This window comes from Streptomyces sp. SUK 48 (assembly GCF_009650765.1).
Lineage (GTDB): Bacteria > Actinomycetota > Actinomycetes > Streptomycetales > Streptomycetaceae > Streptomyces.
The window spans coordinates 1,602,550-1,657,900 of sequence record NZ_CP045740.1 but is presented as its reverse complement, the minus strand read 5'-3'; the positions used below and the strand labels follow the sequence as shown (position 1 = coordinate 1,657,900).

Sequence of the window (55,351 nt, the reverse complement as noted above, 5' to 3'; positions counted from 1 at the left end):
CAGCGCGTTGGTGCCGGTGGCGAGGATGGTCTCCGGGCGGACCACGCCGTCCAGTTCACGGAAGATCTGGTGCTTGATCTCGTACGACTCCGGCACCACCTCGATCACGAGGTCGGCGTCGGCCGCCGCGCCCAGGTCGGTGGAGGTGCGCAGCCGGGCGAGGGCGTCCGCGCGCTCGGCCTCGGTCAGCCGGCCGCGTTCGACGGAGCGTGCGGTGGAGGTCTCCAGGGCGGCCAGCGCGCGGGCGGCCTGGGCCTCGCTGATGTCGATGCCGACGACCTCGCGGCCGGCCTGCACGAGGACCTCGGTGATGCCGGTGCCCATCGTGCCGAGGCCGACGACGGCGATCTTCTGGAGGGACAGAGGGGTGTCGGACAGGGGAGTGGCCATCGCGGGACTCCAGGGAAGAGGGTGACGACGAGGAAGCACCGGGTGCGCCGAAGGCGCACCACGGAGCGCGAAGGAGTGCGGGTGTTGCCGGGCTGACGAGCGCACACGCCCGGTGCCGGTGCCGGCGGGCGTGCACACGCCCGGCGGCGGCGATGTCTTCCGACCGGCTCTGTCCCGAAGCCGGGTCGTACTCCCGGTACTTGGCGCACGAGGCGCACCCGGTGTACCGAACCGTTCCTTGCCCGCGACGGCCGCGTCACCAGACCGTCACCAGCGGAGTGCGAGAGGGTTGCTCGCTCGTATGAGCTTAACCGGTGGGTAACGAGCGCGCCAGTCCCCCGAAGGGTTCTTTGTGCGCCAGGTGTCTCCCGTTGCCCCGGCAACATGCTTAACCTGATGCCGTGGACGAAGAGTTGCGATCGGTCACGGAACGCTTACGGCAGGAGTCGGGAGGGCCGCCGGCCTTCGACGCCCTGCTGGCGACCGGAGACCTGGACGAACTGGCGGAGGTCCTCACCGCGCCCGGACAGCCGCTGTGGGCAAGGGAGTTGGCCGCCTTCCGGCTGGGCCGCGCGGGCGACCGGCGCGCCTTCGAGTCCCTGGTGCTCCTCCTCAACCACCGCGACCCGCCGCGCTGCGCGGGCGCCGCGCACGCGCTGGCCCGGCTCGGCGATCCCCGCACCGCCCGCGCGGCCGCCGCCCTCGCCACCAACGAACTCCGCGTCGCCTACGCCCTGCACCCGGTGCGGCTGCTCGTGGTGCTGCGCGCCCCGGAGTCCGTGCCCGCGCTGATCACCACCCTGGAGCGACGGCTGCGCCCGCACGATCCGTACCGGCGCGTCTCCCTCGCCTGTGTGGAGGGCCTCGGCACCCTCGGCGACACCCGTGCCCGGCGGGTCCTCACGGAGGCCCTCGCCCATCCGGCGCTCGCGGAGGCGGCGGTGTACGCGCTGGCCCAGCTCCCCCAGGAGAAGCGGACCGGCTGACGGCGGCCCGACGGCGGGCGCGCCGGCGGGTGTGACAGCGGGCCGGGCGGTTCGGCGCCCGGCCCGCGGCTTGTGCGATCAGGGCCAGTACGCGGTGCACGCCCGGTGCCCGGCGTGCCGCCCGCAGGCTTGCGCCTCCAGGTGCCAGCCCTTGCCGTGCACGTACTTGACCGCGCGGGTGTTCTGCGCGCCGCCCGTGTGCACCGTCGCCGAGCAGACACCGAGGTCCGCCCACGAGCCGTAGTCGACGTCCCACTCCAGGGTGACCGCGTCGCCCCGGCCCGCGCCGGAGACCGCCGCCCACGCGTAGTACGGCGCGCCCTGCTTCGCGTTGCCGTAGCGCACCGCGACCGTGGCACCGCCGATCCGCAGGGTGGGGCCGGTGTGCCGGCGGGCGCCCGGGATGCGTGTACTCGGATCGATGCTGGTGCCGCACGAGGCCGCGGCGCCGGCCGGCCGCGCCGTCTGGGCGGCCGTCGCGGTCGCGGCCGACGCGGCGGCCACCGCCACGACGCCGGCCATGGCCGCCACCACGCCCCTGGACTTGATCACCATGCGGCTGCCCCCTCCTGCCGACTGCGTGGTGTCACCGATCACTGACACTCCGTGCGCACAGTGGCCCGAGGCCGAGGTTGGCAGCAGGGCGGGGGAGCGGGCAAGGAGCAGTGGGGGCATGCCCCGCGCGCCGCCCCCGCGCAACCGGCGCACGGGCGGAGATCAGCTGTCTTTCATACGGCGGACGTCGTCCTCGTCCCATGCCGCGGTGTCCCGGGGCTCGGTGTACAGCGCGTCGGACTCGGGCGGATGGCCGCCGGCGATGGCCTTCTGCCGGGCGATCTCGGCGTCGAACTCCAGGCCCAGCAGGATCGCCAGATTGGTGATCCACAGCCAGATCAGGAAGACGATGACGCCGGCCATCGCGCCGTAGGTCTTGTTGTACGACGAGAAGTTCGCCACGTAGAGCGCGAAACCGGCGGAGGCCACCATCCAGATGAACAGGGCCAGCAGGCTGCCCGGGGTGATCCACCGGAAGCCCCTGACCTTCGCGTTCGGGCAGGCCCAGTACAGGATGGCGATCATCAGGACGACCAGCACCACCAGCACCGGCCACTTGGCGATCGACCAGGCGGTCAGCGCCGCGTCCCCCATGTGCAGCGCCTGTCCGACATGCCGGGCCAGGCCGCCGCTGAACACCACGATCACGGAGCAGACCAGCGCGATCAGCATCAGCACCACGGTGACCCCGAGGCGTACCGGCAGCACCTTCCAGATCGGGCGGCCCTCGGGCACGTCGTACACGGCGTTCGCGGTGCGGATGAAGGCGCCCACATAGCCGGACGCCGACCACAGGGCCAGCACGAGGCCCACGATCGCCAGGATCGAGCCGGTCCCCGCGCTGTTCTGCAACTGCTCCACGGTCCGGGTGAGCACGTCCCGGGCCGAGCCGGGGGCGAGCTGCCGGATGCTGTGCAGCAGCCGGTCGGTGGTCGAGCGCCCGGTGATGCCGAGCAGCGCCACCAGCACCAGCAGCGCGGGGAACAGGGCCAGCACCGAGTAGTAGGTCAGCGCGGCGGCCCGGTCGGCCAGCTCGTCCTTCTGGAACTCCTTGAGGCTCCCCTTGAGCACGGCCCTCCACGCGGACTTCGGCAACTCTGTCGGCGACCGCGGCGCCCGCTCCTCCACCTCCCGCCCCGGCCCGGCCTCCTCGGGCGACGGCACCCGGGATTCCGGCTCGCCGTCGTCGCTGTCCCTGCGTCCTGGAAGATGCGGTTTTTCCATGGATCCCGTGTACCCCGAAGTCCCGGGAATCCGTGTGGGTGAAATGGGTGTGAAACGGGCGCGGAACGGCCGGTTCGTCAGGCCGTCGCGGACCCGGTGTCCGGGAGCACCGCCAGCGCCTCGATCTCCATCAGGAAGTCCGGGGAGACCAGGCCGGCCACCTGGATCGCGGAGGAGGCCGGGAGGCGGTCGTCGGACAGGTGGGCGGTGCGGGCGGCCCGGATGGCCGGCATGTGGGCCATGTCGGTGACGAAGTACGTCAGCTTCACCACGTGCTCGAAGCCCGCGCCCGCCGCGGCCAGGCAGCGGCCCAGGTTCGTGAAGACCTGACGGGCCTGCGCCGCGGGGTCGCCGGGGCCGACCAGCTTTCCGTCCTCGTCCAGGGCCAGCTGGCCGGAGACGGCGACGAGGCGGCCCGTCGCCGTCACCACATGGCTGTACTGCGCGGCGGGGGCGACGCCCGCGGGGGCGGTGATCCTGATCGGTTCGGTCATGATCCCCATCATGGTCCACGCCACCGGCAACACCCGCGCGGCGCCTGTTGGTTTGGGCTTAAAGAAGTATTCGTCACCAATGAGTGGCACGCTTGTAAGGTCACCCAGCGGTGGCGAAGAAATCAACATGGGCCTGTACTTCGATCTCGATCAGCCGCAATCCATTGCCCAAGAGATGCGTGGACACGAGATGGTGCCGGACTGCTTCGGTCGGCACGCCTATACGTTGAAGCCGGGTGAGCAGGCGACCTTCAACATCCTGACGCCGTATACCTGCCGGGCAATGGCTTTCGGTATGCTCAGCTGCTAACTGTCGGTCTGCGTTTTCGCTCCAAAACTACCACCGGGCACTTCAACGTATCGGCGATCTTGCGGAGATTGGTCGAGGCGGTGTTTCGACATCCCGACTCGATTTTATTCATGAGCTGTTCGGAGATGCCGACCGCTTGGGCGAGGACTCGTTTGGTGAGTCCGTACTTCTCGCGTGCCCAGGCGACGGCTGCTGGTTCGTGGTTGAGAGTGCTCGGACGGCGCCGCATCGATGTGGCCATCGGCGTCACACCAGCGCAATGATGCACCAGACGACCTTGCCGCCTGTAGGGAGAAGGTAGTAGTCCCACTCCTTGGAGATCTCGCCCACGATGAACAGGCCCCGGCCGCTCTCCGCGTCCTCAGTCATCGTCGTGTTGGGAACGGGCGGGTCGCCGCTAGGGTCGGCCACTTCGGCGATAACCTGTGATTCGTCGTGGCGAAGCGTCAGTGTGACATGAGCCTGTGGTGCACCAGGTGCGACGTGCTGCACCGCGTTGGACACCAACTCGCAGACAGCTAGTTCGGTCGTGTCGATGCACTCGGCGGTGATCTGCCAGGCGCTGAGGACATCGCGGACGTGCCGCCTGGCCCACGGCGTGGCCTCGGCCTTGGCATCCAGCTCCAGGGTGCTGACGTAGCGCTCAGCGGTCATGGCCGTCTGCCTCAACAGCTTGTGCTGGCTCGTTCGTGGCGGCCGCCTCGTTGGCGAGCCACACCGTGCCCCGGATCTTCTCCGCCAGTTCTTCGCGCATGTAGGCCGCCACCACGGGGTCGTGGTGGAAGTGGTCGGCGCTCGGCACCAGAACGTTGGTAACACCTTCGGAACGGCAGCTCGTGATGAGCTCCATCCACGTGTCCAGCCGTTCACTGAGGTGTTCCTCGTAGTGGACGCCGGCCAGACTGAGACCGCGGTCGGCTGAGAAGGTCAGCAGTCCGTTAACCGCCTCCTGCACGGCTGCATCGTCCATGCTGGGAAGACGCCGGAGGTAGGCGAACGCGGCAGTGAGGTCGCCTTCGGGGCGGGGTCGACGTGCCACTGTGGTCATGCGGTTGCTCCTGTGCCTGGGGGCTGGGCCGTGGGGAGCGTGGCCCCAGGCGCCACCCGGGCGTCACGACGGCGCTGCATGGGGCGGCCATACGCCGGACGCATGGACTGCCAGGCACGGTGCGGCTACTGTCCGTAGGCTTGGCCTTCGGCACTGGCAATAGGGCGGCCTTGGGGTACGGAATGGCACAGCAGCAGGTCCGGTACTGCTCCTGCGGCACGCGACTGGCGCGCGACAACCGGGGCACGTTGTGTGCTTCCTGTCTGCGGCGACGGGAGACCACGGCCGTCAACCAACCGCCACAGGTGCCTGTGGAGTTCTGGCAGGACGACCGGCTGCGCGAGGCTCTGGCGAGCTGGCACATGGGCCAGGTCTTCTACGCCTACCGCGTTCACCCCTGGCACAGCCGGGTCGTGTCACAAGAGACACTCGCCGGTTGGCTCGGGCTGACCCAGGCGCAGCTCAGCCGGATCGAGAGCGCCTCTACCGCACCGCAGGACCTCGGTAAACTCATGAGTTGGGCGCATGGCTTGAACATTCCGGGCGACCTACTGTGGTTCAAGCTTCGCCGCGAGCCGCTGCCGGTGCAGCCGACCCCGGAGCACACTGAACACCCTGCACGTAAGGTTCTGCTCGACATGATCACGCCTGGCGGTGATTGGCTGCCGCTGTCTAACGACGCACCTGAGTATGGGGTGTCCGGACTCAGAGGCATGTCATTGCAGGCAACTGGTGAGCATCTGTTGCGGACGTTCCTTCACCTGGACGACGAACTGGGCGGAGACAGCCTGTACGTGCCGCTCACAAAGTACGTGGCGCGGATGGCGGTAAGCGTGAAGGCCAACCCCGGCGACGGTCTCGCCGCGTACGGCCAGTTGAACCAGATGGTTGGCTGGCTGTCGTTGGATGCCAGCAGGCACGCGCACGCTAAGCGGTACTTCGCTACGGCGGTCGAGATTGGTCATGAAGTGGGTGACCCTGGCCTGGTGGCCAGTGCTCTCGGTTATATGAGCTTGCAGGAGACCTACAGGGGACGCCCGCAACCGGCGCGTTCATTGGCACAGATGGCGTTCGCCGTTACGACGGATCGTCTGACGCCGCTGACCAAGACGGTCATGGGCGCGCGGCTGGCGCGGGCCCACGCTTCGCTTGGCGATGAGCAGTGCCTGCGAGTGCTCGACACTGTGCAGGCCGACTTCGCGTTGGCGGGCACTGACGAGGAACCGCCATACGTCTTGTACGTTGACGCCGTCGAGGTCGCGGCGCAGCGGGGCGCGTGCTACCTCGATTTGGGTATGGCCGACGAGGCGATCACGTCGTTGTCTGAGGCGCTCGACCTACTGAGCACCAGCGCGCCGAACCGAGCGCGCGACCGCGTGCACTACCTGTCGCGGCTGGCGAAGTGCTACCTCTTGGACGGTGAGGTCGAGCGGGCTTGCCAGGTCGGGCATGACGCCCTGGCCCTTAGCCAGACGATCGGGTCGGCGCGGATCACGGAGCGGCTTGGGGAACTGGACACGGCCCTGGCACCGTACGGACAGCTCTCCTACGTCCAGGAGTTCAAGGAGCTGTTTCGGCTGGTGACGGCGGACGATACATAGAAGCTACCAACCGAGTGCTTCGCTACAACAGCCGGTGAAGCCGGTGAGGCTCCCCAGCACGATGTGCGCTCCGGCCTCGCGCAGCTCGTAGGAAGTGTTCTTGCCGCTGGCGACGCCCACGGCCAAAGCGTCGGCGTCGAGGGCACCGCGCACATCGTGGGGCGTATCGCCAACGACCACGGCGCGGGTGCCGGCGAAGTCGTGACCGTACTTCTCCGACGCCCGGTTCCGAGCCTGGCGGACGAGGTCGGCGCGATCGCTGCCATCGTCGCCGTAGCCGCCGACCGAGAAGTCAAGGCCCTCGCCGAGGCCGAGGGCAGCGAGCTTGGCCTCGGCGATCGGACGTATGTTGCCTGTGACGGCTGACTGCACGGTGTCTCGGTCAGCGCACGATGCGATGGCTTCCCGTGCCCCGGGGAGTACGACGCCGACCTCGCGCATGCGATCAGTGAGTTTCTCGGCGGCTGCGGCCAAGGCCGCGTAGAAGTCTTCAAACAGTGCTTCCGGCTCACTGACGCCGTTCAGGCGCAGCGTCTCCACCATGATCGCCTGCTCAGTGCGGCCGGACATGTCCGCAAGTTCGCCGAGGGGCCTACCAGTTACCTGTCGGAAGGCCCGCTCGTAGATGCTGCGGCTGACGCCACCGCCTATCTGGACCAAGGTGTGATCGATGTCCCAGAGGATGAGACGTGTCGCTGGCGTGGGCTCACCGGGGGTGGGGTCGGTAGGCATGAGGGACAGCGTAGGGCGTTGGCTCGCCGGCGTGCAGGGAGCCACGGGTGGGGGGACTTAGCGTAGCGAGTTCAGAATATCCACGCTGGGGTGGAACTGGGTGAGCAGGCCGCGTATCCGGTTGGAGGTGCGGATGGCCTCGGCCGCCAGGTCCTGGTCGAAGCCGACCGTCAGAGGCAGGGCTCCGATCGAGGCGGGCTGGTCCACGCTCACCAGCACGGTGCCGAACTTCGCGGCCAGCTTGGCGCCCACAAGCGGCCTGGCATTGCGCCAGGCCAGGCGGTGGTCGGACCTCTCATCAGCGTCTCCAACGGCGCCTCTCGGGCCCGGTGTGACACCCCCCCGGTCATCTCTTCGACAGGGGGAACCGCCATGCCGGGCCCGGAGGCCAGCGGCCCCGTTGCGGAATCGCGAAGAAGACAACGGGGGAGAGCAGGGGCGCTACACCCATGGGCGGGTTCAGCCGCGTCAGTCGGGGTCTCGCATCTGTACACCTCGCTTGCGCAGGCGGAGCCGGACGTTCGGTGAGCCCTCGCCATCGGGTGACTACGCCCTGGCGGTTCAGGACATTGCTCACCGTTCGTCGCTCGATCTTGAAGCGTCAGTGAGCTGTCGCAGCGTCGATCCAGCTTCGTACGCGGCGACCAGCTCCTCGACCTCCCGGTCCTTGAGCCGCCTGGCCACCTTGGGCGTCAGGCTTGTCTCCCGTTCCACAGGCGGCGCATCCGGCCCAGGCAGCTTGGCGGCAAGGTGCTGGAGGCACTGGAGCTGGGCCTTTGTGTTCCAGAGGTGAGCCCTGTCGCTTACGGAGCCCTCAGCTCCTGAACCCCAGCAGGCCGTGCAGGATCGAGCCGCGTGAGGCCGTCGACGCCGCCTTCGAGGCGAGCGGTGTCGGGTCCGGGGACTTCGCGCAGACCGCGTCGGCCGGACCGGAGGCGCGGGGGACCTTGCCGTCGGCCAGGTAGGCGAAGAGGTAGCCGTCCAGGCACGCGTTGCCGCTCAGGGTGATGCCGTGGTTGCCGCCGCCCTGTTCGACCACCAGGCTGGAGCCGGTCAGCAGCCGGTGGGCCGCGACGCCGCCGGCGTACGGCGTGGCCGCGTCGTCCGTGGCCTGGAAGAGCAGCGTCGGCGGCAGCTTGGCGTTGGCCACGCTCGGCTGTCCGGTGCGGCCCGACGGCCAGAACAGGCACGGCGCGTTGTACCAGACGTTGTTCCAGGTCATGAACGGCGACTTCGCGTACACCGCCCACGCGTCCTGCCGCCAGCGCGCCCAGTCGCGCGGCCAGGCGGTGTCCCCGCACTGCACGGCCGTGTACACGCTGTAGCCGTTGTCGCCCGAGGAGTCCACGCCGGCGAAGTCGTCGTACGCCTCCACCAGCGGCCCGGTCTTCTTGTCGTGCACGTAGGACGCGAACGCCTCGGCGAGATAGGGCCAGTAGCCGTTGTAGTAGCCGCCCGGCATGAACGTGTCCTCCAGCTCGGCCGCGCCCACCTTCCCCCGGCCGGCTTCTTCGCCAGGGCCGCCCGCATCGCGTACCACTCGGCCTCGACCTTCGCGGGGTCCTTGCCGAGCCCGTACGTCGCGTCGTACTTGGCGATCCAGGCCATCAGCGCCCGGTGCCGGTCGTCGAAGGCCCGCTCCTGGCCGATGTTGTCCGCGTACCAGACCCCGGTGGGGTCGACGATCGAGTCCAGCACCAGCCTGCGGACCCGGTCGGGGTGCAGCCTGGCGTACACCGCGCCGAGGTAGGTGCCGTACGAGTAGCCGAAGTAGCTGATCCGGGGCGCGCCGAGGGCCTCGCGGATGGAGTCCATGTCCTGTGCGCTGCTGACGGTGTCCATGTACGGCAGCACATCGCCGTACCGCTTGCCGCACGCCGCGGCGAAGGACCGCGCGCGCTCCAGGTTCGCCTGTTCGAGCGCGGGCGTGCCCGGCACGGTGTCCGGGCGCACCGGCGTGAAGTGGCCGGGCACGCAGTCGAGGGCCGGGCTGCTGCGGCCGACCCCGCGCGGGTCGAAGCCGATGACGTCGTACCGCGCCGCCACGTCCTTCGGCAGCGCCGAGGCGACGAAACCGGCGAGCGCGATCCCGCTGCCGCCGGGGCCGCCGGGGTTGACCAGCAGCGGGCCCTGGGCGTTCGCCGCGGTGTGCGGGACGCGGGACAGGGCGAGGGTGATCTGCCGGCCCGCCGGGTCCGCGTGGTCCAGCGGCACCTTCAGCGACGCGCATTCGAGCGTCGGGTAGTCGTCGGTGGCGCACTTCTTCCAGGCGAGCGGCGCGGGCGCGGCGGCCTGCGCCGGCACTCCGGTGACCGAGCCCGCCAGGACGGCGGCGGCCGCGCACAGCACGGCTGCGCGTCTTCTCATGGGTCCTCCCGGGACGGAGAGGTCGAGCGGACCGCGCGATCGCGGTCCTCGCCGCATCGTCCCGATGCCGGGCCCCCGGAGAACGTGTTGCGCCGATAGTTGACCCTATTGCCCGCGCGAAGCGCTCGAATTGCCCGCGCGGAGCCCCCGAACGCTCACGGTGGCGCCTCCCGGCGAAGCCTCACATCAGGGTGAGCTGCGTCGGCTCGGCCGCCTCCGGCACCGGAGCGGGCCCGGCCGGGCGGATCCGGCGGGCCGTGCCCGCGCGGGTGGGCCCGATGCCGTACTCCCGCGCCCGCTCGTGCACCTGACGGGTGATCCGGCGCTGGTACCAGGTCGGCGCGTACGACCCGCCGGCGTACATCCGCTCGTAACGGCGCACCAGATCCGGGTGGTGCTCGGCCAGCCAGGCCATGAACCACTCCCGCGCGCCGGGCCGCAGATGCAGCACCAGCGGGGTCACCGAGGTCGCCCCGGCCGCCGCGATGGCCTCGACGGTCGCCCGCAGCTGCTCCGGGCCGTCGCTCAGGAACGGGATCACCGGCGCCATCAGGACACCGCAGCCGATGCCGTGCTCGCCGAGGACGCGTACGACGTCCAGGCGCCGCTCGGGCGCGGGTGTGCCGGGCTCCACGGTGCGCCACAGCCCGGCGTCCAGGAAGCCGACCGAGACCGAGATGCCGACGTCCGTCACCTCCGCCGCGCGCACCAGCAGGTCCAGGTCGCGCAGGATCAGCGTGCCCTTGGTCAGGATCGAGAACGGGTTCGCGTGCTCGGTGAGGGCGGAGATGATCCCCGGCATCAGCCGGTAGCGGCCCTCGGCGCGCTGGTAGCAGTCGACGTTCGTGCCCATCGCCACGTGGTCGCCGCGCCAGCGGCCGGAGCCCAGCTGGCGGCGCAGCACCTCCGGGGCGTTCACCTTCACCACGATCTGGGTGTCGAAACCGATGCCGGTGTCCAGGTCCAGATAGCCGTGCGTCTTGCGCGCGAAGCAGTACACGCACGCGTGCGAGCAGCCCCGGTACGGGTTGACCGTCCATTCGAACGGCATCCGCGAGGCACCCGGCACCCGGTTGAGCACCGAGCGGGCCCGGACCTCGTGGAAGGTGATCCCCCGGAACTCGGGCGCGTCGAAGGTGCGGGTGGTCACGGCGTCCGCGCCGAACAGGGCGGCGTCGGGGGTCCGGCCGTGTTCGGCGGGCTCGTCGGTGAGGTTGTCCCAGCGCATGAGCCGTCCTCCTCGGTAGCACTCGCCGCCACAATAGAACATCTGTTCCCATGATCGTGCGCACCTGGACGTGCGCCCCGACCCGCGCCCCGGCACACCCCCGAGACACCCCCCGATTTGGGGGGCCGGGACCCGGGGTGGTTGGCTTTTCCCAACCCCGAGCAATCAGGTCCTGGAGGAACGCAATGGCGCAGGTCGAGGCCACTACGGAGCGGGTCGTCGCGGCGGACGCGGAGAAGGTGCTCGACGCCCTCGCCGACTACCGCGGCACCCGGCAAAAGCTGCTGCCCGAGCAGTTCAGCGAGTACGAGGTGCGCGAGGGCGGCGACGGCGAGGGCACCCTCGTCCACTGGAAGCTCCAGGCCACCAGCAAGCGGGTGCGTGACTGCCTGCTGGAGGTGAGCGAGCCCACCGACGGGGAGCTGGTAGAGAAGGACCGCAACTCCACCATGGTCACCACCTGGCGCGTCACCCCCGCCGGCGAGGACAGGGCCCGCGTCGTCGTCACCAGCACCTGGAAGGGTGCCGGCGGCATCGGCGGCTTCTTCGAGCGGACCTTCGCCCCCAAGGGCCTCGGCCGCATCTACGACGCCGTGCTCGCCCGGCTCGCCACCGAGGTCGAGAAGTAGCCCCAACCTCCGCCCGGTGAAGGGGTGTTGAGCCTCCTCGAGGGTCGCCCCTTCACCGGTTCGAGTGGAAGTCCCGCCCATCGGGAACCGCCCCGTAACTCACCGCTGTTGTTCGTAGTTGTCGCCTCGCGCGAGAAATCGCACGGATACGACAGCCGCGAAGACGGCGACGAGGGGAGCGGCACGTGGGCGGGACGACTCTGGTGGATCACGACACGCTCGTGCTGCTGCCCACGGCCCGGAAGGCGCCCCCCGAGGACGCCGTGGACGAACCCCCGGCGGACGGCGCGCCGGGCGGCCCCGGAGCCCCGGCGCCCGGCCCCGCCGCCTCGCTGAGCCCGCGCCGGGTGCGGCTGGTCTTCCTCGGGCTGATGCTGGCGATGCTGCTGGCCGCCCTCGACCAGATGATCGTCGCCACCGCGCTGCCCAAGGTGGTCGGCGAACTCCACGGCCTGGACCGGATGTCCTGGGCGATCACCGCCTATCTGCTGACCTCCACCATCGGGCTGCCGCTCTACGGGAAACTCGGCGACCTCTTCGGCCGCAAGGGCGTCTTCCTGTTCGCCATCGCGGTCTTCGTCGTCGGCTCCGCGCTCGCCGGACGCGCGGGCGGCATGGACCAGTTGATCGCCTACCGCGCCCTCCAGGGCGTCGGCGCGGGCGGGCTCATGATCGGTGTGCAGGCGATCATCGCCGACATCGTGCCGCCCCGGCAGCGCGGCCGCTACATGGGCCTGATCGGGGCCGCCTTCGGCGTCGCCTCCGTCGCGGGCCCCCTGCTCGGCGGCTACTTCACCGACCACCTCTCCTGGCGCTGGTGCTTCTACGTCAACGTCCCCTTCGGACTGGTCACGTTCGTCGTGGTCGCCGCCGTCCTCAAGCTGCCCCGGCCCGAAGTGCGCGGCCGACTGGACGTGTTGGGCTCCCTGCTGCTCGCCGCCGCGTCGACGTGCCTGGTGCTGCTGACCAGTTGGGGCGGCACCGAGTACGCGTGGGGGTCCCGGCAGATCGTCGGCCTCGGCGCGGGCGCGTTCGCCGCCACCGTGCTGTTCCTCGTCGCCGAGCGGTTCGCCGCCGAACCCCTCATCCCGCTGCGGCTGTTCCGCGACTCCGTCTTCAACGTCACCTCTCTGGTCGGGCTCGTCATCGGGGTCGCCCTGTTCGGCGCCGCCAGCTATCTGCCGACCTTCCTCCAGATGGTCGACGGGGCCAGCGCCACCGGCTCCGGGCTGCTGATGCTGCCCATGACGGCCGGCATCGTCGTGGCCTCGCTGCTGTCCGGCCAGCTCATCAGCCACACCGGGCGCTACCGGATCTACCCCGTGCTCGGCGGCGCCCTCTCCGTCGCCGGCATGTGGCTGCTGTCCCGCCTCGACGCCGACACCTCCCGGCTCCAGTACAGCCTCTGGATGGCCGTCCTGGGCGCGGGCATCGGCCTGGTGATGCCCGTCCTCGTCCTCGCCGTGCAGAACTCCGCGCGCCCCGCCGACCTCGGCACCGCCACCAGCGCCAACAACTACTTCCGGCAGATCGGCGGCAGCGTCGGCGCCGCCGTCTTCGGCACCCTCTTCGCGAACCGGCTCGGCCACGCCCTGCGCCGGGAGCTGCCCCCGCGCTCCGCCGCCCGGCTGCCCGACCCCGAGTCGCTCACCCCGCAGCTGGTGCACGCGCTGCCCCCGGCCCTGCGCGACGCCTACATCCGCGCGTACGCCGACGCCATGCCCCGGATCTTCCTGTATCTGGTCCCGGTGCTCGTCCTCGGCCTCCTGATCGCCTTCTTCCTCAAGGAGAAACCCCTGGTGTCCCACCACGCCACCGAATCCGACCCCGACAGCGTGCACACCCCGATCCCGCAGGCCCGTTCGCCGTACGCCGCCGGCATCCCGGTGTGCGGCACCGTGCAGCACCCCGACGGCACCGTGGTGCCCCGCGCCGCGCTCACCCTCATCGACGTCACCGGCCGGCAGATCGGCAGGGGCGCGAGCGGTGACGACGGGCGGTACGCGCTGAGCACGCCCGGTTCCGGGTCGTACGTCCTGATCGCCGCCGCCGGCGGGCATCAGCCGCAGGCCGTCTCCGTCACCGTCGGCGAGCGGCCCGTGGAGCTCGACGTCGTCCTCGGCGGCGCCGGACGCCTCGCGGGCAGCGTGCTCACCGCCGACGGCAGCCCCGTACGGGACGCCACCGTCACCCTCACCAATGTGCACGGCGAGGTCGTCGCCACCACCCGCAGCGGCCGGGAGGGCGGCTACGTCATCACGGAGCTGGTCGCGGGCGAGTACACCCTCGCCGCCAGCGCCCCCGCCTTCCGCCCGGCCGCCCTCCCGGTCAGCGTGCAGGCGTCCCGGGAGACCCGGCAGGACGTGGAACTCGCGGGCGGCGCGGTGCTGCGGGGTGTCGTCCGGGCGAGCGGGGGACGGGTCGTGGAGGACGCGCGGGTCACTCTTCTGGACGCCGCGGGCAATGTCGTGGACACCCTCACCACCGGAGCGGACGGCGCCTTCCGGTTCGTGGACCTGTCCTCCGGGGAGTACACGGTCATCGCCGCGGGTTACCCGCCGGTCGCCACGGTCCTCCAGGTCGCGGGCGGCGGCCGGACGGAACGGGATCTCCAGCTGGGGCACGAGGACTGAGGCGGCGCCCGCGGGGGAGCCGGGTCGCGGGCCGGTGCGATCATGTGAAACCAATTCCCGGATTGCCACACATCGCGACCGGCCGCAGCCGTACCGTAGTGGCCAGCGGCACAGATCGTTTGCGAACAGCCGTGGGGAGAAGGGGCCTGGGCCATGGAGCGTGGCAGCGAGCGGGACACGGCTCCCGGGCGCGGTGCCGCCGACACCGACGCGGGCCGGATTCCGCTTGCCGTGATCGTCGTGGACCGCGGCGGCCTGGTGTCGCACTGGAGCAGCGGGGCGCGGCGGTTGTTCGGCGTGACCCGCGAGGAGGCCGTCGGACGCCCGGCCGGTGATCTGCTCCCGGTCTCCGGCGCCCTCCCCGACCAACTCCGGGGCGAGGCCATGCCGGACGCCTACGAGGCGTACGACGGGGAACCGGACGGCGGCGCGCGGTACGGCGGTCCGGACGACGAGCTGGGCCCGGGACCCGACCTGGAGGCGTCCCTCGGCGGGCAGACCTCCTTCGCCACGGCCGGCCGCGCCCGCCTGACCGCACCACGGCAAGGGGACCCGGACGGCGAGCCCGGGTCCGACCCCGAGCGGCTCGATGTGCTGTGGTGGGCCTACCCGTTGGTCGGCCCCGGACCCGCCCGGCTGCTGGTGCTCGCCGCCGACGCCGTCCGGCTGCGCGAGGAGCGCGGCTACGACGACGAGACCGCCGAACGCATCGCTCCCGGCTTCGCCCGCCACACCGAGCTGCCCGCCTTCGACGAGCTGGAACGGCGGCTGCCGGAGATCCTGCCCAACATGGGCCCCGGACTCAGCGGCCGCATCGTCTCCCAGGTCCTCGAACTCGGCTATCCCGTGCTGGAGTTCAGCCAGTTCGAACGGGTGCCGGTGACCCCGTACTGGGGCGTGCCCCGCCGCCCCGGCCGTGCCTTCGCCCAGGGCGCCGAGAGCGTCGTACCGCGCCAGCGCACACCCGTGGCGCGGACCGTGCCCCTGGGCGCCGAACAAGACCTGGAGTACGCCGCCGTCCGCGAACGCCTCGAATTCCTCAACGAGGTCAGCTCCGGCATCGGCTCCTCGCTCGACCTCGGCGAGACCATCCGCGAGGTCACCAGCGCCGCCGTGCCCCGCTTCGCCGACTTCGCCGGCACCCATCTGCGCGCGGCCGTCCTCGCGGGCGAGGGCTTCCCGGACGGACCGCCCGACGCCAGCACCGTGATGTTCCGGGTGTGGGTGGAGCACAACGACGAACCGGGCCGCTGGGACGACACCGTGCCGGTCGGCGAGGCGTTCGCCTTCCCCGAGCACACGCCGTTCTACCGGTGCATGGTCACCGGCGACCCGGTGCTCATCCCGGAGGTCACCGACGAGCTGTCCGAGCGGATCTCCGGGGAGTTCGAGAAGCGCGACCTCAGGCCGCTGATCGGCGGCCGCTCCCTGCTGATCGTGCCGCTCAAGGCGCGCAATGTCGTCCTCGGCTTCATGGTCCTGATGCGCCGCCCCGACCGGCCCGAGTTCGACGACATGGACCGCACCACCGGCGCCGAACTCGCCGCCCGCGCCGGGCTGGTGCTCGACAACGCGCGCATGTACACGTACCAGGAAAACGTCGCCGACACCCTCCAGGACAGCATGCTCCCGCAGGTCACCCCGCGGATGGCCGGCTGCGACGTGGCCACCCGCTACCTGCCGGGCACCCTGCTCGGGCGGATCGGCGGCGACTGGTTCGACACCATCAAGCTGTCCGGCTCCCGTACCGCCCTCGTCGTCGGCGACGTCATGGGCCACGGCCTCAACTCGGCCGCGATGATGGGCCAGTTGCGCACCGCCGTGCAGACCATGGCCACGATGGAGACCCCGCCCGCCCAACTCCTGCGCAGTCTCGACGACCTGGCCCGCCGGCTCGGCGACACCTACCTCGCCACCTGTCTGTACGCGGTCTACGACCCCATCCGCGGCGAGGTCACCCTCGCCAACGCCGGGCACATCCCGCCGGTGCTGGTGCGCGCCGAGGACGGCGGCAGCGAGCTGCTCGACCTGCCGACCGGCGCGCCCATCGGCGTCGGCGGTGTCCCCTTCGAGGCGGCCCGGATCAAGGTGGCGCCCGGGGACCGGCTGGTGCTGTGCACCGACGGCCTGGTCGAGGTGCGCGGCTCGGACATCGGCGAGGGCCTCGCCGCGCTCTGCGAGTCCGCCGCACACCCCGCCGCCTCCATGGACGACGCCTGCGACACCATCATCCGCGCCCTCAACACCCGGGGCGGCCGCAAGGACGACGTCGCCCTGCTCATGGCCCGGCTCAACGGCATCCCCGCCGACCATGTCGCCGAGTGGCGGCTCGACAACGACGCCCGCGAGGTGGGCCGGGCCCGTCGCCTGGTCCGCGATCAACTCCTCGCCTGGGGGCTGCCGGAGCCGGTGGAGAGTGCCGAGCTGCTGGTGAGCGAGATCGTCACCAATGCCGTACGGCACGCCGAGGGCGACCGGATCGAGCTGCGGGTGGTACGCACCGACGCGCTGCTCTTCGAGGTCACCGACGACGAGCCCACCCTGCCCGCGATGATCGCCGCCGGTCCCCGTGACGAGTACGGGCGCGGGCTGCGCGTGGTCAGCAGACTCGCCCGCGAATGGGGCGCGAGCGCCGCCGGGCACCGTAAGACGGTCTGGTTCGAACAGTCGGTCACGGGCGGCCACTGATCCGGCGAGCGGTGTCGGTACGTCCGGTGAAGGTGACGGCCCGGCTCTTGCCCGCACCCCGCTTCCCGCGATATCCCGATCACTGCAACCGATCGTGGGAGAGCGTATGAACGTTTCGGACAACTACCGTGGCAACTGGGAGAGTTACTGGAGCGAGACCTCCGACGCTCCCGGCGAGGCGATCTGGGACTCGGACCCCTCGCTGACCGCGGAGCCGCACTCCGCGCTGCTCCTGCCGCACGCGGACCCGGCCCGCACCATAGTCGACCTCGGCTGCGGCAACGGCACCCAGACCCGCTATCTGGCCACCCGGTTCGCCCGTGCCGTCGGCGTCGACCTCTCGCACGCGGCCGTCGAGCACGCCCGGCGCGCCGCCGGGGACGCGCCCGTGGAGTTCGAACAGCTGGACCTGACCGACGGCGACGCGGTGCAGGCCCTGCACGACCGGCTCGGCGACTGCAACGTCTATATGCGGGCCGTCATCCACCAGAGCGAGCCCGCCGCGCGCCCCGCGGTCGCCGCCGCCGTCGCGACGCTGATCGGCAGCGCGGGCCGCGCCTTCGTGGTGGAGCTCACCCCCGCCTCCCGCGATGTCCTCGGGCGCGCCGCCGCGGAGCCGTCCGGCCCGCCGCCCAAGCTCCAGCGCGTCTTCCACCACCGGCTCAAGCCCGCCGACGCCGACGAGGGCGAGGTCCCGCGCCTGCTCGGCGAGGCCGGTCTGACCGTCCTCGCCGAGGGCGACACCGTCCTCCCGCAGACCGAGCACCTCACCGACGGCACCCGCATCGACCTGCCGGCCCGCTGGTTCGTGCTCGCGGGCCGGTAGCCGGGCCCACCGCGAGGTGCGGGACGGCCCCTCGCGCCGTCCCGCACCCCCCCGCGCACCGGCCCGGCGGGACGCTCGTGCGAGCGTCCCGGGCCGGGCGCGGTAGAAAGGAGCCATGCCGGAAAGAAACACCCCCGCGGGCGCCTTGGACGACGTCGACGCGGTCACCAGGGCCGTGCTGACCGCTTCCCGTCTGCTGGTGGCCGTCTCCGCCCGCTCCCTCGCCGCTGTCGAGGAGCGGGTGACCCTCGCCCAGTTCCGCATGCTCGTGGTCCTGGCGACCCGGGGGGCGACCAAACTGGTGGCGCTCGCCGAACTGCTCCAGGTGGCGCCCTCGACCGCGATGCGCATGGTCGACCGGCTCATCGCCGCCGGGCTCGCGGACCGGCAGCCCAACCCGGACAACCGGCGCGAGACCCTGCTGCGGCCGACCGAGGAGGGCCGGCGCATCGTGGCCGACGTGACCGCCGGGCGCCGCGCCGAGATCGCCGCCATCGTCGAACGGCTCCGCCCTACCGAGCGGTTGGCCCTCATCGAGGCCCTCAACGCCTTCAACGAGGCGGGCGGGGAGCCGCCGGCCCCCGGGGCGGACGACCCCGAACCGCATCCGCTGGGCTGGATCGTGGACGGGTCGATGGCCCACGAGATCTGACCGCCGCTCCCGGGCGCTGCCTTGCATGATGCAAAGAAGCCGGCATCGCTCAGGCCGTCGCCTGCACCGCCCGCAGCGCGCCCTGGTGGCTGAGCCAGCCCACCGGCCTGCCCCGCTCGGCGTCGAGCACGGGCAGCCCGCCCCCGGCGGCCGCCAGCAAGGCGTGCAGGGCCTGGGCGAGCGGCTGGTCGGCGAGCACCGCGGCGGGGGGCTCCGCGAGCTGCCCCACGGTCGCCGGCGCCGCGTCCGGCTGTTCCGCCAGGGCCTCGGCCACGGCCTGGGCGGTGACCACGCCGATGTACTCCCCGGAGCCGGCCACGACCGGGAGCGTGCCATGGCTGGACCGGCTCAGCAGGTCGGCGGCGTCCTTGAGCGGCATGGTCACGGGCAGCGGAGCGGGCAGCGGCTCCATGACGGTGCCGACGTGCTGGGCGCCGAGCGGCGCCCCCGGGGCGGGGCCTTCGAGGTCGATGCCGCGGCGGCGCAGCTTGAGGGTGTAGACGGTGTCCCGGGACAGCAGCCGGCCGGTGGCGGTGGCCAGTACGACGGCCAGCATCAGCGGCAGGATGATCGAGTACTCGCCGGTCAGCTCGAACAGGATGACCACGGCGGTGATCGGCGCCCGGGCCGCGCCCGCGAACACCGCGCCCATGCCGACCAGCGCGTACGCCCCCATGGCACCGGCCGAGCCGGGCAGCAGCCGGTGGACGCCGATGCCGTACGCCGAGCCGAGCATCGCGCCGATGAACAGGCTGGGCGCGAAGACGCCGCCGGAGCCGCCGATGCCGATGGTGAGGCTGGTCGCGAGCATCTTCCCGGCCAGCAGCAGAAGCAGGAAGCCCGCCGCGTAGCCGCCCGCGGTCGCCTTCTGCAGCACCGGGTAGCCGACGCCGTACATCTGGGGCAGGGCCAGCAGCACCAGGCCGAGCGCCAGCCCGCCGACCGCGGGGCGCAGCCACTCCGGGCCCCGCCACAGCCGGTCGCAGGCGTCCTCGACCAGGTAGAGGAAGCGGGTGAAGCTCACGCCGACGGCGGCCGCGACGACCCCGAGCAGGGCGAACAGGGCGTACTGGGAGAGGTGGCCGACGTGGAAGCCGGGCAGGTTCAGGAAGGCGTTGTCGCCGAACGCGGCGCGGCCGATCACGCTCGCGGTGACGCTGGCCAGCACGGTCGCGCCGAACGCCTCGGCGGAGAAGGTGCCCAGGATCAGCTCCATGGCGAAGAAGACACCGGCCAGGGGCGCGTTGAAGGTGGCCGCGATGCCGCCCGCCGCGCCGCAGGCGACCAGGAGCTTCATCCGGCTCTCGGCCGCCCCGGTCAGCCGCCCGAGGGTGGAACCGAGCGCCGAGCCGATCTGCACGATGGGGCCCTCGCGGCCCACCGAACCGCCGGAACCGATGGTCAGCGCCGAGGCCAGCGTCTTGACCACGGCGACCTTGGGGCTGATCCGGCCGCCCCGCTGGGCGACGGCGAGCATCACCTCGGGCACCCCGTGCCCACGTGCCTCCTTGGCGAACCGGTTGACCAGCGGGCCGTAGAGCAGGCCGCCGACGACCGGGGCGAGGAGTACGAAGTACGGCCCCAGCCAGGGCACATGGGGGTTGGCGGCGCCGGGTGCGGCGGCGTAGTCGAAGTGGCCGGACAGCAGCCGGGTGAACGTCTGGATGCACCAGCGGAAGACGATCGAGCCCGCGCCCGCCCCGGCGCCGACGACGACGGCCAGGACCAGGACGGTCCAGGCTCCCTGGGGCGGTCCCACCGGTCCCACCGGTCGCGTCGGTCCTGACCCTTCCGGTGCGGGCGCCCGGTCCCTCGCTCCGACGCCGCTCCCGCGCTTCTCGTCCTCTGCCGCCGATATGGCACTCATTTATTCTCCTTCCTCACTTTTGCATTATGCAAAAGATGAGGCGGAGCCGCCACGTCGTCCCGGCCGCTTTCCTGGTCCGGTGACCCCGCAGCGCGTAACGTGCTGGTCCATGAAGATCCTCATCAGTGCCGACATGGAGGGGGCCACCGGTGTCACCTGGCCGGCGGACGTGCTGCCGGGGACGCCGCAGTGGGAGCGGTGCCGGGGGATGTTCACCTCGGACGTGAACGCCGCCGCGCAGGGATTCTTCGACGGCGGCGCCGACGAGGTGCTCGTCAACGAGGCCCACTGGACGATGCGCAACCTGCTGCTCGAACAGCTTGATGAGCGGGTCGAGATGCTCACCGGGCGGCACAAGGCGCTGTCCATGGTGGAGGGCGTCCAGCACGGGGACGTCGACGGCGTCGCCTTCATCGGTTACCACGCGGGCGCCGGGATGGAGGGCGTGCTCGCCCACACCTACCTCGCCAACCAGATCACCGGCGTCTGGCTGAACGACGAACGCGCCAGCGAGGGCCTGCTCAACGCGCAGGTCGTCGCCGAGTACGGCGTCCCCGTCGTCCTCGTCACCGGCGACGACGTGGCCTGCGAGGACGCGCTCGGCTACGCGCCCGAGGCGCTGAAGGTCGCCGTCAAGGACCATGTGTCGCGGTACGCGGCCGTCTGCCGCACCCCCACCCGCACCGCCGCCGACATCCGCGCCGCCGCCAAGGAAGCGGCCCGGCTCGCCGTGCGGCACGCGCCCGTGGAGGCGGGGCCGTTCACCGTCGCCGTGGAGTTCGACGCCGAGCATCTGGCGCTGGCCGCGACCGTGGTCCCGGGCGTCGCGCGCGTCGGCGAGCGGAAGGTGGCGTACACCAGCGCCACGATGTACGAGGGCATCCGGACGTTCAAGGCGGTCACCACGATCGCCTCCAGCGCCGTGGAGGAGCAGTATGGCTGACCCGCGGGCCCTCGACGAGGTCGTGGAGTTCACCTCGGGGCTGATCCGGATCGACACCACGAACCGGGGCGGCGGCGACTGCCGGGAACGGCCCGCCGCCGAGTACGCGGCCGAGCGGCTGGCCGGCGCCGGCCTCGAACCGCTGATGCTGGAGCGCACCCCGGGCCGTACCAATGTGGTCGCCCGGATCGAGGGCACCGACCCGGAGGCGGACGCCCTGCTGGTCCACGGTCATCTCGACGTGGTGCCCGCCGAGGCAGCCGAGTGGAGCGTGCCCCCGTTCTCCGGGGAGGTCCGGGACGGGGTGGTGTGGGGGCGGGGCGCCGTCGACATGAAGAACATGGACGCGATGATCCTCGCGGTCGTCCGCTCCTGGGCCCGTACGGGGGCGCGGCCCCGCCGGGATCTGGTCGTCGCGTTCACCGCCGACGAGGAGGCCAGCGCCGAGGACGGCTCCGGCTTCCTCGCCGACGCGCACGCCGATCTGTTCGAGGGCTGCACCGAGGGCATCAGCGAGTCCGGCGCCTTCACCTTCCACGACGGCGCCGGGCGGCAGATCTACCCGATCGCCGCCGGGGAACGCGGCACCGGGTGGCTCACGTTGACCGCGCGCGGCCGCGCCGGGCACGGCTCCAAGGTCAACCAGGAGAACGCGGTGACCCGGCTCGCCGCCGCCGTCACCCGCATCGGCGAGCACCGGTGGCCGGCGCGGCTCACCCCGACCGTGCACGCCGCACTCGCCGAACTCGCCGCGCTGTACGGCATCGACGCCGACTACGGCGATGTCGACCGGCTGCTGGAGAAGCTGGGCCCGGCCGCCCGACTGGTGGAGGCGACCGTCCGCAACAGCGCCAACCCGACCATGCTGGAAGCCGGTTACAAAGTGAACGTGATCCCGGGCGAGGCCGTCGCCCATGTCGACGGACGCTATCTGCCGGGCGGCGAGGAGGAGTTCACCGCCACCCTCGACCGGCTCACCGGACCGGACGTCGACTGGGAGTTCGCGCACCGCGAGGCCGCCCTCGAAGCACCGGTGGACTCGACGCTCTTCGGCCGGATGCGGGCGGCCGTACAGGAGTTCGCGCCCGAGGGGCATGTCGTGCCGTACTGCATGTCCGGCGGCACCGACGCCAAGCAGTTCTCCCGGCTCGGCATCACCGGCTACGGCTTCGCACCGCTGAAACTGCCCGAAGGGCTCGACTACCAGGCGCTGTTCCACGGAGTGGACGAACGCGTGCCCGTCGAGGCGCTGCGCTTCGGCGTCCGGGTCCTCGACCGCTTCCTGCGCACGGCCTAGACGACATGGGGGAGGACAACATGCACCGGACGCCGTACGGCACCTGGCCGTCACCCATCGACGCGGCGCTCGCCGCCGCCCACGACGGCCGCCCGGACTGGGTGGACCACGTCGGGGACGAGATCTGGTGGACCGCACCCCGCCCCGGCGAGGGCGGCCGCCGCGCGCTGATACGGCGCCGCGCCGACGGCACCGAGGAATCGCTGCTGCCCCCGCCGTGGAACGTGCGCACCCGCGTCATCGAGTACGGCGGCCGGCCCTGGACCGCCGAGAGCCGGGGCGGCGAACCCCTCGTGGTCTTCGCCCACTTCGCCGACCAGCGGCTCTACCGGTACGAGCCGGGCGGCGAACCCCGCCCGCTCACCCCGCTCTCCCCGGTCGGCGGCGGACTGCGCTGGGCCGAACCGCGGCTCGACCTCGAACGGGGCGAGGTGTGGTGCGTGCTGGAGGAGTACACCGGCGACGACCCCGGCGACGTCCGGCGCGTCCTCGCCGCCGTCCCCCTCGACGGCTCGGCCGCCGAGGACCGGGGCGCGGTGCGCGAACTCACCGAAGAACGGCACCAGTTCGTCACCGGACCCCGGCTCTCCCCGGACGGCCGGCGCGCCGCCTGGCTCGCCTGGGACCATCCGCGGATGCCCTGGGAGGGCACCGAACTGCGGGTCGCCGAGGTCGGCCCGGACGGCACCCTGTGCGGCGCGCACACCGTCGCCGGGGGAGCGGGCGAGGCCGTCGCCCAGGTGGAATGGGCCCCGGACGGCAGGCTGCTGTACTCCAGCGACCGCGGCGGCTGGTGGAACCTCTACCGCGACGACGTCCCGCTGTGCACCCGCGAGGAGGAGTTCGGCGGCCCGCTGTGGCAGCTGGGCCTGCGCTGGTTCGCGCCGCTGGACAGCGGGCTGATCGCGGTCGTGCACGGCAAGGGCTCGACCGTGCTCGGCATCCTGGACCCGGAGTCCGGGGAGATCGTCGACGCGGCCGGCCCCTGGACCGAGTTCGCCGCGAACCTCGCCGTGCACGGCAGCCGGGTCGCCGCCGTCGGCGCCAGCCCGCGCACCGCGTACGAGGTGGTCGAGCTGGACACCACCACGGGCCGCGCCCGCGCCGTCGGCGCCCGCCACCAGGACCCGGTGGACCCCGCCTATTACCCCGAGCCGCAGATCCGCGTCTTCACCGGACCCGACGGCCGCGAGGTGCACGCCCAGGTCTTCCCGCCGCACCACCCCGAACACGCCGCGCCCGACGGCGAGTTGCCGCCCTATGTCATCTGGGCGCACGGCGGCCCCACCAGCCGGGTGCCGCTCGTCCTCGACCTGGAGATCGCCTATTTCACCTCCCGGGGCATCGGTGTCGCCGAGGTCAACTACGGCGGCTCCACCGGCTACGGCCGCGCCTACCGCGAGCGGCTGCGCGAGCAGTGGGGCGTGGTCGACGTCGAGGACTGCGCGGCCGTCGCCCGCGCGCTCGCCGAGGAGGGCACCGCGGACCCCGGGCGGCTCGCGATCCGGGGCGGCAGCGCGGGCGGCTGGACCACCGCCGCCTCCCTCACCACCACGAACGTCTACGCGTGTGGCACCATCCTCTACCCGGTCCTCGACCTGACCAGCTGGGCCTCCGACGGCACCCACGACTTCGAGTCGCGCTACATGGAGTCCCTGATCGGCCCGTTCACCGAGGTGCCGACCCGCTACACCGAGCGTTCGCCCGCGAGCCACGCCGACCGGCTCGCCGTGCCGTTCCTGATGCTCCAGGGCCTGGACGACGTCATCTGCCCGCCCGTGCAGTGCGAGGAGTTCCTCGCCCGCGTCCAGGGCAAGGACGTCCCGCACGCCTACCTCACCTTCGAGGGGGAGGGGCACGGGTTCCGCAGGGCGGACACCGTGATCCGCGCCCTGGAGGCCGAACTCTCGCTGTACGCACAGGTGTTCAAGCTGGACACGCCTGGAGTGCCCCGACTGGAGCTGCGCCGGTGAAGCCCCTCGCCCGCCCGCCGAGACTGGCCCCGGGCGCCCGGGTGGCCGTCGTCGCCCCCAGCGGGCCGGTGCCCGAGGAGCGCGTCCAGGCGGGCCTCGACGTGCTGCGCGGCTGGGAACTCGACCCCGTCGTCATGCCTCATGTCCTCGACCGGCACGGCGAGTTGGGCTACCTGGCGGGCAGCGACGCCGACCGGGCCGCGGATCTCCAGAGCGCCTGGTGCGATCCGTCGGTGGCCGCGGTGCTGTGCGCCCGCGGCGGCTACGGCGCCCAGCGCATGGCCGACCTGGTCGACTGGGACGCGCTGCGCGCCGCCGGACCGAAGGTCTTCCTCGGCTTCAGCGATGTCACCCATCTGCACCAGGCGTTCGCCACCCGCCTCGGCCTGGTCACGCTGTACGGGCCGGTGGCCGCCGGGATCGACTTCATCAAGAGCGCCCGGGCGCAGGAGCACCTGAAGGCCACCCTGTTCGCGCCCGAGACGGTCCAGGCCGTCGCCACGACCGGTACGGCGCTGGTGCCCGGCCGGGCCCGCGGGGTGACCCTCGGCGGCTACCTCGGCGGGCTCGCCGCCGACCTCGGCACCCCGCTCGCCCGGACCGGTGCGCGCGGCGGGCTGCTGATGATCGAGGACGTGACCGAACAGCCGTACCGCATCGACCGGTTGCTCACCCAGCTGCTGCGCTCCGGCTGGCTGGACGGGGTCGCCGGGATCGGGCTCGGGTCCTGGGAGCGGTGCGGACCGTACGAGGAGGTGCGTGCCGTCCTCGCGGACCGGCTCGGCGGACTCGGGGTGCCGGTCTGCGAGGAGATGGGGTTCGGGCACTGCGCGGACGCGCTGACGATCCCGTTCGGGGCCGAGGCGGAGCTGGACGCGGACGCGGGGACGCTGATGCTGGCCGAGCCCGCGCTGCGCTGAGCACGCGCCGCGCGGCAGGTCCGGACGCGTAAGCTGGCCGGATGCCGCACATCGCGTCCCGCCATCTCCGCGAAGGCCCCCGGGTGGGCATCCGCCATTTCACCCTGGACGACGGCCCCGAGTTCACCGCGCGCGCCCGCGAGAGCAAGGACCTGCACCGCCCGTGGCTGTTCCCGCCGTACGCCGAGGACGCGTACGCCGAGTACGCGGCGCGGCTGATCGACGACCCGACGAAGGCCGGCTTCCTGGTGTGCGAGCGCGAGGGCGGGGGCATCGCCGGGTTCATCAACATCAACAACATCGTCCGGGGCGGCTTCCGTTGCGGCGCCCTCGGCTACGGCGCGTTCGCGCACGCCGCCGGGCGCGGTCTGATGCGCGAGGGCCTGGACCTGGTGATCGGCCACGCCTTCGGGCCGCTCGCGCTGCACCGCCTGGAGATCAACGCCCAGCCGGAGAACGTCGCCTCCATCGCGCTGGCCCGGGGCGCGGGATTCCGCCTGGAGGGCTTCTCCCCGAAGATGATCTACATCGACGGGGACTGGCGGGACCACGAACGCTGGGCGCTCACCACCGAGATGCGCGCCTGACCTCGGACGGTCCGCCGCCCCGGGCCCCCGCGCCCTTTGCGCAATCCTGACCGGCAGCTCCCCTGGCCGTCTCACCGCACGCCGGGTTCCATGGTCGTCGTGACAAGGATCCGACGTGAGGTACTGACCCTGCCCGCCGCCGAGTTGGGCCCGGACAACCCGCTGCCCCCGCTGCGCCCGCTCGACGAGGTCCACCGCATCGACGACCGCGACCGGGAGGACATACCCCGGGACATGGCCCGCGGACTCGGGTACGCGCCACTGCGCAGTCTGCTGCCGGTCCGGCTGCGCGACGGCTACGGCCGGACCCGCGCACCCCGCCGACTCGACGCCCTGGTGATCGAGAACGACCGGCTGCGCGCCACCGTCCTGCCCGGCCTCGGCGGCCGGGTCGCCTCCCTGCTCCATCTGCCGACCGGCCGCGAACTCCTGTACCGCAACCCGGTGTTCCAGCCCGCCGACTTCGCCCTCAACGGCGCCTGGTTCTCCGGCGGCATCGAGTGGAACATCGGCGCCACCGGCCACACCGCCCTCTCCTGCGCGCCCGTGCACGCCGCGCGCGTGCCCGCCCCCGACGGCGGGGAGATGCTGCGCCTGTGGGAGTGGGAGCGGCTGCGCGACCTGCCCTTCCAGGTCGACCTGTGGCTGCCGGACGGCTCCGACTTCCTGCATGTCGGCGTCCGCGTCCGCAACCCGCACGAGCATCCGGTGCCCGCCTACTGGTGGTCCAACACCGCGGTGCCCGAGGAGGTCCGGGTCCTCGCCCCCGCCGAGCAGGCATGGCAGTTCGGCTACGAGCGCCGGTTGCGCCGGGTGCCCGTCCCGTCGTACGACGGCATCGACCGCACGTACCCCCTCAACAGCGCCCACGCCGCGGACTACTTCTACGACGTGCCCGACGGCCGGCGCCGCTGGATCGCCGCGCTGGACGCGGACGGGCGCGGGCTGGTGCAGACCTCCACCGACGCGCTGCGCGGCCGCAAGCTGTTCGTCTGGGGCGGCGGCCCGGGCGGCCGCCGCTGGCAGCGGTGGCTCACCGAGCCCGGCACCGGCGGCTACTGCGAGATCCAGGCGGGCCTGGCCCGCACCCAGTTGGAGCATGTGCGCCTGGAACCGGAGAGCGAGGTGTCCTGGCTGGAGGCGTACGGCCCGCTCGACAGCTCGCCCGCGGGGGAGTGGCCGGGCGCGGTCCGGCGGGCCGAGGAGAAGCTGGAGTCGGCGCTGCCGCGCGCCCGCGTCGAGGAGGCGTACACCCGGTGGCGGGCGCACGCCGACACCGAGCCCGGCGAGATCCTCGCCACCGGCTCCGGCTGGGGAGCGCTCGAAGTGCTGCGCACCGGGGGGAAGCTGGCCGGCACACCCTTCCCCGAGTCCACGCTCGGCGAAGCCCAGCAACCCTGGCGGGAGTTGCTGCGCACCGGCAGCCTGCCCGCCCCGCGCGGCCCCGAGCCGGCCGGCGACACGCTCGTCGCCCCGCACTGGCGGGACCTGCTGGAGAGCGCGCCCGCCACCTGGCACACCGAGTACCACCTCGGCATCGCCCAGTGGCACGCGGGCGACCGCGCCCAGGCCGTCCGCAGCTGGGAACGCGCCCTGCGGCTCGCCCCCGCCCGCTGGCCGCTGCTGCGCGCCCTCGCCGTCGCCGACGCGGACGGCGGCCACCACGAGCGGGCCGCCGAGCGGTACGCCGAGGCGTTCGGCGACCTGTGCGGCGCGGGACGCCCCGAGGGCCCGGACCGGATCGCGGAACGGGCCGCCCTCGGCCGCGAGACGCTCGAAGCGCTGCTGCGGACCGGGCGGACGGCAGACGCCCGTGGCGTCTGGGAACGGCTGCCGCGGACCGTCCGGCGGCGCGGCCGATTCCGGCTGCTGGAGGCGGAGTTGCTGCTCGCGGAGGGCCGCCGCGCCGAGGCGCGGGCCGTGTTCGACGCGGGGTTCGAGATCGCCGATCTGCGGGAGGGCTCCCAGGCGCTCGACCGGGTGTGGGCCCGGCTCACCGACGAACCCCTGCCCGCCCGCTACGACTTCAGGATGCGTCCCGATCCCGCCTGAGCGCTCAGCCGTGCTGGTCGACGTACTCGAAGAGCGATCCGTCCGGGTGCATCGCGAGCATGTTGCTGCCCGCCGGTGTCGGCACCGGCTCCACCAGGATGCGGGCGCCGAGGCCGGTGAGCAGCTCACGCGCCTCGCCCACGTCCTTGACGGCGATGGTCGCGGTGACCTTCCGCAGGATCTCCAGTTCGGCCTCGGGGCCGCTCATCAGCAGGAAGGAGCCGATCGCGGCGACCTGGACCCCGCCGCGTGCGAACCGCTGCGCCGTGCCACCGGCCAGCCGCTCGTAGAAGGGGATCGCGGTCTCGATGTCGGCAACGCAGATACGCAGCGAGGCGCCCATAATCTCCATGCGGACGAGCCTAGTTGGGACGAGGGCCGACGCGCACGCACCCGCGGAGTTACCCGGAGTGCGCACCGGGTACCCGCATGGCATGAACCGTTCACAGCCTTTGGATCATCTGGAACATCTCGACAAGGAACTGGTCGAGGAGCTGGCGCAGGTGGCCCGCGTGACGGTACGGGAGGAGCTGCGCGAACAGACCCGCAAGCAGCGCCGTACCGCCGTGCTCTACGGAGCGTCGGGCGCCGCCGCCCTGTACGCGGGCGGCGCGGTCGCCGTCGCCGTCGGCCTGGCCCTGGCGACCGGGCTGCCCGGCTGGGCGGCCGCGCTGATCACCGGGGCGCTGATGGCCGCGGTGGCGTACGCGCTGCGGGCCAGCGCCCACGCCTCGTCCTCGGGGTCCTCGGGCGCCTCGGGGTCGTCAGGGCATCACCCGCATCCGCCGCACCGCGTGGTCGGCGGCACCCCGCCGGTCGCCCCTCCGGGCGGCCTCGGCATGCCGTACCCGCCGATCCCCAAGAATCCGCCGATGACCCCGGCCGACCTGGACGACCCGCGCCGGTGACCGGCGCGGGGAGTCCCCCCGGGGCCGCTCCCCGGCCCGCTCGTCCCCCGGGCTCGTCCCGCGAGCCCGCTCATCCTTCGGCCGACCGGGCCGGCGCCTTCGGACGGTGGCGGTCCGAGATCCACAGCGCCCGGAACCCGGCCCGCTCGGCCGTCCGCGCCGGTCCCGCGACCCCGGCCGGTACCCCGGGTGCTCCGCCCGGGTGAGTGCCCCCGCGTTTGGTTGGTCCGGCCCCGGATACGCGGAAAACCTCGCACGAGCCCACCGCCCGGGGCATCGTCGCGGGTCGCCCGCGCGTGCCGGGCACCGGCGCCGGTCCCGTCGGCCGTCTTCGCGCTCCGGTGATCCCGGGTGGCCCGTACGGACGCGTACCGACCGACGACCACGATCTCGCGCAAGGAGAGCCATGGACACCGCCGAACTCGCCGAACTCGGACAGCAGCTGCGCGTCGACAGCGTACGGGCCGCCGACGCGGCGGGGTCCGGGCATCCCACGTCCTCGATGTCCGCCGCCGACCTGATGGCCGTACTCCTCGCCAACCATCTGCGTTACGACTTCGAGCGCCCCGAGCATCCCGCCAACGACCGCTTCGTGCTGTCCAAGGGCCATGCCTCGCCGCTGCTGTACTCCGCGTACAAGGCGGCCGGCGCCATCGAGGACGGGGAACTGGTCACCTTCCGCAAGCTCGGCAGCCGCCTCGAAGGCCATCCGACGCCCCGCAGGCTGCCCTGGGTGGAGACGGCCACCGGCTCCCTCGGCCAGGGACTGCCCGTAGGGGTCGGCATCGCCCTCGCCGGGCTGCGCCTGGACCGCACCGGTTACCGGGTGTGGGTGCTGTGCGGGGACAGCGAGCTGGCCGAGGGCTCGGTGTGGGAGGCCGCCGAGCACGCCGGGTACGAGAACCTGGACAACCTGAAGGTGATCGTGGACGTCAACCGGCTCGGGCAGCGCGGCCCCACCCGGCACGGCCACGACCTGGACGCCTACGCCCGCCGCTTCCAGGCGTTCGGCTGGCACACCATCGAGATCGACGGCCATGACGTGGACGCGATCGACCGGGCGTACGGGGAGGCGCTGTCCACCACCGGGCAGCCCGTCGTGATCCTCGCCCGCACCCTCAAGGGCAAGGGCGTGGCCGCCGTGGAGGACCGGGAGGGCCAGCACGGCAAGCCGCTGCCCGACGCCGACGAGGCCATCGCCGAGCTGGGCGGCCCCCGTGAGCTGCACATCCGGGTGGGCGAACCGCCGGCCGCCGCCGCGCTGCGCGACCGCACCACCGAGGTGATCCGGCTCCCGCGCTACGACAAGGGCGACGAGGCCGCCACCCGGGACGCCTTCGGCGCCGCCCTCTCGGCCCTCGGCGACGCGCGCGGCGACGTCGTCGCCCTGGACGGCGAGGTCGGCGACTCCACCCGCACCGAGGAGTTCGCCAAGGCACACCCCGACCGTTTCTTCGAGTGCTACATCGCCGAGCAGCAACTGGTCGCCACCGCCGTGGGCATGGCGGTGCGCGGCTGGGTGCCGTACGCCGCGACCTTCGCCGCGTTCCTCACCCGCGCTCACGACTTCGTGCGCATGGCGGCGGTCAGCGGCTCCGGGATCAACCTCGTCGGCTCGCACGCCGGGGTGGCCATCGGGCAGGACGGGCCCTCGCAGATGGGCCTGGAGGACCTCGCCATGTTCCGCGCCATCCACGGCTCCACGGTGCTCTACCCCTGCGACGCCAACCAGACCGCCCGGCTGGTCGGCGCCATGGCCGGGCTGGAGGGCATCCGCTACCTGCGCACCTCCCGGGGCAAGACCCCGGTGCTCTACGACGCCGACGAGGAGTTCCCGGTCGGCGGCAGCAAGACGCTGCGTTCCTCGGAGGAGGACCGGCTGACCGTCGTCGCCGCCGGGGTCACCGTGCCCGAGGCGCTGGCGGCCGCCGACCGGCTCGCCGAGGACGGCATCGCGGTCCGGGTGATCGACCTGTACTCGGTCAAGCCCGCCGACGCCGAGACGCTGCGCCGGGCCGCCGAGGAGACCGGCTGCCTGCTCACCGTCGAGGACCACCACCCCGAGGGCGGTATCGGGGACGCGGTCGCGGAGACCTTCGCCGACGGCCGCCCCGTGCCCCGCCTGGTCCGGCTCGGGGTCCGTACGATGCCCGGTTCGGCCGCCCCCGACGAGCAGCTGCACGCCGCGGGCATCGACGCCCTCGGCATCGTGGCCGCGGCGAAGCTGCTGGTGGAGGAGGCAGTGGTGCGGTGAGCGAGGACGCCGGCCGGCCGATACGGGCCGGCCGGCGCACCGTGCCTGTCCGGCGGCCGGGGAAGATCCTCTTCCCCGGCCGCCGGGGTGTGCCCGGAGCACACCGAGGGCGCTCTCGCCGACTCCTGTCACTCCGTCGCCCCCTGCCCGCCTCCGCGCCCCCGTCCACGAGACCGCGGCCGTGCCGCGCGCTGCCGGGCGAACTCCCCCTGCCCGCCGCCCCGATGACCGCCGGCTCGCGCGGGCGGCACTTCGGCGTGCCGCTCGGCGGACGCCAGGAAGCCGACGCGGCACGGCGGTTCGCCGCGACACCACCCAACTCGCCGCCGCACGGCACCCGGACCGGCTGAGCACCGCCGGCCGCCGCCGTTCGCGCGGCCGATTGCGGCCCCCGTCGCCGTGCCTCCCGCCCGGTCGAGGCCGGACGGCTCCTGCCCTCCGTGGCCGCCGCCGGACCACCGCCGACGCCCCACAGACCCGCGGCGATCCATGGGCGGAGCCGTCCTGCCGGGGCCTCTGTCCGGGCCCCGCGCGGCCGCGCCTCGCGGACCTGCGCGACTGAACCCGGCCCGGAAGGTTTGGCCACGGAATGAGGGGCCACCCGCACCAAGAGGTGGCCATGTCGAACACACATCGCACAACGCGTACACAGAATTCACGGGAATCCCGGGAATCCGAGCGGGAAGACGAGCAGGAGACACCGGAGGAAATCGAACAGGAGTCGGAACCCGAGGCGAAGCCCCGGAAGACCCGCAGGGCCTCCGCCCGCAGGGCCCCCCGGCCGTCCTCCGACGGCGAGGAGTCCACGCACGAGCCCGAAGGGCGCCGGCCGCCCCTCATGGAGGTACTGCGGCAGGCGCGCGGCCAGCTCGCCGAGCTGACCGGGCTCGAAGCCGAATCGGTCTCCTCCTTCGAGCAGACCGAGGACGGCTGGTCCCTCGAGGTCGAGGTACTGGAACTTTCCAGGGTGCCGGACACCATGAGCCTCATGGGCAGCTACCTGGTCGAACTCGACCGCCAGGGGCAGCTCACCGGCTACCGGCGGGTGCGTCGCTACGAGCGCGGCAGAGCCGAACGCTGACCGCGCCGGGCGAAATCGACCATTCAGCAACGAACCGAAGGAGGAACGGCCGGTATGACCGTTGTCCCGGCACAGCAGAGCGGCGGCGGTGGAGGCAGCAGTGGCCTCTACGACGTACTTGAGCTGGTGCTTGACCGTGGCCTGGTGATCGACGCGTTCGTGCGCGTCTCCCTGGTGGGTATCGAGATCCTGAAGATCGACGTTCGCGTCGTCGTGGCGAGCGTGGACACCTATCTCCGCTTCGCCGAGGCGTGCAACCGCCTCGATCTGGAATCCGGTCCCAACAAGAGCCCCGGGCTGCCCGAGATAGTCGGCGAGGTGACCGAGTCCGGCGCGCGCGGCAAGTCCAAGGGCGCTCTGTCCGGCGCGGCCGAGACCATATCCGACGCGTTCAAGCAGGCACGCGACGAGGGCGACGAGGAACGCCCCCGTGCTCGTAAGACCACGAGCCGTCGCCGCAAGGAGGAGCAGGAGTGAGCACGTACGTCTACGGGATCACCGCCCGTTCCCACCCGGACCTCCCCGAGGGGATGACCGGAGTCGGCCAGCCGCCCCTGCCCGTGCGGCTCCTCACCGAGGGTGAGCTGACCGCGCTGGTCAGCGACGCTCCGGAGAGCCTGCGTCCCAAGCGCAGGGACCTGCTCGCGCACCAGAACGTGCTCGCCGAGGCGGGCGCCGGCGGCTGCGTGCTGCCCATGCGGTTCGGCAACGTCGCCCCCGACGACGACACCGTCACACAGGTCCTCGGCGAGCGTGCCGACCACTACCGGGAGCGGCTCGCGGCCCTGGACGGCAAGGTCGAGTACAACGTCAAGGCCAACCACGTCGAGGACGCCGTCCTCCACCTGGTGATGGCCGAGCAGCCGGACCTGCGCGCCCTCGCCGACGCGAACCGCAAGTCGGGCGGTGGCAGTTACGACGACAAGATCCGCCTCGGCGAGATGGTCGCCGCCGCCGTCAAGGCGCGGGAGACCGAGGACGCCGCCGAGGTGCGCGGTCTGCTGGAGCCGACGGCCGCCGCGGTCAGCGCCGGCCCCGAGTCCACCGGCTGGCTGCTCAACCACTCGTTCCTGGTCGCCCGGGACACCGCGGAGGAGTTCCTGGCCGTCATCGAGCAGATCCGGGCCGACCAGCCCCACCTGGAACTGCGCGTCAACGGCCCGCTGCCGCCGTACAGCTTCGTCGAACCGGGCCCCGCCCAGCCGGCGGACACGGACTCCGCCGCTGCGGCTTCCTGACGCGGCGGACGACCCGAACGGCCCGGACGGCGAGCGGAAGGAGGACCCCATGGGACTGATCAAAGAAGTACTGCTGCTGCCCTTCGCGCCCGTGCGCGGCGGCGGATGGGCGATCAACCAGGTGCTCCGTGAGGCGGAACGGATCTACTACGACCCCGCCACCGTCCGGGCCGAACTCGCCCGCCTCGAAGAGCAGTTGACGGCGGGCGAGATCACCGAGGAGGAGTTCGACCAGCGCGAGGACGAACTGCTCGACCGGCTGGAGGCCCCCCAGGGTCCCGGCAACACCACAGGCAACGGAACGGGACGATGAACCGAACGGCACTGGGCCTCGCGATAGGGGCCGGATACTTCCTGGGACGCACCAGGAAACTGAAGATGGCCATCGCGGTCGGTTCGCTCGTGGCGGGCAAGAAGCTCAACCTCGGCCCGGGCGCGCTCGTCGACCTCGCACGCAAGCAGCTGCTCGACAACCCGCAGTTCAAGGAGATCGGCGGTCAGTTGAGCACCGATCTGCGGGGCGTCGGCAAGGCGGCCTCCGGAGCCATGATCGAGCGGCAGATCAGCTCCCTCGCCGACCGCCTCCACGACCGTACGGCCCAGGTGCGCGGGGAAGCCTCGGAAGCGCCCGCGGACGAGGCCGGCGACGAGGCCGAGGAGGAGCGCGAGGACGAGCGCGACACCGGCCGCGAGGACAAGCAGGACAAGGGCGAGGGCCGCGCGGCCGGCCGCGACGACAAGGCGGGCGACGAGGCGGACGACGAGGAGAGCACCGGGAAGTCCCGTGCCCGCAAGCCCGCCGCCAAGAAGACCGCGGCGCGGCGGACCGGCACCGGCACCACGGAGAAGAAGGGCCCCGCGAAGAAGACGGCGGCCAAGAAGACCGGCGCGCAGCGCCAGACGGCCGCGAAGAAGACGACCGGCTCCCGCCGCGGCGGTTCCGCGAAGGGCGGTGAGGAACGATGACCGAGTCCCTGGGATCCGCGGCCTCGGCCGCGGGGAAGGCCAAGGGCGCCGCCGATGGCGCCGGTCCGCTCGACGGACTCGCCAACAGCGAGGCGGTCGACCGGCTCAAGGAAGAGGCGCAGGAATACCTGTCCGCACAGGCCCAGCGGCTGCTCACCGGCCTCGGCCGCAAGCTCGGCGAGACCACCGGCAAGCTGAACGACATCGCGGAGGGCAACAGCCCCGGCTTCGCCAAGCTCGCCCTGGACGGCGGCCGTAAGCTCGCCGAGGGCAAGGGGCCTCTGCGCTCCGCTCTGGAACTCGGGGCGTCCCATGTGAAGGACAACGTCATGGACGCGGTCAAGAACATCGGGGGCGGCAAGAAGGGCAAGGGTCGCGGCGGCAACAAGCCGACCGTGATCATGGAGTTCATCGACGTGGGTGTGCCGCTGCGCACCGCCTACGACCAGTGGACCCAGTTCCAGGACTTCTCCACCTTCGCCCGCGGCGTCAAGAGCGTCTCCCGCGCGGGGGACACCGAGACCGACTGGCAGGCGAAGATCTTCTGGTCCAGCCGCAGCTGGAAGGCCCGCACCACCGAGCAGATCCCCGACCAGCGCATCCAGTGGACCTCCGAGGGCGCCAAGGGCAGCACCAAGGGCGTCGTCACCTTCCACGCGCTCGGGGACAACCTGACCAGGGTGCTGCTGGTCATCGAGTACTACCCGAGCGGACTCTTCGAGAAGACCGGCAATATCTGGCGTGCGCAGGGCCGCCGGGTCAGGCTGGACCTGAAGCACTACGCCCGCTTCATCACCATGAAGGCGGAGGCGGAGGACGGCTGGCGCGGCGAGATCCGCGACGGCGAGGTCGTCCGCAGCCACGAGGACGCGGTCGCGGAGGAGGAGTCCGAGGAGTCGCAGGACCAGGAGTCCGAGGAGCCGGAGGACCGGGCCGAGGACGCCGAGGACCACGACGACGAGGAGCCGGAGGAGTACGAGGACGAGTACGAGGACGAGGACGAGGAGCCGGAGGAGGGCGGCGAGGAGCGGGAGGACGAAGAGTACGAGGACGAGGACGACGAACCCGAGGACGAAGAGTACGAGGACGAAGACGAGGAAGAGGAGTACGAGGACGAGGAGGAACCCGAGTACGCCGAGCACGGGAGCCGTCGATGACGACGCCCGCCTCCAGGTCGGGTGGCTTCGCCGACCCGTACGGCCAGGGCTCGGGTGCCAACCTCGGTGACATCCTTGAGCGCGTCCTCGACAAGGGTGTCGTCATCGCCGGTGACATCCGGATCAACCTGCTTGACATCGAACTGCTCACCATCAAGCTGCGGCTGATCGTCGCCTCGGTGGACAAGGCGAAGGAGATGGGGATCGACTGGTGGGAGAGCGACCCGGCCCTGTCCTCCCGGGCCCGCCGGGACGAGCTGACGCGGGAGAACGCGGAGCTGAGAGAGCGGCTGGCCCGGCTGGAGGAGCTGGAGTCGGGCCACGCGCGGGAGGAGGCGCCATGACCGGACTGCGCTACGTGTATGCCGTCTGCCGCCCTCTCGGGGCGCCCCTTCAGGCCCAGCTGACGGGCATCGGGGGTGCCCCGCCGGCCCTGCTGTCCCACCGCGGCCTGGTCGCGGTGGTCAGTACGGTCCCCGAGGCCGACTTCTGCGAGGAGGGGCTCAAGGCCCACCTGGAGAACATGGACTGGCTGGCCGCCACCGCCCGCGCCCACCAGGGCGTGATCGACGCGCTCACCACCGTCACCACTCCGCTGCCGCTGCGCCTGGCGACCGTCTTCCGGGACGACAGCGGGGTGCGCAGCATGATGGAGGCCCGCGAGGCGGACTTCCTGCGCGCCCTGGACCGGCTGGAGGGCCGGGTGGAGTGGGGCGTCAAGGTGTTCACCGAGCCGCCCCCGGAGCCCGCCCCGGGCGAGCGGGCCGCGACGGCGGAGGGGTCCGGCAAGCCGATGAGCGGCCGGGACTATCTGCGCCGCCGCCGCGCGGACACCCAGGCCCACGAGGCGGACCTCCAGGCCGCCGAGGGCTTCGCGGATTCCCTGCACCGGCGGCTGTGCGCGCACGCCGAGGCCAGCCGGCTGCATCCGCCGCAGAACGCCTCGCTGTCCGGCGCCCGGGGCCGCAATGTGCTGAACGCGGCCTACCTGGTGCCCCGGGACCGCTCCGAGGAGTTCGTGGAACTGGTGGACCGCACCAAGGACGAGGCCGGAGGGCTGCGGGTGGAACTGACCGGGCCCTGGGCCGCGTACTCGTTCAGCGGGTTCGCCGAGGAGGACGCGCGGGCGGGGGAGAGCCGGTGACCGTCGTGGAACGCCGGGAGATCGCGCTGGTCGACCTGCTGGACCGGCTGCTGGCGGGCGGCGTGGTCATCACGGGCGACATCACGCTGCGCATCGCCGACGTGGACCTCGTCCGGATCGACCTGAACGCGCTGATCAGCTCGGTCAACGCCGCCGTGCCCTCGCCGTTCGAAGTACCGCCGGAACCGCCGCTCGACGAGCTGCCCGCGAAGGAGCTGTGATGTCCGCCCCCAAGCGGCTCGACCTCGAACCCGACACGGTCGAGCGCGATCTGGTGAAACTGGTGCTCACGGTGGTGGAGCTGCTGCGCCAGCTGATGGAGCGGCAGGCCGTACGGCGCTTCGACACCGGCGATCTGTCCGAGGAGCAGGAGGAGCGGATCGGACTCACCCTGATGCTCCTGGAGGACCGGATGGCGGAGCTGCGCAACCGCTACGGGCTGCGGCCCGAGGACCTCAACCTGGACCTCGGGCCGCTCGGCCCGCTGCTGCCCCGCGACTGAGACGCCCGCGTCCCGGTCGCGGGCGCCCGCGCGGGCCGGTCCTCACGCCTCCTTGCGGCAGAGGATCTCCCCGTGCAGGACCGCGAACCAGCCGTCCTCCCGCCGCCCCCACTCCCGCCAGGCGTCCGACACCGCCCGCAGCCGCTCGGGCGTGGCGTGGCCGCCCGCCGTGGCCCGTTCGGCGTAGGCGGAGGCGACGGTGCGGTCCGCCCACAGACCGCTCCACCAGGCGCGTTCCTCCTCGGTGGCGAAGGTCCAGGTGCCGCAGCTCGTGGTGATGTCCCGCAGCCCGGCGGCCAGCGCCCAGGACTTCAGCCGGCGCCCGGCGTCCGGCTCACCGCCGTTCGCCCGCGCCACCTCCTCGTACAGCTCCAGCCAGTCGTCCAGGCCGGGCAGCGCCGGGTACCAGGTCATCGCCGCGTAGTCCGCGTCCCGTACGGCGATGAACCCGCCCGGCTTCGTCACCCGGCGCATCTCGCGCAGCGCCTGCACCGGGTCGCCCACGTGCTGGAGCACCTGGTGGGCGTGGACCACGCAGAAGGTGTCGTCCGGGTAGTCCAGGGCGTGCACATCGGCGACCGCGAAGTCGACGTTGGCCAGCCCCCGCGCGGCAGCCGTCTCCCGCGCCTGCTCCAGGATGCCCGGGGCGTGGTCGACCCCGGTCACCCGGCCGTCGGGCACCAGCTCGGCCAGATCCGCGGTGATGGTCCCGGGCCCGCAGCCGATGTCCAGGATTTTCATGTGCGGCTTGAGGGAACCGAGCAGGTAGCCCGCGGAGTTGGCGGCGGTGCGCCAGGTGTGCGAGCGCAGCACCGACTCGTGGTGCCCATGTGTGTAGACGGCCGTCTCCCGTGCCTTCGGCATGCCGCATCCCCTGCTCGTCGCGCCCTCGGCGCGTGTCCCGTCGCGCCGGCCCCACCGGCCGGCGCCACGGTTCACGGTACGCGCGCGTGCCGAATGATGAGACCCGCGTTTTGCCATCTGGACTGACGGACCATCAGTGAGCGACCGTCAGGAAGTGCTGGGCAGCGGGCGGTAGACCGTCAGCGCCTCTGGCAGCTTCTCCACCGTCACCTCGCCCGAGACGGTCGTGACCTCACCGTCGTAGGCCAGCGGGGTGCCGGGCGCGAGGCCGGTCAGCCGCAGCCGGTTCACCTGGACCGCGGCGTGCGCGGGGGAGCGGGTCAGGGGCCCCGCGGCGGCCGCGGCGAGCAGCCGCAGCGCGGGCCGGCCGCTGCCGTGCACCACCCGCACGTCCAGCAGCCCGTCCGCCAGATCGGTACGGCGGCCCGGCGCGAGCCCCATCCGGTGGTAGACGCCGTTGCCGGCGAACAGCATCCACAGCGGCCGCCGTTCACCGCCCACCTCCACCTCCAGCGGGTGCTGCCCCTCGCGCAGCACCCGCAGCACGCCGAGCAGCCCGGCCGGCCAGCTGCCGATCCGGTGCGACCAGGAGTCCCGGGCGCGCACCAGCTCCGGGTACACCCCGAGGCTCAGCGTGTTCAGGAACAGGCCCTCGGTGCCGTCGGAGACGAACCGGCCCGCGTCCACCCGTACCGCCTCGCCCTTGCGCACCGCGCGGGCCAGGTCGCGCTCGTCCTCCACGCCCAGGTCGTACGCGAAGTGGTTCAGGGTGCCGCCCGGCAGCACGGCCAGCGGCAGCCCGTGGCGCAGGGCCACGGCGGCGGCCGCGTTCACGGTGCCGTCGCCGCCGCACACCCCGAGCACCCGTGCCCGCGTCGCCGCCTTCGCGAGCGCGTCGCCCGTCTCGTCGGGCTCGCACTCCACGATCTCCGCGCGCGGCAGTGCCGTCCGCAGACCGTTCACCCGGTCCGAGGAGCCCGAGCCCTGGTTGGCGACCACCACCAGGCCCTCGCCCTCCGGCAGCGCCGGCACATCGGCGCGCGGCCGGGTGCCGGGCACCGTGGCCGTGCGGGCCGGCACCAGGCGCCGTACCAGGAAGGCGGCGCCCGCGCCCAGCGCCGCACCGGCCAGGACGTCGCTCGGGAAGTGCACCCCGGTGTAGACCCGGGAGGCGGCCACCGAGATCGCCAGCGGCGCGACCGCGGCGCCCCACGCCGGGGACTCCAGCGCCACCCCGACGGCGAAGGCGGCCGCCGACGCCGCGTGGCCCGAGGGGAAGGACGTGGTGACCGGCTGGTGCCGCAGCCGCCGCCCGCGCGGCACCGGGTCGAGCAGCGGCCGGGCCCGGCGCACCGAGCGCTTGCCGAGCGTGTTGACGGTCGCGGAGGCCACGGCGAGCGAGGCCATGCCCCGTACGGCGGCCCGCCGTGCCCTGGGCGTACGGGTCGCCGCCACGGCCGCGGCCACGCCCGCCCACAGCACCCCGTGGTTGGCGCTGCGGGTCAGCCGGGGCAGTACCCGCTCGGCCCCCGGCCAGTTCCAGCGGGCGGCCCGCTCGAAGAGCCGGGCGTCGGCCGCGAGCAGCCGTTCGTACAGGGGATGCGGGGCGGCGGTCGGGGCGGTGAGGTCCACGTCCGGGGTCTCGGTCTCGTTCATAGGGGTGCGGTTACCCTGAAGTGCCCGTTTCCTGTCCCTCTGTGTTCCGCACCGCGCGAACGCCGCCCGGACGCCGCAAGGAGACCGCCCGGATGCGCCTGCTCCTGATCCGCCACGGCCAGACCACGTCCAATGTGCGCCGGCTGCTGGACACCGCCGCACCCGGGCCGGGGCTCACCCCGCTCGGCGCCGCCCAGGCCGCCGCGCTGCCCCGGGCGCTGGCCGCCGAGGACATCGGCGCCCTCTACGCCTCCTCGCTGATCCGCACCCAGCTCACCGCCGCTCCGCTGGCCCTCGCGCGCGGGCTCGGCGTGACCGTCCGCGACGGCATCCGCGAGCTGTCCGCGGGCCATCTGGAGATGCTGCCCGGCGACGCCCCCGAGGCGGAGTCCTACATGCGCACCGCCTTCGCCTGGTCGGCCGGGCACACCGCGCTGCGCGTGCCCGGCGGGGAGAGCGGCGAGGAGGCGCTCGCGCGCTACGACGCCGTGATCGAGGAGGCGTACCGCACCGGCGCCGGCACGGTCGCCCTGGTCAGCCACGGCGCCGCGATCCGGATGTGGACCGCGGCCCGCGCCCGCAACATCGACGTGGCCTTCGCCGCCGCGCGCCCGCTGGCCAACACCGGTGTGATCACCCTGGAGGGCGACCCGGGCACCGGCTGGCGGGCCCTGACCTGGGAGGCCCACACCGTCGAGCCGCCCGGCTCCCCCGGCCCGACGGGGGAGCCGCTGGGCACGACCGGGTGAACCGGGCCGGTCCGCCCGGCCGGACCCCCGGCGGACCGGCGCGGCCAGGGGGCCCGGGCGGCCGCGTCCGATAACGGTTTGCCCCGCTCCGCCCCCGGACCGGAGAATGCGGTCTCATGGGACATCTGGAAGCCGCGCACCTCGAGTACCACCTCCCCGACGGGAGGACGCTGCTCGGCGATGTCTCCTTCCGGGTCGGCGAGGGCTCGGCCGTCGCCCTGGTCGGCCCGAACGGAGCGGGCAAGACCACCCTGCTGCGGCTGATCTCCGGCGAGCTGAAGCCGCACGGCGGCTCCGTCACCGTGAGCGGCGGTCTCGGCGTGATGCGCCAGTTCGTCGGCTCCGTGCGCGACGAGACGACCGTGCGGGACCTGCTGGTTTCCGTCGCCCCGCCCCGGATCCGCGAGGCCGCGAAGGCGGTGGACGAGGCCGAGCACGCCGTCATGGCGGTGGACGACGAGAAAGCCCAGCTGGCCTACGCGCAGGCCCTCGCCGACTGGGCCGAGGTGCGCGGCTACGAGGCCGAGACGCTGTGGGACATGTGCACCACCGCCGCGCTCGGGATGCCGTACGACACGGCGCAGTGGCGCCAGGTGCGCACCCTGTCCGGCGGTGAGCAGAAACGCCTGGTGCTGGAGGCGCTGCTGCGCGGCACCGACGAGGTCCTGCTGCTGGACGAACCGGACAACTACCTGGACGTCCCCGGCAAGCGATGGCTGGAGCAGCAGCTCAAGGAGACCCGCAAGACGGTCCTCTTCGTCTCCCACGACCGCGAACTCCTCGCCCGCGCCGCCGAGAAGATCGTCTCCGTGGAGCCGGGACCGGCCGGTGCGGACGCCTGGGTGCACGGCGCCGGCTTCGCCACGTACCACGAGGCCCGCCGCGAACGCTTCGCCCGCTTCGAGGAGTTGCGCCGCCGCTGGGACGAGAAGCACGCCCAGCTGAAGAAGCTCGTCCTGAACCTCCGTCAGGCCGCCGCCGTCAGCCATGAGATGGCCTCGCGCTATGCCGCCGCGCAGACCAGGCTGCGCAAGTTCGAGGAGGCCGGACCGCCCCCGGAGCCGCCGCGCGAGCAGGACATCACCATGCGTCTGAAGGGCGGCCGTACCGGCGTAAGGGCCCTCACCTGCGCGTCACTTGAGCTGACCGGCCTGATGAAGCCGTTCGACCTGGAGGTGTTCTACGGCGAGCGGGTCGCGGTCCTCGGCTCCAACGGCTCCGGCAAGTCGCACTTCCTGCGGCTGCTGGCCGGCGAGGAGGTCGCGCACACGGGCCAGTGGAAGCTCGGCGCCCGGGTCGTGCCGGGTCACTTCGCGCAGACCCACGCCCACCCCGAACTCCAGGGCCGCACCCTGCTGGACATCCTGTGGAAGGAGCACGCGCAGGACCGGGGCGCGGCCGCCTCCCGGCTGCGCCGCTACGAGCTGACCCAGCAGGCCGAGCAGTGCTTCGAGCGGCTCTCCGGCGGCCAGCAAGCCCGCTTCCAGATCCTGCTGCTCGAACTCGCGGGCGTCACCGCCCTGTTGCTGGACGAGCCGACCGACAACCTGGACCTGGAGTCCGCCGAGGCCCTCCAGGAGGGCCTGGAGGCGTTCGACGGCACGGTCCTCGCGGTCACCCACGACCGCTGGTTCGCCCGCTCCTTCGACCGCTTCCTGGTCTTCGGCACCGACGGCCGGGTCCGTGAGACCCCGGAGCCGGTGTGGGACGAGCGCCGCGTGGAGCGGGCCCGGTAGCCGCGGGCGGCCACCCGGCGGCATGCGGAGGCCGGGTGCCCGGGATGTTCGTACAGTGGACTCAGGAACGCGGTTACCCGGACCCCATGAACGGACACGACGAGCGGGGCACCACCATGACCGGAGTCGACCCCAGCCGACTGGACGACCAGCAGCTCATGAAAGAGCTGGAGACCATCCACCGCACGCGCCACGACACCCTCCTGTACGGCTCCAACGACGCGCTGCGGGCCCACAACGAGCGCATGGCGCAGCTGGAGGGCGAGTATCTGCGCCGCAACCCGCGCCGCCTGGTCAGCGCGGCCCGCACCCGCGAGGGCGCCCGGGAGCGCCACTGCGGCGAGTCGGTGACGCCGGGGCAGTCCGGCACCTGAGCCGATCCGCTCGCGCGACACCGCGATACGACGTGGGTGTGGGGGCCGACCCGTCCCGGGCCGGCCCCCACACCCACGTCATCGGGCAGGCTCGGTCCTCAGCCGGCCGCCTCCTCGAACACCTGGAGGAACGTCTCGCAGAACGCCTTCAGATCGTCCGGCTTACGGCTGGTCACCAGCTTGTTGGGCCCCTGGTCGCAGACCTTGACCTGCTCGTCCACCCAGGCGCCGCCCGCGTTGCGGATGTCCGTCCGCAGACTCGGCCAGGAGGTCAGCACCCGGTCCCGTACGACGTCCGCCTCCACCAGCGTCCACGGGGCGTGGCAGATCGCGGCGACCGGTCGCCCCTGGTCGAAGAAGTCCTTCACGAAGGCCACGGCCTTCTCGTCCATCCGCAGGAAGTCCGGGTTCGCCACCCCGCCGGGCAGCACCAGGCCCCCGAACGAACCGGCGTCCGCCTCGCCGACCACCTCGTCCACCTCGAAGGTGTCCGCCTTGTCGAGATGGTTGAACCCCTGGACCTTCCCGGACCCGGTCGACACCAGCACCGGCTCGTGCCCCGCGTCCGAGGCCGCCTTCCACGGCTCGGTCAGCTCCACCTGCTCGACGCCCTCGGGCGCCACCAGAAACGCGATGCGCATGATTCTCGTACTCCTTTCCCTGGCTCAGCCGCCGCTCGAGAGCGCCTCGGCCAGTTGCTGGACGTTGCGGAACCGCTCGTCGCGCGGCAGCTCCGCCACCGCGTCCACCAGCGGGTCCGGGGCGTTGTCCCGGCGCAGGGCCGAGACCAGCTCACCCGGGCGGGCCGGGAAGGCGCTGCGGTTCAGGCTTCGGGCCAGCTCCATCCGCACCTTCTCCAGGGACGCCGGGGAGCCGATGCCGCCGACCGGGCCGCCGGTCACCTCCGGGTCGTCGTCGGCGGCGGGCTCCGGGTCGTGCCACCCCTCGGCCCGGGTCGGGTGCCCGGACCTCAGGAGCCCCTTGAGCTCGTGCTTCATCTCGTCGTCCCGGTGCACGTTCAGCCGGTCACTGCCTCGCTGCATATCTCCCTCCAGGGGTCGAACGTCCGCACCCGCGTACCCGGTACGGCACCACCGAACACCGCCGTCTACCGCCGGGTCCGGCCCGGCAGGAACTCCTGGACCTTCGCCTTCAGCCCCTGCTTGACCACCGCGCCCCGGTCCGCGTCGCCCTTGAGCACCGAGGCGGCCGTGGCCTCCAGCTGCTCCCAGGTGGCGTGCGGCGGGACGGGCGGCACGGCGGGGTCGGTCAGGAACTCGATCACACAGGGCCGGTCCGCCGCGAGCGCCGCCCGCCAGCCCGCCTCCACGTCCCGCGGCTTCTCCACCCGGATGCCCTCCAGGCCGAGCGACCGGGCGAAGTCGGCGTACCGCACGTCCGGGAGCTGCTGCGAGGGCAGGAAGGACGGCGCACCCTCCATCGCCCGCATCTCCCAGGTCACCTGGTTCAGGTCCTGGTTGTTCCACACCGCGACCACCAGCCGGGGGTCCGACCAGCGGTCCCGGTACTTGGCCGCGGTGATCATCTCCGCGAGACCGTTCATCTGCATCGCGCCGTCCCCGACCAGGGCGACCACCGGCCGGTCCGGGTGCGCGAACTTCGCGCCGATCGCGTACGGCACCGCGGGCCCCATCGTCGCGAGCGTCCCGGACAGCGAGCCGCGCATACCGGGCCGCATCGTGATGTGCCGCGCGTACCAGTTGGCCACCGAGCCCGAATCGGCGGTCAGGATCACGTTCTCGGGGAGCAGCGGATCGACGGCCCGCGCCACGTACTCCGGGTTGATCGGCTGCGCCGCGAGCCCGGCCCGCCGCTCCATCGTCTCGTGCCAGTGCCGCACGTTCGCGGCCACCGTGTCGTACCACTCCCGGCCGCCCCGGTCCCGCTCCAGCAGCGGGATCAGCCGCCGGAGCGTCGCCCGCGCGTCGCCGACGAGATTCACCTCGTACGGGTACCGCATCCCGATCATGTGCGGATCGACATCGATCTGCACGCCGCGCGCTGTGCCGAAGTCCGGCAGGAACTGGGCGTACGGGAACGAGGAGCCGATGGTCAGCAGCGTGTCGCAGTCCCGCATCAGCTCGTACGACGGCCGGCTGCCCAGCAGCCCGATCGGCCCGGTGACGTACGGCAGCTCGTCGCTGAGCACGTCCTTGCCGAGCAGCGCCTTGGCGACGCCCGCGCCGAGCAGCTCCGCGATCTCCCGCACCTCCTCGACCGCGCCCGCGGCGCCCTGGCCGATCAGGATCGCCGGCTTGTCGCCCGCGTTCAGCACCTCCGCGGCCCGGCCCAGCGCCTCGTCCGCCGGGGTCGCCGTCCACTCGCTCGCGCCCAGGCTGGAGGGCACCATCTTGAACGCGTGGGTCGGCGGCGAGTAGTCCAGCTCCTGCACATCGCCGGGGATGATCAGCGCGGTCGGGCAGCGCCGCGCGTACGCCGTGCGGATCGCCCGGTCCAGCACGTTCGGCAGCTGCTCGGGCACCGTCACCGTCTCCACGAACTCCGAGGCGACGTCTTTGTACAGCGTGTGCAGGTCGACCTCCTGCTGATAGGAGCCGCCCATCGCGCTGCGGTCGGTCTGGCCGACGATCGCCAGCACCGGCACATGGTCGAGCTTGGCGTCGTACAGGCCGTTCAGGAGGTGGATCGCGCCCGGTCCCGAGGTCGCCGCGCACACGCCGAGGCGCCCGCTGAACTTCGCGTACCCGACCGCCTCGAACGCGGACATCTCCTCGTGCCGGGACTGGATGAACCGCGGCTCGTCCCCGGCGCGGCCCCAGGCGGCGAGCAGTCCGTTGATGCCGTCGCCCGGATAGGCGAACACCTGCTCGACGTCCCAGGCGCGCAGACGCTCCAGGACGTGGTCGGACACCTTCTTGCTCATGAAAGGGACCTCCCCGACGGGGTTGGACAGCGGACGATCCGGTCAGCGTCGACCGGGTCTCCGGCGGGCAGTGCGGAAAACCTCCCGGGGTCCGCGAGTGCCGCGCGCCGGGCCGTGCCGTCACCCGGGTGGGCGTCCGCGTCCCGCGAATGGGGCCCGGCCGCGCGCGCCGGGGCGTGCGGCGGGCTGTGATGGCGGGGAGGGAGGGGTACGACCCCGGCGCCGCAGGGCGTGGGTGCCGTACCGCTGCCTCGGCCGCCGCCCGTACGGCCGCGCCTGTGCGTCCGTACGACCGCGCCGGTACGACCATCAGCCCGCCGTCCACCGCCCGCCACCTGAGCCGCCCGCCTTCTCAGCCGCCCGCACCTCGCCCTCAGCCGCCCGCACCTGACCCTCACCCGCCCGCCACCCCAGCCGTCCGCCGCTCGCCGCCCGACCTCCGCAGTCCGCCGCAGCTCCCGAGGAGCCCTTCCATGCGCCGCACCGTCCGCGCCCTGCCCGTCGTCGCCCTCGCCGCCGGCGCCGCGCTCGCCCTGACCGGCCCCGTGGCCCACGCCGCCGCGGCCACCCCCGGCGCGGGGTCGGCGAGCTGCGCCCCCTCGACGACCGTCCCGGAGCCGCAGCTGCCGGGCACCACCCGCGCCCCGGCACCCGCGCCCGACCCGGACACCGGGGGCGCCGCGGGCCGGGTGCCCGGACCCACCTCCCGGGCGAGCGGCGCCCCCGACACCCGGGCGAGCGGCGGCCCCGGCAAGCCGTGCGGCGGGACCGGCACCGGCACCGGCACCCCGTGCCGGGCGGGGGAGACCTGCACCGGTGACACCCGGCAGTGCACCGGCGCCAGGAGCGGCTCCTGCGCCGACGACGACCGCGGCTGCGACGGCACCCGCTCCGGCGCCTGCGAGGACTCCGGCGACGACTCCTGCCGTGAGCCCCGCACCTCCTCCGGCTACTCGGCGAACTCCTACGACGACGAGGGCGGCGGCGACGACCGCGACGAGGACACGGCCTGGAGTCCGGGGAGCGGCGACGACCGGGGCGACGACTGCGCGGCGGGCGGGGGCGGCACCCAGCACGGCGTGGCGGCCGGCGCGGGCGGCACCTTCAACGACTCCGTCCCGGCCCTGGCCGCGGGCGGGGCCCTGATCGCCGCCGCCTGCGCGGGCGCCGGCTACCGGCTCCACGGCCGCCTCCGCACTGGCGGAGGTGACCGGCCGGCGGACGTGTGACCCGCACAACTCCCGCCCCGGCCATGGAGTTACGCCCAGCGGGTACACAGCAACCCGGGTACACCCCCGGCCCACCGGACCCACCCGCCGATCCCCGCGGCTTCGGCACCGTCCGGCGCGGGGCCGGACGAGTCCGGGGCGGCACACAGGACGGCACGGCCCCGGGCCGGGCGGCACCACGGACTGCGCGGAGGCGGACATGCGGCGGACGGACCCCGAGGGCCACGGCCCCGTCCGTTACGGCCCGCCGCTGCCCGGCGACGGCCTGCCGGTGCTCCCCGAACTGACCGCCGTGGCCGCCGCGGCGGCGGGCCGCGCCGACGCCCAGCCCGTCGGCGGCGCCCCCGCCCTGCTGGAATCCGCCTGCGGCTACTGGACCCGGCGGGCCCTGCCGTGCGTCCCCGACCAGGTCGCCGCCGGTCCCGGCGCCCCCGCGCTGCTGCTCGCCCTCACGGCCGCGCTCGCCGGGGACCGCGGTGACATCCTCGTGCCCCGCCCCTGCGCCGCCTGGTGGGCCCCCTACGCCCGGGTCCTCGGCCGCCCCGTCTTCCATGTGCCCACGCCCGCCGAGAGCGGCGGCGTCCCCGACCCCTACGCGCTGCTGGAGACCGTGCGCCGGGTCCGCGCCGAGGGCGGCGACCCGCGGCTGCTGGTGCTGTCCGTCGCCGACGACCCCACCGCCACCGTCGCCCCGCCCGAACTGCTGCACGAGACCGTGGAGGCGGCCACCGCCGAGGGCCTGCACCTGGTCAGCGACGAGACCTGGCGCGACACCGTGCACGCGCCGCACGAGACCGTCCTGCTCAGCCCCGCCGAGATGCGGCCCGACCGGGTCACCGTGGTCACCGACCTGGCGGGTGCCCTGCTGCCGCCCGGCTGGCCCGCCGCCGTCGCCCGCTTCCCCGCCACCGGCTCCGGACGCCGCCTGCACGCACGGGTCCTGGACATCCTCACCGGGCTCGGCGCCCGCCTCGCCACCCCGGTCGCCGCGGCCGCGTGCTACGCCCTCGACGAGCCCCCGCCCGTCACCGAGCGCCGGGAGGCCGCCGTACGGCTGCACGCCCGCCTGGCCCGCGCGGCGCACGCCGAGGTCACCGCCGCCGGGGCGCTCGCCCGCCCCCGCAGGCCGGGCGTCATCTCTACGCCGATCTGAGCCCCTTCCGCGAGGCCCTCGCCGCCCGGGACGTGAACGACGCCCAGGAGCTGGAGGACTTCCTGACCGCCGGGACCGGGATGCCCGCACCCGGCGGGCACCGCTTCGGCGACGACCTGGGCGCACCGCGGGTACGGCTCGGCACCGGGCCGCTGCTGGGCGGCACGGACGAGGAGCGCGGGCAAGCCCTCACCTCACCCACACCATGGGAACTTCCCTCTGTGCAGAGCTCGTTGACCGCCCTGAGATCGGCCCTCGACGATCTCCGCGACGACGCCCAGCGATGGGAGCCTCCTCGATGACGCAGCAGACGCAGCAGACGCAGCAGACGCAAGAGTCCGGATCGACCCCGACGACGGACGACTCGCCCACGGCTCCCGAGACTTCGGCGGCGACCGGTATCCGTACGAGCGCCGGTGCCGGCGCGCCCCCCTTCCCGCCGCTGGCCGAACCCCGCCCGCTGGGCGAACGCCGGGTGTGGCCGCGCACGTTCCACGACCGGCTCACCGCGCCGCTGCCCGGCCTCAAGGCCCTCGCCCGCTTCGCTCGCGAGGGTGCCGTACGCCCCGACGCGCAGGGCCTCGCCGACATCGCCCGGCTGCCGTACGCGCCCGCCCCGCTGCCCCGCGCCGACCCCGCCACCCTCGCGGTCACCTGGGCGGGGCACGCCAGCTGGATCGTCCAGATCGGCGGCCTGACCGTGCTCACCGACCCGGTCTGGTCGCGCCGCATCCTCGGCACCCCGGCCCGCGTCACCCCGGTCGGCGTGCCCTGGGACCGGCTGCCCCGGATCGACGCGGTGGTCATCAGCCACAACCACTACGACCACCTGGACGCCCCCACGCTGCGCCGGCTCCCGCGCGACACCCCGGTGTTCGCGCCCGCCGGGCTCGGCCGCTGGTTCCAGCGCCGCGAGTTCACCTGTGTCACCGAGCTGGACTGGTGGGAGGGTGCCGAACTGGGCGGTGTCCGCTTCGACTTCGTGCCCGCCCACCACTGGTCCAAGCGCACCCTGACCGACACCTGCCACAGTCTGTGGGGCGGCTGGGTGCTCACCGCCCCCGGTGGTCCGCGCCTCTACTTCGCCGGTGACACCGGCTACGGCCACTGGTTCTCCCGCATCGGCCGCCGCTACCCCGGCATCGACCTCGCCCTGATGCCCATCGGCGCCTACGATCCCCGCTGGTGGCTCAGCGACGTCCACTGCGACCCCGAGGAAGCCGTCCGGGCCACCCTCGACCTGGGCGCCCGCCGCATGGCCCCCATGCACTGGGCCACCTTCATCCTCTCGGCGGAACCGGTCCTGGAGCCCCTCACCCGGGTGCGAACGGCGTGGGAGAAGGCGGGACTTGCCGAAGAGGACCTGTGGGACCTGCCGGTGGGCGCTTCGAGAACCCTGGGCTGACGGCAGCACCCCCTACGGCGCTACCGGAACCGCCGGACCAGCCCCGGCACCGCACTGATCGCGACGGTCAGCACCACCGCCACCACCACCCCCTCCCACGGCTCGGGAAACAGCGAACCCCCCACGATCCCGATCACCTGGTACGTCGCCGCCCACGCCAGACACGCCGCCACGTTCCCCCGCACGAACCGCCGCGGCGGCCACTGGGCCATGAGGCACGCCAGCATCACCGGAATACGGCCGGCCGGCACCAGCCGGGACAGCACGAGCACCGCGACCCCGTGGTCGGCCAGCTTTCCCCGTGCCTGTTCCAGGCGCTCCTCCGGCGCCCGCGACCGTATCGCCTCCAGCCACCGCGAGCCGCCCCGCGACCGCATCCCGCGCCACCCCAGCCAGTACAGTGCCGCGTCCCCGAGGAACGCCGCGAGCGACGCCGTGACGAACACCAGCGCCAGCGCGAAGGGCGCCGTCTGATGGAACGCCACCACCGCCGCCGAACTCACCAGCGCCCCCGTCGGCACCACCGGCACCAGCGCGCCGATCAGCACCAGCAGGAACAACGACGGGTAACCGAGCGCCTGTTGGGTCGACTCCGGCGGCACGACGGAGGTCGTCACCGCGGCCAGCGCCGCCGCGGCCGCGAGCCGGCTCACCGGGCGACCGCCGGCCGGACACGCTCGCCGTGCGCGAGCCTGTGCACCGCGACCTTCGGGGCGGCGAGGGCCGCGAGCCGTACGAACTCCTCGCCCGGCGCGTGGAATTCGTGCGGCCGCACCGCGTCCATGCCGATCGGCCAGTACGTCCCGTAGTGCACCGGTATCGCCGCCTGCGGCGCCAGCAGGTCCAGGGCCTGTGCCGCGCGGCCCGCGTCCAGATGGCCCTCCCCGAGGAACGGCCCCCAGCCGCCCACCGGCAGCAGCGCCACCTCCACCGGCCCGACCGCGTCGGCCATCGCGTCGAACAGCCCGGTGTCCCCGGCGAAGTAGGTCCGCGCCTCTCCCTCGACGACGAAGCCCAGCGCGGGCGAGCGGTGCGGGCCCAGCGGCAGCCGCCGCCCGTCGTGCCGTGCGGGCACCACCCGCACCAGCAGCGCGCCGACGCGTATCTCGTCCCCCGGGGCCACCTCGGTGACGCGCAGGTGCCGCAGCCGGCGTACGCCCGGCACCGCCTGGAGTGCGCCCCGGGGCACAAGCAGGCGCGTGCCCGGGTCGAGCGCCCTCAGCGACGGCAGATGCAGATGGTCGGCGTGCAGATGGGAGACGAGGACCACGTCGGCGCGCCGGGCCTCGGCGGAGGGGAGCGCGCCCCGCCGGCGGCGCAGATGCGCGAGCCGACTGGCGAACAGAGGATCGGTGAGCACTCGTATGTTCGAATCCTCGATCGTGCAGGTGGCATGACCCCACCAGGTGATCTCCACCGGCACCTTCTTCGCCTCCTTCACGCGCCTGTCCGAAGCCTACGGGCTGGAGTAGGGTCGGCGGCGAAAACCGGAGGTGAGGGGGACGCCATGGGACAACCACGGGGCGCCTCCGGCGCGCGCGCACCGGCCCGGGCCATCGCCATCGCCAGCCTGACCCCCCTCGAAGAACTCGACGCCGACCCCTTCCTCGTCGACAGCCGCACCCAGCACGCCATGTGCGCCCGCTGGGCCGACGAACACGGCTACGTGGTCGCCCGGGAACTGCTCGTCGGCGGGCTCCGCTTCGACCATCGCGCCCTGTGGGAGGGCGTACGCCCCGGCGTGGACGTGTTCGTGGCGCCCAGCCTGCGGGTGCTGCGCCGGGCCCTGGCCTCCGTGGAGGAGTTCACCGCCGAGTGCGCCCGGCGCGGGATGCGGGTGGTCACGGTGGGCCGGGCGGAGCCGTCGTACGACGCGCAGATGAAGGCCCGGGTGCACCGCCGGCTGTCCATGCCGACCGCCGGGTACGACGGGCGGTGAGCCCCGGGACACCACGGACGGCGACCCCCGCAGACGACGGACGGTGAGCCCGCCGTCACTCCTTCGGGTGGTTCCCGGCCGATATGACAAGGTGGAGGACGGCCCGGTCGCCCCAGCGCACCGGGACGGTGACCTCGCCGCGGGCGGGGGAGGGTCGAAGCGGAGGAAGCGCGGGCGTGCGGGGCGTAGGGTGGCGGCGGGCCGCCGGTCGGATCGGATGGCGGCGGATCGCCCGTCAGACCGGGCGCAGCGTCGCCGTATGGGCCGTCTCCACGCTCACCATGCTGGCCCTCGCGCTGCTCCTGCCCGACTTCCGGCTCCAGTCCGCCGACGGCGACAGCGCCACCCGGATCGCCCTCACCGCCGCCCTCGGCGCGGGCGCGTTCGGCGTCCTGTCCGCCGTGGTGTGGCCGCTGCTCGTCCGGCTGCTGCTGCTCGTCCCCGCCCTCGTCCTCGGCCTGCTGGTGTTCTTCCTCAACGGCTCGCTGCTGCTGGTCGCCCTGCGCCTGAACCCCACCGGGCGGGGCGCGGTCGCGCCGGAGACCGCCGTCATCGTGGCCGCCGTCATGTCGGCCGTCGCCTCGGCCACCGGCGGCGCGCTCGCGGTGCGCGACGACGAGGCGTACCGGCGCCGGCTGCACCGCCTGGCCGCCCGCCGCCGAAGAAGCGACCCGCCCTGCGCCCCGACCCCCGGCGTGGTCTTCCTCCAGCTCGACGGCGTCGGCCACGACGTCCTGACCGCGGCCGTGGCCAAGGGGCTGATGCCGGCCCTCGCCCGCCTGCTGGCGGCCGACGGGGGCACCCGGCCCCCCACCCACCGGCTCACCCCCTGGCACACCGACTGGTCCAGCCAGACCGGCGCCAGCCAGCTCGGCATCCTGCACGGCAGCACCTACGACGTCCCCGCCTTCCGCTGGTACGAGAAGGACCGCGGCGAGGTGATGGTCTGCAACCGGCCGACCAGCGCCGCCGAACTCCAGCGCCGCGCCGTTGCGCACACCGGTGACGGCGGACTGCTCAGCGAGGACGGCGCCAGCCGCGGCAACCTCTTCAGCGGCGGCGCCGGGGAACAGGCCCTGGTGCTGTCCATAGCGGCCCGCCGCCGGAGCCGGGAGAACCGGTCCCGCGCCGGGTACTTCGCCTACTTCTCCGACCCGGCCAACGCCGTGCGCACCGCCCTGTCCTTCGTCGCCGAGGTGGGCCGCGAGATCGGCGAGTCCACCCGCGCCCGGTTCCGCCGCCGGCGCCCCCGCGTCTCCCGCGGCGGCCTCTACCCGCTGGTCCGCGCCTTCGCCACCGTCGTGGAACGCGACGTCGTGGTCGCCGCGGTGATGGGCGACATGCTCGCCGGACGCACCGCCGTCTACGCCGACCTGGTCGCCTACGACGAGGTGGCCCACCACTCCGGGCCGTACAGCCGCGACGCCGAGAAGGTGCTCACCCGCCTCGACCGGAGCCTCGCCCTGCTCATCCGGGTCGCCGAGCACGCCCCGCGCCCGTACCGCCTCGTCGTCCTCTCCGACCACGGGCAGAGCCCCGGCGAGACCTTCCACGCCCGCTACCGCCTCACCCTCACCGACCTGGTACGGGCCGGCTGCGGACTGCACGTACCGCGCCGCGCCGAAGGCACGCGCAGCGGCACCGAGGCGCGGGCCGCCGTACGCGCCGCCCTGCGCCGGCCCGTGGAGGAGGGCGAGCGGCACCGCCCCGCCCGCCGCCGCGAGCCGATCGTGCTGGCCTCCGGCAACCTCGGCCTCGTCTCCTTCCCGGACGTGCCCCACCGCCTGACCAGGGAGGAGATCGACGCCCGCCACCCCGCCCTGCTCACCACCCTCGCCGACCATCCCGGCATCGGCTTCCTGCTGGTGGCGAGCGAGGCGCACGGCGGTGTGGTGCTCGGCCCGGGCGGCACCGAGATCCCGCTGGCCGACCTCGACCGCGACCCCGGACCGCTGGCCCGCTTCGGACCCGGCGCCGTCGAGGCGGTGCGCCGCACCCACTCCTTCCCGCACACCGCCGACATCATGGTGAACTCCGCGTACGACCCCGCCGACGGCGAGGTGCTGGCCTTCGAGGAGCAGATCGGCTCCCACGGCGGGCTCGGCGGCGCCCAGTCCCGCCCGTTCCTGATGTCCCCGCTGGAGCTGTCCGAGCCCGTCGCGGCGGGGGAGCGGCTGACCGGGGCCGAGCAGGTGCACCGGGTGCTGCGCCGCTGGCTCGGTGAGCTGTCCGAAACCGGGGTCCCGCTCGCCGGGGCCGCCGCCGAGGAGGGCGAGCGGGCGGCCTGACGACGCGTCCCCCGGGCACCGCAGAACCCCCGCCTCCGCCGCCCGGATGTGATCGGATAGGGATTTAGGACACCCGGCATCGGGACCGTATCCCTCGCGAAAGGAACCACCGTGGCCACCACGCGCACCGCGCACACCGAATGGGAAGGCAACCTTCTCGATGGCCAGGGCGTCGTCAGCTTCGACTCCTCCGGCATCGGCGCCCAGCCGGTGTCCTGGCCGTCGCGCGCCGAGCAGGCGAACGGGAAGACCAGCCCGGAGGAGCTGATCGCGGCCGCCCACTCCAGCTGCTTCTCCATGGCCCTCGCCCACAGCCTGGCCGGCGCCGGCACCCCGCCCACCAAGCTGGAGACCAAGGCCGACGTCACCTTCCAGCCGGGCACCGGCATCACCGGCATCCACCTCACCGTGCGCGGCGAGGTGCCCGGCCTGGACGAGCAGGGCTTCACGTCGGCCGCCGAGGACGCCAAGAAGAACTGCCCGGTCAGCCAGGCGCTCACCGGTACGACCATCACCCTGACCGCCGAACTGGCCTGAGCCGGGGCGCCGCCGGGCGGCGCACAGGTGCCGCGCTCTTCGTCGACGCACAGTCGACGCACAGGTGCCGCGCTCCCGTCGGGGCGCGGCACCTCGGGGCCGTGGGCACGGCTCAGATCCGCGCCCGGTACTCCCGCAGGATCTCCCGGGTGCGCCGCGCCGAGGCGGCTCGCGCCGTCATATGGTCCAGCACCTCCAGGTGCGCGGCGACCTCCCGCCGCGCGTCCAGGTACAGGGCGCCGGTCAGATACTCGGTGAACACCATGTCCGGCAACTCCGGCTCGGCGAACCGGAACAGCGTGAACGGCGCGTACGTCCCCGGGTGCGGGCCCGCCGCGAACTCCGCGATCTGGAGCGTGATCCGGTCCTGCCCGGCGCACTCCACCAGCCGGTCCAGCTGCTCGCGCATGACCTCGGGGGACGTGCTCACCGGGCGCCGCAGCACCGTCTCGTCCATGATCACCCACAGGTGCGGGGGGTCCGCGCGCTCCAGCAGCCGCTGCCGTTCCATCCGCAGCGACACATGCCGCTCCACCGACTCCGGCTCACTCTGCCCGATCGTCCCCGCCTCCATCACCGCCCGCGCGTACGCCTCGGTCTGGAGCAGTCCCGGCACGAAGTGCGGCTCGTAGGAGCGGATGATCCGGGCGGCGCCCTCCAGGCTGACGTAGAGGCTGAACCAGTCGGGCAGCACATCGTGGAACCGCTGCCACCAGCCCGGCTGGTTGGCCTCCTCGGCCAGCCGCACGAACGCGGCCGCCTCCTCCCGCGCCACCCCGTAGGTGCCGAGAAGGACCTGCAAGTACGGTATTTTCAGCGCGACTTCGGCCGTCTCCATGCGCCGTACGGTCGCCGCCGCGACCCGCAGCACCCCGGCGGCCTCCTCACGGCTGAGACCCGCCGCCTCCCGCAGTTCCTGCAACCGCTTGCCGAGCACCACCTGGCCCACGGTGGGTGCGGCCCGTCGCTCACTCACGCCACGTCCTCCCCTGCCGTGCCGCCCTGGCGCGCAGCAGTCTGTCACGCGGCGCCTGCTCGCACAGCGGATCGAGCGCACCGAATGATCACAGGTTCGTCAACCCGGGAGAGGGGTCCTCAATCGGCCATCGTCTGGAGGTACTTGGCCGTCGCCGGGTCGGCCGGCAGGAAGGTCTCGATGGCGAGTTCGGCGACGGTGACGTCCATCGGTGTGTTGAAGGTGGAGATGGAGGACACGAAGGACAGGACGCGGCCCTCGTGCTCGACCCGCATCGGCAGCGCGAAG

55 protein-coding genes and 3 pseudogenes (2 of these 58 running past the window's edge) are annotated in these 55,351 nt (G+C 73.1%); 35 read left to right on the top strand and 23 right to left on the bottom strand.

The annotated features are described in order from the left end of the window. Positions 1-390: the 5' portion of a 3-hydroxyacyl-CoA dehydrogenase gene (locus GHR20_RS07005; RefSeq protein ID WP_153812661.1), read on the bottom strand. 1,413 nt of this gene lie to the left of the window's left edge; the window shows 390 of its 1,803 coding nt (coding positions 1-390); the start codon lies at positions 388-390; its stop codon lies beyond the left edge, outside the window. A 401-nt stretch (positions 391-791) separates the two neighbouring features. Between GHR20_RS07005 and GHR20_RS07000 the strand changes: the two genes are divergently transcribed. Further along, complete coding sequence (locus tag GHR20_RS07000) at positions 792-1,376, top strand: adenylosuccinate lyase (protein ID WP_153812660.1); 585 nt, start codon at positions 792-794, stop codon at positions 1,374-1,376. A gap of 78 nt (positions 1,377-1,454) precedes the next feature. Here the strand turns inward: GHR20_RS07000 and GHR20_RS06995 are convergent, their stop codons facing one another. The 3 genes from GHR20_RS06995 to GHR20_RS06985 all read right to left on the bottom strand — a co-directional run bounded on the left by GHR20_RS06995 (position 1,455) and on the right by GHR20_RS06985 (position 3,649). Further along, positions 1,455-1,931: a hypothetical protein gene (locus GHR20_RS06995; protein ID WP_153812659.1), complete on the bottom strand. Its 477-nt coding sequence runs from the start codon at positions 1,929-1,931 to the stop codon at positions 1,455-1,457. Between the two features lie 162 nt (positions 1,932-2,093). Beyond that, the gene (locus GHR20_RS06990) at positions 2,094-3,155 is read right to left on the bottom strand and encodes a YihY/virulence factor BrkB family protein (RefSeq protein WP_153812658.1); all 1,062 of its coding nucleotides are present in this window, start codon (positions 3,153-3,155) and stop codon (positions 2,094-2,096) included. Between the two features lie 77 nt (positions 3,156-3,232). Then, on the bottom strand, positions 3,233-3,649 hold the full coding sequence (locus GHR20_RS06985; protein ID WP_153812657.1) for a RidA family protein: 417 nt from the start codon (positions 3,647-3,649) through the stop codon (positions 3,233-3,235). Between the two features lie 10 nt (positions 3,650-3,659). On the opposite strand from GHR20_RS06985, the gene GHR20_RS06980 reads away from it, so the two are divergent. Further along, the gene (locus GHR20_RS06980; RefSeq protein ID WP_153812656.1) at positions 3,660-3,959 is read left to right on the top strand and encodes a hypothetical protein; all 300 of its coding nucleotides are present in this window, start codon (positions 3,660-3,662) and stop codon (positions 3,957-3,959) included. Here the strand turns inward: GHR20_RS06980 and GHR20_RS06975 are convergent. Genes GHR20_RS06975 through GHR20_RS06965 form a run of 3 tightly spaced genes read right to left on the bottom strand, consistent with a single transcriptional unit; the run spans position 3,949 to position 5,007 of the window. Further along, entirely contained in the window at positions 3,949-4,188 is a 240-nt protein-coding gene (locus GHR20_RS06975; RefSeq protein ID WP_153815877.1) for a helix-turn-helix transcriptional regulator, read from the bottom strand. The genes GHR20_RS06980 and GHR20_RS06975 overlap by 11 nt on opposite strands. Before the next feature lie 17 nt (positions 4,189-4,205). Then, positions 4,206-4,613 (bottom strand): ATP-binding protein, encoded by a 408-nt coding sequence (locus tag GHR20_RS06970; protein ID WP_153812655.1) that lies wholly within the window; start codon positions 4,611-4,613, stop codon positions 4,206-4,208. Then, positions 4,603-5,007 (bottom strand): hypothetical protein, encoded by a 405-nt coding sequence (locus GHR20_RS06965; protein ID WP_153812654.1) that lies wholly within the window; start codon positions 5,005-5,007, stop codon positions 4,603-4,605. Before GHR20_RS06965 ends, GHR20_RS06970 begins: the two co-directional genes overlap by 11 nt. Before the next feature lie 182 nt (positions 5,008-5,189). Between GHR20_RS06965 and GHR20_RS37380 the strand changes: the two genes are divergently transcribed. Next, on the top strand, positions 5,190-6,608 hold the full coding sequence (locus GHR20_RS37380) for a helix-turn-helix domain-containing protein (protein ID WP_153812653.1): 1,419 nt from the start codon (positions 5,190-5,192) through the stop codon (positions 6,606-6,608). Between the two features lie 3 nt (positions 6,609-6,611). Here the strand turns inward: GHR20_RS37380 and GHR20_RS06955 are convergent, their stop codons facing one another. The 5 genes and pseudogenes from GHR20_RS06955 to GHR20_RS06935 all read right to left on the bottom strand — a co-directional run bounded on the left by GHR20_RS06955 (position 6,612) and on the right by GHR20_RS06935 (position 10,935). Continuing rightward, positions 6,612-7,340, bottom strand: a complete 729-nt coding sequence (locus GHR20_RS06955) for a haloacid dehalogenase-like hydrolase (protein ID WP_153812652.1) — start codon at positions 7,338-7,340, stop codon at positions 6,612-6,614. 78 nt (positions 7,341-7,418) lie between these two features. Continuing rightward, positions 7,419-7,583 (bottom strand): annotated as a pseudogene (locus GHR20_RS06950) (IS110 family transposase); the annotation flags it as partial. 330 nt (positions 7,584-7,913) lie between these two features. After that, complete coding sequence (locus GHR20_RS06945) at positions 7,914-8,054, bottom strand: hypothetical protein (protein WP_153812651.1); 141 nt, start codon at positions 8,052-8,054, stop codon at positions 7,914-7,916. Between the two features lie 100 nt (positions 8,055-8,154). Continuing rightward, positions 8,155-9,707: pseudogene (locus GHR20_RS06940) on the bottom strand (alpha/beta hydrolase). Positions 9,708-9,888: 181 nt separating this feature from the next. Next, positions 9,889-10,935, bottom strand: a complete 1,047-nt coding sequence (locus GHR20_RS06935) for an Rv2578c family radical SAM protein (RefSeq protein ID WP_153812650.1) — start codon at positions 10,933-10,935, stop codon at positions 9,889-9,891. Between the two features lie 185 nt (positions 10,936-11,120). Between GHR20_RS06935 and GHR20_RS06930 the strand changes: the two genes are divergently transcribed. From GHR20_RS06930 to GHR20_RS06910, 5 genes are all read left to right on the top strand, one after another. Next, positions 11,121-11,564, top strand: coding sequence for an SRPBCC family protein (locus GHR20_RS06930; protein ID WP_153812649.1), 444 nt, complete (start codon positions 11,121-11,123; stop codon positions 11,562-11,564). A 185-nt stretch (positions 11,565-11,749) separates the two neighbouring features. Continuing rightward, on the top strand, positions 11,750-14,197 hold the full coding sequence (locus GHR20_RS06925; RefSeq protein ID WP_243877961.1) for an MFS transporter: 2,448 nt from the start codon (positions 11,750-11,752) through the stop codon (positions 14,195-14,197). A gap of 153 nt (positions 14,198-14,350) precedes the next feature. Then, positions 14,351-16,885: a SpoIIE family protein phosphatase gene (locus GHR20_RS06920; RefSeq protein ID WP_153812648.1), complete on the top strand. Its 2,535-nt coding sequence runs from the start codon at positions 14,351-14,353 to the stop codon at positions 16,883-16,885. Between the two features lie 106 nt (positions 16,886-16,991). After that, the gene (locus tag GHR20_RS06915) at positions 16,992-17,711 is read left to right on the top strand and encodes a class I SAM-dependent methyltransferase (RefSeq protein ID WP_153812647.1); all 720 of its coding nucleotides are present in this window, start codon (positions 16,992-16,994) and stop codon (positions 17,709-17,711) included. Between the two features lie 115 nt (positions 17,712-17,826). Next, a complete protein-coding gene (locus tag GHR20_RS06910) occupies positions 17,827-18,363 on the top strand; it encodes a MarR family transcriptional regulator (protein ID WP_153812646.1) in 537 nt (178 codons plus the stop codon). 49 nt (positions 18,364-18,412) lie between these two features. Here the strand turns inward: GHR20_RS06910 and GHR20_RS06905 are convergent, their stop codons facing one another. After that, positions 18,413-20,092 (bottom strand): chloride channel protein, encoded by a 1,680-nt coding sequence (locus tag GHR20_RS06905; RefSeq protein WP_243878313.1) that lies wholly within the window; start codon positions 20,090-20,092, stop codon positions 18,413-18,415. 247 nt (positions 20,093-20,339) lie between these two features. Here GHR20_RS06905 and GHR20_RS06900 point away from each other — a divergent pair, with 247 nt between their 5' ends. The 6 genes from GHR20_RS06900 (at position 20,340) to GHR20_RS06875 (ending at position 28,002) form a co-directional block, all read left to right on the top strand. Continuing rightward, complete coding sequence (locus tag GHR20_RS06900) at positions 20,340-21,173, top strand: M55 family metallopeptidase (RefSeq protein ID WP_148023211.1); 834 nt, start codon at positions 20,340-20,342, stop codon at positions 21,171-21,173. Beyond that, a complete protein-coding gene (locus GHR20_RS06895; RefSeq protein WP_153812644.1) occupies positions 21,166-22,470 on the top strand; it encodes a M20/M25/M40 family metallo-hydrolase in 1,305 nt (434 codons plus the stop codon). Before GHR20_RS06900 ends, GHR20_RS06895 begins: the two co-directional genes overlap by 8 nt. Positions 22,471-22,490: 20 nt before the next feature. Then, on the top strand, positions 22,491-24,443 hold the full coding sequence (locus tag GHR20_RS06890) for a prolyl oligopeptidase family serine peptidase (RefSeq protein ID WP_153812643.1): 1,953 nt from the start codon (positions 22,491-22,493) through the stop codon (positions 24,441-24,443). Continuing rightward, positions 24,440-25,363 carry an LD-carboxypeptidase gene (locus GHR20_RS06885; RefSeq protein WP_153812642.1) on the top strand — a complete coding sequence of 308 codons (924 nt, stop codon included), beginning with the start codon at positions 24,440-24,442 and terminating at the stop codon, positions 25,361-25,363. Before GHR20_RS06890 ends, GHR20_RS06885 begins: the two co-directional genes overlap by 4 nt. Positions 25,364-25,404: 41 nt before the next feature. Beyond that, positions 25,405-25,950 (top strand): GNAT family protein, encoded by a 546-nt coding sequence (locus tag GHR20_RS06880; protein WP_153812641.1) that lies wholly within the window; start codon positions 25,405-25,407, stop codon positions 25,948-25,950. Positions 25,951-26,040: 90 nt separating this feature from the next. Further along, positions 26,041-28,002 (top strand): DUF5107 domain-containing protein, encoded by a 1,962-nt coding sequence (locus GHR20_RS06875; protein ID WP_153812640.1) that lies wholly within the window; start codon positions 26,041-26,043, stop codon positions 28,000-28,002. Positions 28,003-28,006: 4 nt separating this feature from the next. Here GHR20_RS06875 and GHR20_RS06870 read toward each other — a convergent pair whose 3' ends face one another. After that, the gene (locus GHR20_RS06870; protein ID WP_085567428.1) at positions 28,007-28,354 is read right to left on the bottom strand and encodes a glyoxalase; all 348 of its coding nucleotides are present in this window, start codon (positions 28,352-28,354) and stop codon (positions 28,007-28,009) included. Positions 28,355-28,436: 82 nt separating this feature from the next. Here GHR20_RS06870 and GHR20_RS06865 point away from each other — a divergent pair, with 82 nt between their 5' ends. The 12 genes from GHR20_RS06865 to GHR20_RS06810 all read left to right on the top strand — a co-directional run bounded on the left by GHR20_RS06865 (position 28,437) and on the right by GHR20_RS06810 (position 37,252). Continuing rightward, complete coding sequence (locus tag GHR20_RS06865; RefSeq protein ID WP_153812639.1) at positions 28,437-28,910, top strand: phage holin family protein; 474 nt, start codon at positions 28,437-28,439, stop codon at positions 28,908-28,910. Between the two features lie 406 nt (positions 28,911-29,316). After that, positions 29,317-31,164, top strand: a complete 1,848-nt coding sequence (locus GHR20_RS06860; protein ID WP_148023218.1) for a transketolase — start codon at positions 29,317-29,319, stop codon at positions 31,162-31,164. 619 nt (positions 31,165-31,783) lie between these two features. Further along, positions 31,784-32,245, top strand: a complete 462-nt coding sequence (locus GHR20_RS06855) for a gas vesicle protein (protein ID WP_148023219.1) — start codon at positions 31,784-31,786, stop codon at positions 32,243-32,245. A gap of 54 nt (positions 32,246-32,299) precedes the next feature. Beyond that, positions 32,300-32,722, top strand: a complete 423-nt coding sequence (locus tag GHR20_RS06850) for a gas vesicle structural protein GvpA (protein WP_148023220.1) — start codon at positions 32,300-32,302, stop codon at positions 32,720-32,722. Beyond that, positions 32,719-33,483 carry a GvpL/GvpF family gas vesicle protein gene (locus tag GHR20_RS06845; RefSeq protein ID WP_148023221.1) on the top strand — a complete coding sequence of 255 codons (765 nt, stop codon included), beginning with the start codon at positions 32,719-32,721 and terminating at the stop codon, positions 33,481-33,483. Before GHR20_RS06850 ends, GHR20_RS06845 begins: the two co-directional genes overlap by 4 nt. Positions 33,484-33,532: 49 nt before the next feature. Beyond that, positions 33,533-33,796 (top strand): gas vesicle protein GvpG, encoded by a 264-nt coding sequence (locus GHR20_RS06840; protein WP_111581283.1) that lies wholly within the window; start codon positions 33,533-33,535, stop codon positions 33,794-33,796. Then, a complete protein-coding gene (locus GHR20_RS06835; RefSeq protein WP_153812638.1) occupies positions 33,793-34,449 on the top strand; it encodes a DNA primase in 657 nt (218 codons plus the stop codon). Before GHR20_RS06840 ends, GHR20_RS06835 begins: the two co-directional genes overlap by 4 nt. Beyond that, positions 34,446-35,606 (top strand): SRPBCC family protein, encoded by a 1,161-nt coding sequence (locus GHR20_RS06830; RefSeq protein WP_153812637.1) that lies wholly within the window; start codon positions 34,446-34,448, stop codon positions 35,604-35,606. The genes GHR20_RS06835 and GHR20_RS06830 overlap by 4 nt, the downstream gene beginning before the upstream one ends. Then, the gene (locus GHR20_RS06825) at positions 35,603-35,950 is read left to right on the top strand and encodes a gas vesicle protein (protein ID WP_148023224.1); all 348 of its coding nucleotides are present in this window, start codon (positions 35,603-35,605) and stop codon (positions 35,948-35,950) included. The genes GHR20_RS06830 and GHR20_RS06825 overlap by 4 nt, the downstream gene beginning before the upstream one ends. Next, a complete protein-coding gene (locus GHR20_RS06820) occupies positions 35,947-36,750 on the top strand; it encodes a GvpL/GvpF family gas vesicle protein (protein ID WP_153812636.1) in 804 nt (267 codons plus the stop codon). The genes GHR20_RS06825 and GHR20_RS06820 overlap by 4 nt, the downstream gene beginning before the upstream one ends. Beyond that, positions 36,747-36,971, top strand: coding sequence for a gas vesicle protein (locus tag GHR20_RS06815; RefSeq protein ID WP_153812635.1), 225 nt, complete (start codon positions 36,747-36,749; stop codon positions 36,969-36,971). The genes GHR20_RS06820 and GHR20_RS06815 overlap by 4 nt, the downstream gene beginning before the upstream one ends. Further along, positions 36,971-37,252 carry a gas vesicle protein K gene (locus GHR20_RS06810; protein WP_111581289.1) on the top strand — a complete coding sequence of 94 codons (282 nt, stop codon included), beginning with the start codon at positions 36,971-36,973 and terminating at the stop codon, positions 37,250-37,252. Before GHR20_RS06815 ends, GHR20_RS06810 begins: the two co-directional genes overlap by 1 nt. Before the next feature lie 42 nt (positions 37,253-37,294). On the opposite strand, the gene GHR20_RS06805 is transcribed toward GHR20_RS06810, so the two are convergent. Beyond that, positions 37,295-38,116 carry a class I SAM-dependent methyltransferase gene (locus GHR20_RS06805; RefSeq protein WP_153812634.1) on the bottom strand — a complete coding sequence of 274 codons (822 nt, stop codon included), beginning with the start codon at positions 38,114-38,116 and terminating at the stop codon, positions 37,295-37,297. Between the two features lie 147 nt (positions 38,117-38,263). Further along, a complete protein-coding gene (locus GHR20_RS06800) occupies positions 38,264-39,772 on the bottom strand; it encodes a bifunctional phosphatase PAP2/diacylglycerol kinase family protein (RefSeq protein WP_148023229.1) in 1,509 nt (502 codons plus the stop codon). A 92-nt stretch (positions 39,773-39,864) separates the two neighbouring features. Between GHR20_RS06800 and GHR20_RS06795 the strand changes: the two genes are divergently transcribed. The 3 genes from GHR20_RS06795 (at position 39,865) to GHR20_RS06785 (ending at position 42,631) form a co-directional block, all read left to right on the top strand. Then, positions 39,865-40,521, top strand: coding sequence for a histidine phosphatase family protein (locus tag GHR20_RS06795; protein ID WP_153812633.1), 657 nt, complete (start codon positions 39,865-39,867; stop codon positions 40,519-40,521). Positions 40,522-40,637: 116 nt separating this feature from the next. Further along, positions 40,638-42,257 carry an ATP-binding cassette domain-containing protein gene (locus tag GHR20_RS06790; protein ID WP_148023230.1) on the top strand — a complete coding sequence of 540 codons (1,620 nt, stop codon included), beginning with the start codon at positions 40,638-40,640 and terminating at the stop codon, positions 42,255-42,257. A gap of 86 nt (positions 42,258-42,343) precedes the next feature. Further along, on the top strand, positions 42,344-42,631 hold the full coding sequence (locus GHR20_RS06785; RefSeq protein WP_085567443.1) for a DUF6158 family protein: 288 nt from the start codon (positions 42,344-42,346) through the stop codon (positions 42,629-42,631). A gap of 98 nt (positions 42,632-42,729) precedes the next feature. Here the strand turns inward: GHR20_RS06785 and GHR20_RS06780 are convergent, their stop codons facing one another. The 3 genes from GHR20_RS06780 to GHR20_RS06770 form a co-directional block, all read right to left on the bottom strand. Further along, the gene (locus GHR20_RS06780) at positions 42,730-43,272 is read right to left on the bottom strand and encodes a type 1 glutamine amidotransferase domain-containing protein (RefSeq protein WP_111581294.1); all 543 of its coding nucleotides are present in this window, start codon (positions 43,270-43,272) and stop codon (positions 42,730-42,732) included. Between the two features lie 24 nt (positions 43,273-43,296). Beyond that, positions 43,297-43,674 (bottom strand): DUF2795 domain-containing protein, encoded by a 378-nt coding sequence (locus GHR20_RS06775; protein WP_153812632.1) that lies wholly within the window; start codon positions 43,672-43,674, stop codon positions 43,297-43,299. 65 nt (positions 43,675-43,739) lie between these two features. Next, positions 43,740-45,536 (bottom strand): thiamine pyrophosphate-requiring protein, encoded by a 1,797-nt coding sequence (locus GHR20_RS06770; RefSeq protein ID WP_148023232.1) that lies wholly within the window; start codon positions 45,534-45,536, stop codon positions 43,740-43,742. A 473-nt stretch (positions 45,537-46,009) separates the two neighbouring features. Here GHR20_RS06770 and GHR20_RS06765 point away from each other — a divergent pair, with 473 nt between their 5' ends. The 3 genes and pseudogenes from GHR20_RS06765 (at position 46,010) to GHR20_RS06755 (ending at position 49,323) form a co-directional block, all read left to right on the top strand. After that, a complete protein-coding gene (locus GHR20_RS06765; protein WP_153812631.1) occupies positions 46,010-46,765 on the top strand; it encodes a hypothetical protein in 756 nt (251 codons plus the stop codon). A gap of 199 nt (positions 46,766-46,964) precedes the next feature. Next, positions 46,965-48,220, top strand: a pseudogene (locus GHR20_RS06760) (aminotransferase class I/II-fold pyridoxal phosphate-dependent enzyme). Beyond that, the gene (locus tag GHR20_RS06755; protein WP_153812630.1) at positions 48,217-49,323 is read left to right on the top strand and encodes an MBL fold metallo-hydrolase; all 1,107 of its coding nucleotides are present in this window, start codon (positions 48,217-48,219) and stop codon (positions 49,321-49,323) included. Before GHR20_RS06760 ends, GHR20_RS06755 begins: the two are co-directional and overlap by 4 nt. 20 nt (positions 49,324-49,343) lie before the next feature. On the opposite strand, the gene GHR20_RS06750 is transcribed toward GHR20_RS06755, so the two are convergent. Together GHR20_RS06750 and GHR20_RS06745 are read right to left on the bottom strand one after the other, a co-directional pair. Then, a complete protein-coding gene (locus GHR20_RS06750) occupies positions 49,344-49,976 on the bottom strand; it encodes a VTT domain-containing protein (protein WP_111581300.1) in 633 nt (210 codons plus the stop codon). Continuing rightward, on the bottom strand, positions 49,973-50,746 hold the full coding sequence (locus GHR20_RS06745) for an MBL fold metallo-hydrolase (protein ID WP_111581394.1): 774 nt from the start codon (positions 50,744-50,746) through the stop codon (positions 49,973-49,975). The genes GHR20_RS06750 and GHR20_RS06745 overlap by 4 nt, the downstream gene beginning before the upstream one ends. Positions 50,747-50,830: 84 nt before the next feature. On the opposite strand from GHR20_RS06745, the gene GHR20_RS06740 reads away from it, so the two are divergent. The 3 genes from GHR20_RS06740 (at position 50,831) to GHR20_RS06730 (ending at position 54,087) form a co-directional block, all read left to right on the top strand. Beyond that, positions 50,831-51,262, top strand: coding sequence for a hypothetical protein (locus tag GHR20_RS06740; RefSeq protein ID WP_111581301.1), 432 nt, complete (start codon positions 50,831-50,833; stop codon positions 51,260-51,262). A 176-nt stretch (positions 51,263-51,438) separates the two neighbouring features. Continuing rightward, a complete protein-coding gene (locus tag GHR20_RS06735) occupies positions 51,439-53,550 on the top strand; it encodes an alkaline phosphatase family protein (RefSeq protein ID WP_243877960.1) in 2,112 nt (703 codons plus the stop codon). 111 nt (positions 53,551-53,661) lie between these two features. After that, entirely contained in the window at positions 53,662-54,087 is a 426-nt protein-coding gene (locus GHR20_RS06730) for an OsmC family protein (RefSeq protein ID WP_153812628.1), read from the top strand. A 112-nt stretch (positions 54,088-54,199) separates the two neighbouring features. Here the strand turns inward: GHR20_RS06730 and GHR20_RS06725 are convergent, their stop codons facing one another. Continuing rightward, on the bottom strand, positions 54,200-55,063 hold the full coding sequence (locus GHR20_RS06725) for a helix-turn-helix transcriptional regulator (RefSeq protein ID WP_153812627.1): 864 nt from the start codon (positions 55,061-55,063) through the stop codon (positions 54,200-54,202). A 119-nt stretch (positions 55,064-55,182) separates the two neighbouring features. Then, positions 55,183-55,351, bottom strand: partial view of a helix-turn-helix transcriptional regulator gene (locus GHR20_RS06720; protein ID WP_194858831.1) — the end only. 659 nt of this gene lie beyond the right edge of the window; 169 of the gene's 828 nt are visible here — the last part of the coding sequence; its start codon lies beyond the right edge, outside the window; the stop codon is at positions 55,183-55,185.

Bases quoted from the DNA above. Each gene is read 5' to 3' on its own strand.
- GHR20_RS06995 (WP_153812659.1), bottom strand. From the start codon at position 1,931: ATGGTGATCAAGTCCAGGGGCGTGGTGGCGGCCATGGCCGGCGTCGTG.
- GHR20_RS06990 (WP_153812658.1), bottom strand. From the start codon at position 3,155: ATGGAAAAACCGCATCTTCCAGGACGCAGGGACAGCGACGACGGCGAG.
- GHR20_RS06985 (WP_153812657.1), bottom strand. From the start codon at position 3,649: ATGACCGAACCGATCAGGATCACCGCCCCCGCGGGCGTCGCCCCCGCC.
- GHR20_RS06980 (WP_153812656.1), top strand. From the start codon at position 3,660: ATGGTCCACGCCACCGGCAACACCCGCGCGGCGCCTGTTGGTTTGGGC.
- GHR20_RS06975 (WP_153815877.1), bottom strand. From the start codon at position 4,188: ATGCGGCGCCGTCCGAGCACTCTCAACCACGAACCAGCAGCCGTCGCC.
- GHR20_RS06970 (WP_153812655.1), bottom strand. From the start codon at position 4,613: ATGACCGCTGAGCGCTACGTCAGCACCCTGGAGCTGGATGCCAAGGCC.
- GHR20_RS06965 (WP_153812654.1), bottom strand. From the start codon at position 5,007: ATGACCACAGTGGCACGTCGACCCCGCCCCGAAGGCGACCTCACTGCC.
- GHR20_RS37380 (WP_153812653.1), top strand. From the start codon at position 5,190: ATGGCACAGCAGCAGGTCCGGTACTGCTCCTGCGGCACGCGACTGGCG.
- GHR20_RS06955 (WP_153812652.1), bottom strand. From the start codon at position 7,340: ATGCCTACCGACCCCACCCCCGGTGAGCCCACGCCAGCGACACGTCTC.
- GHR20_RS06935 (WP_153812650.1), bottom strand. From the start codon at position 10,935: ATGCGCTGGGACAACCTCACCGACGAGCCCGCCGAACACGGCCGGACC.
- GHR20_RS06930 (WP_153812649.1), top strand. From the start codon at position 11,121: ATGGCGCAGGTCGAGGCCACTACGGAGCGGGTCGTCGCGGCGGACGCG.
- GHR20_RS06920 (WP_153812648.1), top strand. From the start codon at position 14,351: ATGGAGCGTGGCAGCGAGCGGGACACGGCTCCCGGGCGCGGTGCCGCC.
- GHR20_RS06915 (WP_153812647.1), top strand. From the start codon at position 16,992: ATGAACGTTTCGGACAACTACCGTGGCAACTGGGAGAGTTACTGGAGC.
- GHR20_RS06910 (WP_153812646.1), top strand. From the start codon at position 17,827: ATGCCGGAAAGAAACACCCCCGCGGGCGCCTTGGACGACGTCGACGCG.
- GHR20_RS06900 (WP_148023211.1), top strand. From the start codon at position 20,340: ATGAAGATCCTCATCAGTGCCGACATGGAGGGGGCCACCGGTGTCACC.
- GHR20_RS06895 (WP_153812644.1), top strand. From the start codon at position 21,166: ATGGCTGACCCGCGGGCCCTCGACGAGGTCGTGGAGTTCACCTCGGGG.
- GHR20_RS06890 (WP_153812643.1), top strand. From the start codon at position 22,491: ATGCACCGGACGCCGTACGGCACCTGGCCGTCACCCATCGACGCGGCG.
- GHR20_RS06880 (WP_153812641.1), top strand. From the start codon at position 25,405: ATGCCGCACATCGCGTCCCGCCATCTCCGCGAAGGCCCCCGGGTGGGC.
- GHR20_RS06875 (WP_153812640.1), top strand. From the start codon at position 26,041: ATGGTCGTCGTGACAAGGATCCGACGTGAGGTACTGACCCTGCCCGCC.
- GHR20_RS06870 (WP_085567428.1), bottom strand. From the start codon at position 28,354: ATGGAGATTATGGGCGCCTCGCTGCGTATCTGCGTTGCCGACATCGAG.
- GHR20_RS06865 (WP_153812639.1), top strand. From the start codon at position 28,437: ATGAACCGTTCACAGCCTTTGGATCATCTGGAACATCTCGACAAGGAA.
- GHR20_RS06860 (WP_148023218.1), top strand. From the start codon at position 29,317: ATGGACACCGCCGAACTCGCCGAACTCGGACAGCAGCTGCGCGTCGAC.
- GHR20_RS06855 (WP_148023219.1), top strand. From the start codon at position 31,784: ATGTCGAACACACATCGCACAACGCGTACACAGAATTCACGGGAATCC.
- GHR20_RS06850 (WP_148023220.1), top strand. From the start codon at position 32,300: ATGACCGTTGTCCCGGCACAGCAGAGCGGCGGCGGTGGAGGCAGCAGT.
- GHR20_RS06840 (WP_111581283.1), top strand. From the start codon at position 33,533: ATGGGACTGATCAAAGAAGTACTGCTGCTGCCCTTCGCGCCCGTGCGC.
- GHR20_RS06835 (WP_153812638.1), top strand. From the start codon at position 33,793: ATGAACCGAACGGCACTGGGCCTCGCGATAGGGGCCGGATACTTCCTG.
- GHR20_RS06830 (WP_153812637.1), top strand. From the start codon at position 34,446: ATGACCGAGTCCCTGGGATCCGCGGCCTCGGCCGCGGGGAAGGCCAAG.
- GHR20_RS06825 (WP_148023224.1), top strand. From the start codon at position 35,603: ATGACGACGCCCGCCTCCAGGTCGGGTGGCTTCGCCGACCCGTACGGC.
- GHR20_RS06820 (WP_153812636.1), top strand. From the start codon at position 35,947: ATGACCGGACTGCGCTACGTGTATGCCGTCTGCCGCCCTCTCGGGGCG.
- GHR20_RS06810 (WP_111581289.1), top strand. From the start codon at position 36,971: ATGTCCGCCCCCAAGCGGCTCGACCTCGAACCCGACACGGTCGAGCGC.
- GHR20_RS06805 (WP_153812634.1), bottom strand. From the start codon at position 38,116: ATGCCGAAGGCACGGGAGACGGCCGTCTACACACATGGGCACCACGAG.
- GHR20_RS06800 (WP_148023229.1), bottom strand. From the start codon at position 39,772: ATGAACGAGACCGAGACCCCGGACGTGGACCTCACCGCCCCGACCGCC.
- GHR20_RS06795 (WP_153812633.1), top strand. From the start codon at position 39,865: ATGCGCCTGCTCCTGATCCGCCACGGCCAGACCACGTCCAATGTGCGC.
- GHR20_RS06790 (WP_148023230.1), top strand. From the start codon at position 40,638: ATGGGACATCTGGAAGCCGCGCACCTCGAGTACCACCTCCCCGACGGG.
- GHR20_RS06785 (WP_085567443.1), top strand. From the start codon at position 42,344: ATGAACGGACACGACGAGCGGGGCACCACCATGACCGGAGTCGACCCC.
- GHR20_RS06780 (WP_111581294.1), bottom strand. From the start codon at position 43,272: ATGCGCATCGCGTTTCTGGTGGCGCCCGAGGGCGTCGAGCAGGTGGAG.
- GHR20_RS06775 (WP_153812632.1), bottom strand. From the start codon at position 43,674: ATGCAGCGAGGCAGTGACCGGCTGAACGTGCACCGGGACGACGAGATG.
- GHR20_RS06770 (WP_148023232.1), bottom strand. From the start codon at position 45,536: ATGAGCAAGAAGGTGTCCGACCACGTCCTGGAGCGTCTGCGCGCCTGG.
- GHR20_RS06765 (WP_153812631.1), top strand. From the start codon at position 46,010: ATGCGCCGCACCGTCCGCGCCCTGCCCGTCGTCGCCCTCGCCGCCGGC.
- GHR20_RS06755 (WP_153812630.1), top strand. From the start codon at position 48,217: ATGACGCAGCAGACGCAGCAGACGCAGCAGACGCAAGAGTCCGGATCG.
- GHR20_RS06740 (WP_111581301.1), top strand. From the start codon at position 50,831: ATGGGACAACCACGGGGCGCCTCCGGCGCGCGCGCACCGGCCCGGGCC.